Source organism: Winkia sp. UMB3158 (assembly GCF_030217145.1).
GTDB lineage: Bacteria > Actinomycetota > Actinomycetes > Actinomycetales > Actinomycetaceae > Winkia > Winkia anitrata.
On record NZ_JASONH010000005.1, the window covers coordinates 167,036 to 216,260 of the forward strand.

41 protein-coding genes, 2 tRNA genes and 2 pseudogenes (1 of these 45 only partly in view) are annotated in these 49,225 nt (G+C 57.4%); 30 read left to right on the top strand and 15 right to left on the bottom strand.

Translation table 11 applies throughout. From position 1 onward, the window contains the following. The 4 genes from gnpA to QP400_RS07320 all read left to right on the top strand — a co-directional run. Nucleotides 1-219, top strand: partial view of a 1,3-beta-galactosyl-N-acetylhexosamine phosphorylase gene (gene gnpA, locus QP400_RS07305; RefSeq protein WP_004806444.1) — the 3' portion only. Its footprint begins 2,013 nt before the window's first position; 219 of the gene's 2,232 nt are visible here — the last part of the coding sequence; its start codon lies beyond the left edge, outside the window; it ends in the stop codon at nt 217-219. A 103-nt stretch (nt 220-322) separates the two neighbouring features. Beyond that, entirely contained in the window at nt 323-1,642 is a 1,320-nt protein-coding gene (locus QP400_RS07310; protein ID WP_004806442.1) for an ABC transporter substrate-binding protein, read from the top strand. Nucleotides 1,643-1,699: 57 nt separating this feature from the next. Beyond that, nucleotides 1,700-2,635 carry a carbohydrate ABC transporter permease gene (locus QP400_RS07315; protein ID WP_040315171.1) on the top strand — a complete coding sequence of 312 codons (936 nt, stop codon included), beginning with the start codon at nt 1,700-1,702 and terminating at the stop codon, nt 2,633-2,635. Beyond that, the gene (locus QP400_RS07320; protein WP_004806437.1) at nt 2,632-3,552 is read left to right on the top strand and encodes a carbohydrate ABC transporter permease; all 921 of its coding nucleotides are present in this window, start codon (nt 2,632-2,634) and stop codon (nt 3,550-3,552) included. Before QP400_RS07315 ends, QP400_RS07320 begins: the two co-directional genes overlap by 4 nt. Here the strand turns inward: QP400_RS07320 and QP400_RS07325 are convergent. Next, nucleotides 3,549-5,765 (bottom strand): LamG-like jellyroll fold domain-containing protein, encoded by a 2,217-nt coding sequence (locus tag QP400_RS07325; protein ID WP_285462600.1) that lies wholly within the window; start codon nt 5,763-5,765, stop codon nt 3,549-3,551. The two genes, QP400_RS07320 and QP400_RS07325, sit on opposite strands and share 4 nt — an antisense overlap. Before the next feature lie 127 nt (nt 5,766-5,892). Between QP400_RS07325 and QP400_RS07330 the strand changes: the two genes are divergently transcribed. Both QP400_RS07330 and QP400_RS07335 read left to right on the top strand, forming a co-directional pair. Continuing rightward, nucleotides 5,893-7,464 carry a lysine--tRNA ligase gene (locus tag QP400_RS07330; protein WP_004806433.1) on the top strand — a complete coding sequence of 524 codons (1,572 nt, stop codon included), beginning with the start codon at nt 5,893-5,895 and terminating at the stop codon, nt 7,462-7,464. Nucleotides 7,465-7,552: 88 nt separating this feature from the next. Beyond that, nucleotides 7,553-9,178: a glycerol-3-phosphate dehydrogenase/oxidase gene (locus QP400_RS07335; protein WP_004806431.1), complete on the top strand. Its 1,626-nt coding sequence runs from the start codon at nt 7,553-7,555 to the stop codon at nt 9,176-9,178. Here the strand turns inward: QP400_RS07335 and QP400_RS07340 are convergent. Next, nucleotides 9,175-9,741, bottom strand: a complete 567-nt coding sequence (locus tag QP400_RS07340; RefSeq protein WP_040315167.1) for an NYN domain-containing protein — start codon at nt 9,739-9,741, stop codon at nt 9,175-9,177. The genes QP400_RS07335 and QP400_RS07340 overlap by 4 nt on opposite strands. A 145-nt stretch (nt 9,742-9,886) precedes the next feature. Between QP400_RS07340 and QP400_RS07345 the strand changes: the two genes are divergently transcribed. Further along, a complete protein-coding gene (locus QP400_RS07345; protein WP_285462602.1) occupies nt 9,887-11,059 on the top strand; it encodes a hypothetical protein in 1,173 nt (390 codons plus the stop codon). Then, nucleotides 10,992-13,466 carry an endo-alpha-N-acetylgalactosaminidase family protein gene (locus QP400_RS07350; RefSeq protein WP_285462604.1) on the top strand — a complete coding sequence of 825 codons (2,475 nt, stop codon included), beginning with the start codon at nt 10,992-10,994 and terminating at the stop codon, nt 13,464-13,466. The genes QP400_RS07345 and QP400_RS07350 overlap by 68 nt, the downstream gene beginning before the upstream one ends. A 116-nt stretch (nt 13,467-13,582) precedes the next feature. Here the strand turns inward: QP400_RS07350 and QP400_RS07355 are convergent, their stop codons facing one another. After that, complete coding sequence (locus QP400_RS07355; RefSeq protein ID WP_004806426.1) at nt 13,583-14,299, bottom strand: PspA/IM30 family protein; 717 nt, start codon at nt 14,297-14,299, stop codon at nt 13,583-13,585. Nucleotides 14,300-14,341: 42 nt separating this feature from the next. Continuing rightward, complete coding sequence (locus QP400_RS07360) at nt 14,342-16,345, bottom strand: TPM domain-containing protein (protein WP_040315083.1); 2,004 nt, start codon at nt 16,343-16,345, stop codon at nt 14,342-14,344. A gap of 156 nt (nt 16,346-16,501) precedes the next feature. Between QP400_RS07360 and QP400_RS07365 the strand changes: the two genes are divergently transcribed. The 4 genes from QP400_RS07365 to QP400_RS07380 all read left to right on the top strand — a co-directional run bounded on the left by QP400_RS07365 (nt 16,502) and on the right by QP400_RS07380 (nt 20,664). Beyond that, nucleotides 16,502-16,879 carry a cold-shock protein gene (locus tag QP400_RS07365; protein ID WP_004806420.1) on the top strand — a complete coding sequence of 126 codons (378 nt, stop codon included), beginning with the start codon at nt 16,502-16,504 and terminating at the stop codon, nt 16,877-16,879. After that, nucleotides 16,872-17,612, top strand: coding sequence for a DUF3027 domain-containing protein (locus tag QP400_RS07370; protein ID WP_004806418.1), 741 nt, complete (start codon nt 16,872-16,874; stop codon nt 17,610-17,612). Before QP400_RS07365 ends, QP400_RS07370 begins: the two co-directional genes overlap by 8 nt. Nucleotides 17,613-17,759: 147 nt before the next feature. Further along, the gene (locus QP400_RS07375; RefSeq protein ID WP_004806417.1) at nt 17,760-19,199 is read left to right on the top strand and encodes an NCS2 family permease; all 1,440 of its coding nucleotides are present in this window, start codon (nt 17,760-17,762) and stop codon (nt 19,197-19,199) included. A gap of 190 nt (nt 19,200-19,389) precedes the next feature. Then, nucleotides 19,390-20,664, top strand: a complete 1,275-nt coding sequence (locus QP400_RS07380; RefSeq protein ID WP_004806415.1) for an MFS transporter — start codon at nt 19,390-19,392, stop codon at nt 20,662-20,664. Here QP400_RS07380 and QP400_RS07385 read toward each other — a convergent pair. Further along, the gene (locus tag QP400_RS07385) at nt 20,661-21,761 is read right to left on the bottom strand and encodes an aminotransferase class V-fold PLP-dependent enzyme (protein ID WP_004806413.1); all 1,101 of its coding nucleotides are present in this window, start codon (nt 21,759-21,761) and stop codon (nt 20,661-20,663) included. The genes QP400_RS07380 and QP400_RS07385 overlap by 4 nt on opposite strands. An 83-nt stretch (nt 21,762-21,844) precedes the next feature. On the opposite strand from QP400_RS07385, the gene QP400_RS07390 reads away from it, so the two are divergent. From QP400_RS07390 to QP400_RS07405, 4 genes are all read left to right on the top strand, one after another. Then, entirely contained in the window at nt 21,845-22,513 is a 669-nt protein-coding gene (locus QP400_RS07390) for a metal-dependent transcriptional regulator (RefSeq protein ID WP_004806410.1), read from the top strand. Nucleotides 22,514-22,689: 176 nt separating this feature from the next. Continuing rightward, the gene (locus QP400_RS07395) at nt 22,690-23,472 is read left to right on the top strand and encodes a C40 family peptidase (protein WP_004806408.1); all 783 of its coding nucleotides are present in this window, start codon (nt 22,690-22,692) and stop codon (nt 23,470-23,472) included. A 189-nt stretch (nt 23,473-23,661) separates the two neighbouring features. Then, a complete protein-coding gene (locus QP400_RS07400; protein WP_285462607.1) occupies nt 23,662-24,582 on the top strand; it encodes a universal stress protein in 921 nt (306 codons plus the stop codon). A 78-nt stretch (nt 24,583-24,660) separates the two neighbouring features. Next, nucleotides 24,661-24,733 (top strand) — tRNA-Arg (locus tag QP400_RS07405). An 11-nt stretch (nt 24,734-24,744) separates the two neighbouring features. Here the strand turns inward: QP400_RS07405 and QP400_RS07410 are convergent. Together QP400_RS07410 and QP400_RS07415 are read right to left on the bottom strand one after the other, a co-directional pair. Continuing rightward, complete coding sequence (locus QP400_RS07410; protein WP_004806404.1) at nt 24,745-25,956, bottom strand: M20 metallopeptidase family protein; 1,212 nt, start codon at nt 25,954-25,956, stop codon at nt 24,745-24,747. Nucleotides 25,957-26,047: 91 nt separating this feature from the next. After that, nucleotides 26,048-27,391 carry an MFS transporter gene (locus tag QP400_RS07415; protein ID WP_004806401.1) on the bottom strand — a complete coding sequence of 448 codons (1,344 nt, stop codon included), beginning with the start codon at nt 27,389-27,391 and terminating at the stop codon, nt 26,048-26,050. Between the two features lie 135 nt (nt 27,392-27,526). Between QP400_RS07415 and gtfA the strand changes: the two genes are divergently transcribed. Then, a complete protein-coding gene (gtfA, locus tag QP400_RS07420; protein ID WP_004806398.1) occupies nt 27,527-29,002 on the top strand; it encodes a sucrose phosphorylase in 1,476 nt (491 codons plus the stop codon). A gap of 1 nt (nt 29,003) precedes the next feature. On the opposite strand, the gene QP400_RS07425 is transcribed toward gtfA, so the two are convergent. Then, the gene (locus tag QP400_RS07425; RefSeq protein WP_285462609.1) at nt 29,004-29,666 is read right to left on the bottom strand and encodes a response regulator transcription factor; all 663 of its coding nucleotides are present in this window, start codon (nt 29,664-29,666) and stop codon (nt 29,004-29,006) included. Then, nucleotides 29,663-30,376, bottom strand: coding sequence for a sensor histidine kinase (locus QP400_RS07430; RefSeq protein ID WP_004806394.1), 714 nt, complete (start codon nt 30,374-30,376; stop codon nt 29,663-29,665). Before QP400_RS07430 ends, QP400_RS07425 begins: the two co-directional genes overlap by 4 nt. Before the next feature lie 134 nt (nt 30,377-30,510). Here QP400_RS07430 and QP400_RS07435 point away from each other — a divergent pair, with 134 nt between their 5' ends. The 5 genes from QP400_RS07435 (at nt 30,511) to QP400_RS07455 (ending at nt 38,230) form a co-directional block, all read left to right on the top strand. Further along, nucleotides 30,511-31,203: an ABC transporter ATP-binding protein gene (locus QP400_RS07435; protein WP_004806393.1), complete on the top strand. Its 693-nt coding sequence runs from the start codon at nt 30,511-30,513 to the stop codon at nt 31,201-31,203. Next, nucleotides 31,196-32,626: an FtsX-like permease family protein gene (locus tag QP400_RS07440; RefSeq protein WP_004806391.1), complete on the top strand. Its 1,431-nt coding sequence runs from the start codon at nt 31,196-31,198 to the stop codon at nt 32,624-32,626. Before QP400_RS07435 ends, QP400_RS07440 begins: the two co-directional genes overlap by 8 nt. Before the next feature lie 38 nt (nt 32,627-32,664). After that, nucleotides 32,665-33,918, top strand: a complete 1,254-nt coding sequence (gene purT / locus QP400_RS07445) for a formate-dependent phosphoribosylglycinamide formyltransferase (protein WP_004806388.1) — start codon at nt 32,665-32,667, stop codon at nt 33,916-33,918. Between the two features lie 111 nt (nt 33,919-34,029). Beyond that, on the top strand, nt 34,030-38,046 hold the full coding sequence (locus QP400_RS07450; protein WP_285462612.1) for a PDDEXK-like endonuclease domain-containing protein: 4,017 nt from the start codon (nt 34,030-34,032) through the stop codon (nt 38,044-38,046). Next, entirely contained in the window at nt 38,033-38,230 is a 198-nt protein-coding gene (locus QP400_RS07455; RefSeq protein ID WP_040315078.1) for a hypothetical protein, read from the top strand. Before QP400_RS07450 ends, QP400_RS07455 begins: the two co-directional genes overlap by 14 nt. A gap of 56 nt (nt 38,231-38,286) precedes the next feature. Here QP400_RS07455 and mscL read toward each other — a convergent pair whose 3' ends face one another. After that, on the bottom strand, nt 38,287-38,736 hold the full coding sequence (gene mscL, locus QP400_RS07460; RefSeq protein ID WP_004806382.1) for a large conductance mechanosensitive channel protein MscL: 450 nt from the start codon (nt 38,734-38,736) through the stop codon (nt 38,287-38,289). Between the two features lie 115 nt (nt 38,737-38,851). Continuing rightward, nucleotides 38,852-39,475, bottom strand: coding sequence for a 5-formyltetrahydrofolate cyclo-ligase (locus QP400_RS07465; RefSeq protein ID WP_004806379.1), 624 nt, complete (start codon nt 39,473-39,475; stop codon nt 38,852-38,854). 92 nt (nt 39,476-39,567) lie between these two features. Between QP400_RS07465 and QP400_RS07470 the strand changes: the two genes are divergently transcribed. From QP400_RS07470 to QP400_RS10550, 6 genes and pseudogenes are all read left to right on the top strand, one after another. Continuing rightward, nucleotides 39,568-40,776 carry a molybdopterin molybdotransferase MoeA gene (locus QP400_RS07470; protein WP_004806377.1) on the top strand — a complete coding sequence of 403 codons (1,209 nt, stop codon included), beginning with the start codon at nt 39,568-39,570 and terminating at the stop codon, nt 40,774-40,776. Continuing rightward, nucleotides 40,776-41,453: a GNAT family N-acetyltransferase gene (locus QP400_RS07475; RefSeq protein WP_004806374.1), complete on the top strand. Its 678-nt coding sequence runs from the start codon at nt 40,776-40,778 to the stop codon at nt 41,451-41,453. Before QP400_RS07470 ends, QP400_RS07475 begins: the two co-directional genes overlap by 1 nt. 320 nt (nt 41,454-41,773) lie before the next feature. Next, nucleotides 41,774-42,508, top strand: coding sequence for a hypothetical protein (locus QP400_RS07480; RefSeq protein WP_141740515.1), 735 nt, complete (start codon nt 41,774-41,776; stop codon nt 42,506-42,508). 111 nt (nt 42,509-42,619) lie between these two features. Next, nucleotides 42,620-42,695 (top strand) — tRNA-Ala (locus QP400_RS07485). Between the two features lie 63 nt (nt 42,696-42,758). Next, nucleotides 42,759-42,902: pseudogene (locus QP400_RS10545) on the top strand (maltose acetyltransferase domain-containing protein); the annotation flags it as partial. 234 nt (nt 42,903-43,136) lie between these two features. Continuing rightward, nucleotides 43,137-43,241 (top strand): annotated as a pseudogene (locus QP400_RS10550) (DapH/DapD/GlmU-related protein); the annotation flags it as partial. Between the two features lie 164 nt (nt 43,242-43,405). On the opposite strand, the gene QP400_RS07495 reads toward QP400_RS10550, so the two are convergent. Further along, on the bottom strand, nt 43,406-43,783 hold the full coding sequence (locus QP400_RS07495) for a hypothetical protein (RefSeq protein ID WP_196793457.1): 378 nt from the start codon (nt 43,781-43,783) through the stop codon (nt 43,406-43,408). Nucleotides 43,784-43,810: 27 nt separating this feature from the next. Between QP400_RS07495 and QP400_RS07500 the strand changes: the two genes are divergently transcribed. Beyond that, nucleotides 43,811-44,605: a carbohydrate ABC transporter permease gene (locus QP400_RS07500; protein ID WP_004806369.1), complete on the top strand. Its 795-nt coding sequence runs from the start codon at nt 43,811-43,813 to the stop codon at nt 44,603-44,605. Between the two features lie 69 nt (nt 44,606-44,674). Here QP400_RS07500 and poxB read toward each other — a convergent pair whose 3' ends face one another. Further along, a complete protein-coding gene (poxB, locus tag QP400_RS07505; RefSeq protein ID WP_004806366.1) occupies nt 44,675-46,399 on the bottom strand; it encodes a ubiquinone-dependent pyruvate dehydrogenase in 1,725 nt (574 codons plus the stop codon). A gap of 77 nt (nt 46,400-46,476) precedes the next feature. Further along, on the bottom strand, nt 46,477-47,454 hold the full coding sequence (locus QP400_RS07510) for an EamA family transporter (protein ID WP_004806364.1): 978 nt from the start codon (nt 47,452-47,454) through the stop codon (nt 46,477-46,479). A 217-nt stretch (nt 47,455-47,671) separates the two neighbouring features. On the opposite strand from QP400_RS07510, the gene QP400_RS07515 reads away from it, so the two are divergent. After that, nucleotides 47,672-48,757 carry an alkene reductase gene (locus tag QP400_RS07515; protein WP_004806362.1) on the top strand — a complete coding sequence of 362 codons (1,086 nt, stop codon included), beginning with the start codon at nt 47,672-47,674 and terminating at the stop codon, nt 48,755-48,757. A gap of 120 nt (nt 48,758-48,877) precedes the next feature. Here QP400_RS07515 and QP400_RS07520 read toward each other — a convergent pair. Further along, nucleotides 48,878-49,225, bottom strand: a 348-nt coding sequence (locus QP400_RS07520; protein WP_285444646.1) for a hypothetical protein, incomplete at its 5' end; no start/stop codon positions are given.

The following is a 49,225-nucleotide window of genomic DNA, read 5'->3' on the forward strand; positions in this document are numbered from 1 at the left end:
GCGCGCCTTCTACACCGCGCACTGTACTGGGCGGCTGGAGCCGAAGAGCAGTGGGCCTGCAGCGGCGTAAGCGATAACCCGGCCTTGGAAGTAGCGCATTATCCCAACGGCAAGGTGCTGGTCGCAAACATCAGCAATACTGATCAATCTGGCACATTTTCTACAGTGTCGAAAGAAGCTATAACTGTTCCATCTATGCAGGTCAAATGGGTTAAGTGAGGTTTTTGTGAGACATGTGCGAAACCGGAAGGGAGGGGCGGAAAAGATAAACTAGTTCCGCATATTCCCGCGTATTTTATTCACTTCAATGAAGAGGTTCATAATGAGGAATTTCCGTAAAGCCGGTGCGGGCATCGCTGTGCTCGCGCTTGCGTCCCTATCTCTGGCAGCGTGCTCTTCTGACGCTGACAAGACTAAGAAAGATACCGAGACTTCTAGTTCTTCCGATACTCAGATCCAGTTCATCCACCGCCTGCCCGATGGCGAGGGAATGACCAAGGTCGATGAAATTGTGAAGAAGTGGAACAAGGAAAACCCTGACAAGCAGGTCAAGGCCACCAAGTTCGATGGCAAGGCACAGGAACTGACTAAGAAGCTCGAGACCGACATCAAGGCTGATAACGGTCCGTGCTTGGCTCAGCTGGGCTACTCCGAGGTCCCGGAGATGTACACCAAGGGACTAGTTGAGGACGTTACGAAGCAGGCTGAAGCATACAAGGATAAGTTTGCTGCCGGCCCGTTCTCGCTAATGAGCGTCGACGGCAAGACTGTCGGACTGCCCCAGGATACTGGCCCGCTGGTCTACTACTACAACAAGGCAGAATTCGAAAAGCTTGGCATCGAAGCCCCGAAGAATCTGGATGATTTCAAGGCTGCTGCCAAGAAGGCTGCTGCTGCTGGCAAGTACATTGCCGACTTCCAGCCGGACGAATCCGCCTTCTGGCTGAGCGCTCAGGCTGCCGCCGCTGGAGACAGCTGGTACAAGGTGGAAAACAACAAGTGGGCAGTAAAGACTGACGGCGAGGGGTCGCAGAAGGTTGCCGCGTTCTGGCAGGACTTGCTAGACAGCAAGGCGGTGCTGACCGAAAATCGCTGGGATGACTCCTTCAAGAAGGCACTGGGCGACAAGAAGCTCATTGGCACCATCGGTGCTGCTTGGGAAGCTCCGCTACTGGTCGACGACATGGCTGGAACTGACAACGAGGGCGAATGGGCCGTTACCCAGTTGCCGGACTACGGTCAGGGAGTCAAGTCTGGCCCCGACGGTGGTTCTGGCGTAGCCGTGATGAAGGGCTGCAAGGCACCCGAGGCGGCAGTCGACTTTGCTGGCTGGTTCAACACTCAAATTGAACCGCTCGTGTCTCAGGGTCTAGTAGTGGCCGCCAAGGGCGATGCCAAGACTCCCGAGAAGATCTCCAAGTTCTACGGTGGCCAGGACGTTTTTGCCGAGCTATCTAAGGCCAACGAGGTAATGGCTCAGGACTTCGGTTACATGCCTGGCTTCAGCGGAGTCATGGAAGAAATGAACAAGACCGCAGCTAACACCGCTACTGGCGAGAAGAAGGTTGCTGACGTTTTCAAGACTGCACAGGATGCCTCCGTCAAGTCCTTGCAGGATCAGAAACTGCCGGTAGCTAACTAGCAACATTGATAAGGAATTGAACAAGTGAGTGCAGAAAAAGTCCGCGGCTCCTCTGCAATGCCTAAAGGGCTAGCTAACCGAGGTTCGCGCGCCAGAGAAAGACATGATGCAAGGACCGGGTGGGCGTTCATGGCGCCCTTCTGCCTCCTGTTCATCCTTGTATTCCTAATCCCCATTTGCGTCTCCATCTTCTCGTCCTTCTTCGCGCAAGAAGCGTCGGGAGGAGGCGCATTTGGGGGTGGGGAATCCGTATCTACCTTCGTTGGCCTCGCCAACTACAAGGCCGTCCTCGCCAATACAGAATTCTGGCGGGGGATGGGCAGGGTAATCCTGTACACCTTGTTCCAGGTGCCCGTGATGATCATCTTGGCGCTTATATTCGCGCTATTGCTGGATTCATTCCTAACAAAACACGTAACTATTTACCGGCTTGGCTATTTCTTGCCGTTTGCTATTCCCGGCATCGTAGCAGCAATGATCTGGCTGTACCTGTACACGCCGGAACTCTCGCCAATCGTTTCTGGGCTCTCCTCACTGGGCATCAACGTAAATTTCTTGTCCCGCAACGTCATCTTGGCTTCCATGGCAAACATGACCACGTGGACGTATACGGGCTACAACATGCTGATCTTCTTGGCGGCACTGCAAGCTATCCCCGCGGACCTTTCAGAGGCCGCCCGCATTGACGGAGCCACCGGGTTCCAGATCGTTACCCGCATCAAGATTCCACTGGTGCGCGGGGCAGCACTGCTGGCAGTGCTCCTGTCTATCATCGGTACGATTCAGCTGTTCAACGAGCCTTCCATCATGGCCACCTCCCAAACCTGGATGGGGAAGGCATACACGCCGATGATGATGGCTTACAACACCATGATGGGCAACCTCTCGCCCTCGGGCGATGGGCCGGCCTCGGCAGTATCCATTGTGATGGCGGTGTTCGCAGGCGCCCTCGCCATCGTGTACGCCCTAGTAGATAGGAAGACCGCAAAATGAGCACTCTGACTACCAAAAGCGGAATCAAATATCGGCCTTCGCTAGAGGGCGTGCCCGTCCGCTCGGTCGCGCCAAGTTCGGCGGCAAAGTGGATTACCACGGGGTTGTTGCTTCTCGCGCTGGTGTATTTCCTATTCCCCGTCTACTGGGTGATCATTGCTTCCTCGAAGTCGAACCCTGAACTGGTGGGTTCTTCGGGCGTCTGGTTCGCCTCGGGTTTTGACGGAATCGTGCAGGGGTTCGCCGACAACTACCGGCGGCTGATGAGCTGGACTCACGGCATGTTTTGGCGGTGGGTGCTGAACTCACTTGTGTATTCTACGGTAGCCGGCGTCATCGGCACCCTCATCTCGGTAATGGCAGGGTACGGCCTGGCCAAATTCCGCTTCCCCGGCAAGAACGTGGCTATGGGCGTCATTATGGGCGGGTTGCTGCTGCCAGTAGCGTTGCTGACCATTCCCATGTACATCGTGTTCCAGCACCTGGGACTCACCAACACTATGGCGGCCATTATTATCCCGTCGTGTGTAAGCCCCTTCGGGGTGTTCTTGGGCCGTGTTTACGCCCAGTCCTCGGTGCCTACTGAACTGATCGAGGCCGCCCGTATCGACGGCGCCTCCGAGGCGCGGATTTTCTTCACCATGGTACTTCGACTGCTAGCGCCAGCTATGGTCACCATATTCCTGTTCATTTTCGTGGCCACCTGGAATAACTTCCTGCTGCCTTTGATGATGGTTTCCTCGCAAGAGATCAAACCGGTCACCCTGGGTCTCTACGGCATGATGAGCTACTACAACCCCGAAAAGGGAGCCGTAATGATGGGCGCCCTCCTCGGGGTTGTACCACTGATTATTTTGTTCTTGGGACTGCAGAAGTACTGGCAGTCCGGCCTAGCGGCAGGCTCTGTGAAGGGTTAGTCCTCGCGCCTGCGCAAGAACATCAGCGTCCCTCCTACCAGAACTACAGCGGCGACAGTTGCCAAGGTGGCAGCAAGATTTACGCCGGTGTGGGAAAGGTGGGAGGGCACAGTTCTATTTGCGCCAGAGGCGGACTGGTGCTTTTGCGAAGAACCTTCCGCGGTGGGAGTTTCGGTGCCGGGTTTGTCAGTTGCCGGCTTGTCAGTTGCCGGCTTGTCAGTTGCCGGCTTGTCCGTGGTGGGGGCCGGTTTATCTGCGGAGCGGGCAGTCAGCCACTGCTCGGAGCTGAGCGCGTGGTCTACGATTCGGGTTTCCCCGATGTTGCCGTAAAAGCCGGTATTGAGCTTTCCGTCGTAAATTGACCCTCCAATGAGCCATGCCCCGGCGTTTACCGGGTTGAGGCCGTGCGCGCCGTTGGTTGCGCGCAGTGCCGGAGCGCCGTCGACGTACATGGTTACGGCGTCGATCTTAGGATCATCTACAACTGCAATGTGGTGCCATTGCCCCACGGGAATCTCGCAGGACCAGTTCGAGTGCCCAAGGGAGACGTCCTCGGCATCTGCAAAAGCCCACTGGACCTCTTTCAGGGACGAGATGGCGCCGGCTAGAGGAGGTTCTTCAATGTCGGAATCTTCGCCGAAATTCTTGATGTCAGAACGTTTCCCTTCGCGGGTAACAAACGCCATCCAGTGATTGGCTTCGGAATAGTTCTTGTCGATCTTGATGAATGTTTCGAACGTGTAGCCATCCTTCAGAGCAGCCTTGTTTAGCGGCGCATCCTTAGAGGTGGCGAAGTGGGCAAATTGGCCTTTGCCCTCCGGAGAGAACGCGAGCGAAGAATTTTCAGCCGAATCGGTGGGGGCATCCTGCGAAAGTGTGACGAGGTCGGCCGGGCCTGCTAGCGCCATGTCGTTGCCGTTTCCGCTCAGATCCTTTAGCGCCAGCTTTCCGTCTTGCTTGGCTGGCCGCCAGTGGGCAAGAGTCCCATCCACCTTCGGGTAGTCGGTGGAGGAGGTGGGGGCAGGCTTGGCAATGGTCTCGGCGGGGGTGAAGTTGGCATTTAGCCAGGACCGCAGCTTCGAGGTGGAGGAGGCGACACTGCCCTCGGGAGTGAACTCGGCTCCGAATGCTTCGAAACGTTTCTTGAAATCGATGGGGACGGTGTAGGTGGCTCCCACACTCTTGTCTATCGCGTGGTCGAAGGGGGTAACCTGCTTTTGCGGCTTCTGCACCACCCAGGGGCTGAAGGAAGTGAGCGAGAGCTGATTGTGGGTGAAGTCGAATTCGAACATGGACATCTTGCCATTGCCGCCTTGGTAGGCGCCCTGGAAGTCGACCAGCTGCTCGAACACGTCCAGTCCAGCATCGTTCTTGAGCACGCGGTTGGTGGAGCCGTGGTGGTGACCGTTGATAGTCAGGAAGATTTGCGGGTGGTTACGAATAATCTTGTCCCACAGCTTGTCGCCAAAATCGGTAGCTAAGGGATTGCCTGCACTGTCGACGTTGATGATCTGGTGCGAGGTGATCACCGTGGGAAGTTTCGGGTTCGCGTCAAGAATCTTTCCTGCCCACGCGATCTCGGCATCGTCCGCATGCCAGGGCAGGTTGACTGAGCCCATCTTGACCCCGGCCACGGTAAATTCGTGGAAATTGGATAGTCCCGAGGGCGAAGCCTCCTGGAAGGTAGAGGATTTAGCCTGACGCGAGACCGGGAAATTCCTTTGGTAGCTAGAGAACAGGTCCGAGGGTTTTCCCTGCCATTGCGGGACACAGTCGTGGCAGTCGTGGTTGCCGGGAATGATTGCGTACGGAACGCCTGCATCTTCGAGCTTCTTCTGGGACTTGGACGCCAGGTCCCACTGCCCGTCTACCGTCACCTGATCGACCACGTCCCCAAGGTGCTGGGTGATCGCCAGGTGGTAGTCCTTCTGGTGGTCGATGATCCACTGCACCTGGGAATCGTAGGGGTTGGGCAGGTCGGGGAAGTTCTTCGTGTACATGTCGTTCTGTCCCTCGCCATAACGAGAGTAGAACTGGGTGTCAGGAACAACGGCGATTGAGCCGCGTGCGCCCTCGGACTTATCTAGGTCAATTCCGCCCGTTGCGGATGCCGGCGGTTCCGGGGTTGTATCGGCGCTGGCTGGAAGCGAGAAGCCTACTGCGCCCAAAGAAATGGCGGCTATACCCGCCAGAGTTTTGTGTAATAGTTTCACGCCGCCAAAGCTAGCGGCCTACTATTACCCGCAGTTGACTAATCGGTGAACGACAGGTTTCCAGGCAGGTCTACGTAGACAAAAGAAACTACCTGCAAGCTCAAAAGTACCTGTACACTTGTTAACCGTGGCACAAAAAGAAACGAATGAAGCAGCAGACGTAAAAGTAGATCTTCCTGAGCAGGTGCGTGTTCGTGCGGAAAAGCGTGAGCGCTTGCTTGCTGATGGGCGTAACCCGTATCCAGTGTTGGTGCCGGTTACGGCCACGATTAGCGAGGTCCGTGAGAAGTATGATCTGGCTGCTGGCGAAGAGACTGATGATTTTGTTGGTGTTGCTGGGCGCGTGATGCTTTCGCGTAATACTGGCAAGCTGTGTTTCGTTACTCTGATGGACGGCGAAGGCAACAAGTTGCAGGCTATGTTGTCGGCTCGCGAGATCGGTGCTGATTCATTGAAGAGTTACAAGGCCGACGTTGACTTGGGCGATCACTTGTTTGTGTATGGTCGGGTTATTTCTTCGCGTACTGGCGAGTTGTCGGTTATGGCCATTCCGGGGAGCACTCCTGATGAGCGTACCGGGGTTGTTCCTCCGGCATGGATGCTTACGTGTAAGTCCATTTTGCCCTTGCCGAAGACGTTTGAGGGCAAGGATGGGGCGTCGGTGCTGTCTGAGGAGCAGCGTGTTCGTAGGCGTGAGCTGGATATGATTATGCGGCCTAGGGCGCGTGAGATGGTGCGTCTTCGTGCTCGCGTGGTGAAGTCTTTGCGTGATTACTTTGATGAGCAGGGCTTTATCGAGATGGAAACTCCGATTTTGCAGAACCTGCACGGTGGGGCGGCGGCTCGTCCGTTTACCACTCACATGAATGCTTATGACACGGATCTGTACTTGCGTATTGCGCCTGAGCTGTTCTTGAAGCGGTGCCTGATTGGTGGCATTGAGCGCAACTTCGAAATTAACAGGAATTTCCGTAATGAGGGCGCTGATTCTTCGCACTCGCCTGAATTCACCATGCTTGAGGCCTACGCGGCTTACGGCAACTACGACACTATTGCCCAGTTGACCAAGGAATTGATTCAGAACGCGGCTATTGCGGCTACCGGTTCTACGCTGGTGACTTTGGCTGATGGTACTGAGTATGATCTGGGTGGCGAGTGGAAGGAGATGGATTTGTATTCCACTCTTTCCGAGAAGATTGGCGAGCAGATCACTCCCGAGACTCCGCGTGAGCGGCTGGTTGAGCTGGCTGAAGAGCGTGGGATTGTTGTCGAGGACTACTACGTGCCGGGCAAGCTGGCCGAAATGCTGTGGGAAGAAGAGGTCGGTGACGATCTGTACGAGCCTACTTTCGTGAAGAACTTCCCCGAGGATACTTCTCCGCTGGTCAAGCAGCACCGTTCGCGCAAGGGTGTTGTAGAGAAGTGGGATTTGTACGTGCGTGGTTTTGAGTTGGCTACCGGCTACTCCGAGCTGAACGATCCGGTGGTCCAGCGCGAGCGCTTCGAGAAGCAGTCTTTGGATGCCGCTAATGGTGATCCTGAGGCAATGGAAGTGGACGAAGAGTTCTTGCAGGCTATTGAGCTGGGTATGCCCCCGGCCGGTGGCATGGGTATGGGTATTGACCGCTTGCTCATGGCTATTACCGGTCTTGGTATCCGCGAGACCATCACCTTCCCACTAGTGAAGCGGCAAGGCTAGAACAAGTCTCAGCTGTGGCCCCGCCTTGGCGGGGCCACACACATTTGTGGTGATAGATTTTTTACAGGAAATCGAAGGGGGGGGATCCGTGGCAAATTCGCAGCTCAACGCGTCTCAGAGGGCGCGGGACATAGCCAAGATGGAAGCCGGAGAGATCTTCGACATCCTGGTAATCGGAGGCGGCATAAATGGGGCGGGTATCGCCCTCGAGGCGGCCAGCCGCGGGCTAAGCGTAGCTCTAATCGAAGCCCAAGACTGGGGCCAGGGCACCTCTTCTAGAACAAAGGGGCTGATCCACGGCGGCATCTCGTGGCTAGAGGACCGCGAAGTACACGAAATAGCAAAAGTGGCGGCCGAACGTGGCATTATGCTGCAAACCACGGCGCCACACCTGGTCAAACTCATGCCCTTTATCTGGCCGATCGAATTTGGCATCAAGGATCGCATCCGCCAAATTGGCGTAGCCTTCATCCACGACATGGTGGTCCGCGCTGGCGTGCGGGGAGCCGTGCCGCCGCCGCGCACGTGCGGGGTGAAAGAGGCAGTACGCGCGTTCCCCTCGTTAGCGCGTAGTCCCAGGGCAGGCGCGCTTCGGTTCTTTGACGCCGTCGTAACCGACACCCGACTGGTCATCACCGTGTTGCGCACGGCGAAACGCTACGGTGCCACGGTGGCTTCGCGCGTGCAGGCAACTAAGATATTGCGCGACGCCTCCGGCAAAGTCAACGGGGCAGAGGTTTCTGATCAACTGCGGCCAGGCCACCGCTTCCGCGTACGTGCCCGCCACACCGTTCTGGCAACCGGACCCTGGGTAGCCTCCTCGTCCCTGCAGATGTCACCGGAACTGGCCGACAAGGTGCAGCTGCAAAAAGGAGTCAACATTTCTGTGCCGCGCAGTGCCATCCGCGGCTCTACCGGCGTCTACCTAGCTACGCCCTCGCGCCCAATCACCCTGGTGCCGCGCCGAACCCACTGGATCATCGGCTCCTACTGCCGGCCTTACGACGGCGACAAGTCTCACCCCAAAGTGTTGGAAGAAGACATTGAGGCACTACTAGAGCAGGTCAACTCCTACCTGTCAGTGCCGATCAGCCGGGCCGACGTGGAATCGGCATGGGCAGGCGTTCGCTATCTGATCGTAGACAAGGACCACCCGCAGGGAGCCACCATGCGTTGGCCGTACATTTCCGACGTAGGCTCGGGCATCACGGCAATATTTGGGGGAGCAATGACGCTCTACCGGCTGACGGCCGAACGCACCATCGACCAAATCATGCGCCACCTAGACAAATGGCGGCCATCACGCACCGCCAAGCTGCCGCTGATCGGAGCAGCCGACTACGCCAAGATGTGGAACACCCGCTATTCCGTGGCCGCCACCGCCGGCCTAGACTCCGTACACATCGCCTCTATGCTGAACAGGTACGGTGACGAGGTCGAAGACATGCTGGCGCTAATCAAACAAGAACCGGTGCTGGCCGAAAAGATCCCCGGAGCCCCCGAACGTCTAAAAGTCGAAATTGTGTGGGCACTACGCAGCGAGGGAGCACTCACCCTAACTGACGTCATAGACCGGCGCCTGATGCTGGGCCGGCGCCACCAAGACGCTGGCAAAGAGGCGGCACCAGCCATCGCCGAAGTGGTGGCTAGGGCATGCAAGTGGAGCGAAACAAAAAAGGAAGCCGAACTAGCCGACTTCCTTTCTGCCCACTAAATAATCTTCGTAGGATCAAATTCATCAAGCGGAATAATGTGCAACCTGGGCAACGGCACCTGGAAAGCATGCATGTCATATTCCATATCAATGATCTCGATGCCCTCATCGACAAAATCGTTGAAAGCAATAGACAAGAATTCGCGGAAACACATGATTCCTACTCTCCTGTCAGCATCCAACAAGTCCTCGACCTGAGGCAAGAAATCGATGTCATGAGTGCCAAGAATGACGTCGCCCTCGCCCTGATCCAAAATGGCATCCAAAGTGCGCTGAATACCAATGTCGACCACCTTGTCGTTGGGATTGGTGGAGGACAGCGGCACGGGCGTGTACCCCATCGCAACGAGCGCCTGCACGAACGCCATAGGCAAATGCCCCGAAGAAGCATTCAGGAAAAATAGGGCACGTACTTCGCCGCCCCATCGCTCGCGGGCATATTCCAAAATGCGATCCCACCGGGGACGTTCTTCTGATTCTGGACGATGGCCAAGAACAGACATGCCTAACGTGGCATCAATATTTTCCCCATCAATAACTATGTAAGTTAAATTTTTACCCATGTTTTTAAGGCTACTAGTAGCTCGGGCCATATTCATAGGAAAGAAATCATTTCCCGTGCTCAGTTTCAATTCTTTACCAAAACTGCTTTCGTCATACAGGTAAGCACAATAGGGTAGTTCCTGAAAAACCATCGAAGGGACAAAGATGTCAACTAAGCCGAAACAGGCGGGCCGCCTCGCGCGCGCGGGCGGAACCCTGCTTGCAGCCGGAGCTTTAGCGCTATGGGGCGTGACCCCGGCGCTAGCTGAAGAAGAACCCCAACCAGAACAAAGCAGCCAGGAAAACGCGGCCAGCCAGGCGCAGGCAGAGCAGCCTGCCGAAGATCAGGCCGAGCCAGAACAAGAGGTTGCGGAAGAATCTGCGGAGTCTGCGGCAGAGCCGAGCGCGGATCCGGCCCCCGAGCCCTCAGATAAAAGCGCGACGCAACCAAGGAAAGCTAAAGCAGCGGACTCGTTGACTATCAGCGATGGCGCCCTCACGGTGGAACTGGCTCGCAAGAGCCCGGCCATCTTGAGCTGGCAGGTAGACGGCAAGAGCGCACCTGGTGCCGGTCAGGGGATCGAATCGATTCTGGTTGATGAGCAGGAACAGAAAGTTACCTTCACTCCTGCCAATACCACGTCCTCGAGCGCCACCTGGGACGTGAGCGTAGACAAACTGGACGTCACGATGCAGGCTGTAGCCACCGTAAAGGACGGGACGTTCAAGCTCACGCTTACGAACCTGAAGGACCCGCAGCACAAAATACACCGGGTGCGGATCCCCGCCCTCGGACTGGTGAAAGTAGACCGGGACGGACAGCTCGCCCTGACCCGACTGAGCGTGGATCGGGCGAACAGCGGAGACGTGATCGCCAGTCCGGCCGAACTAAAACGGGGATCGTATAGATCCTGGCTGGTAGTGCCCACCACCAGGGGCATATCTTTCGGCATGGAATCGAACGCGGTTGACGACGCGACCGCCGACTACCCCGACAAGAATCTGGCGACCAACGGGCGGTGGGACACCCACACCGCCACAGAATCCACCATCTACCCAGGCACCTTCACCTGGCGTGGGGCGGCAGCAACCGATGCCATTGGCAATGACGCGGATCCCTGGATTGCAGTAAAGCCAGTAGCGGACGCCAACGAGGACGGCAAGGTTGACTGGCAGGACGGCGCCACCGCTCTGCGAAGCCTGCGGAAGGCTCCAAACGGCGCCGAAGAAGTACCAACCAAGGTGATCCACCCGCATCCCGTTCAACATCGTGTCGCAGGCTACCCACCCGTTCCTGCGCACTCTAGACGACACGAAGCGAATCGCCCTCGCCACTGATGGGCTGGGCCAGCAGCTGCTGCTGAAGGGCTACCAGGCCGAAGGGCACGACAGCGCCCACCCCGACTACGCCGGCCACTACAACGAGCGTGCCGGTGGGCTGAAGGATCTGAAGATCCTAGCCGAGGGCGCCAAACGCTTCAATGCGAACCTGGGGGTGCACGTCAACGTAACCGAATCTTATTCGGAATCCCATAACTTCGGCGAAGACCTATTGAATTGGCCACCACAGGCAGCCTGGGGGTGGATGAACCAGGCTTATACGATCGATTCGGCGAAGGATCTGGGCACCGCGAAGGTACTGGATCGTTTCGCGCAGCTGCGAAAGGAAGCGCCCGAAAATCTGGATTGGCTGTATATCGACGTCTATCGCGACTTCGGATGGGAACCCAACAGGTTGGGCGCCGAACTGCAGAAGCAGGGCTGGAAGGTAGGCTCCGAATGGTCTTACTCCCTGCCCGAAATATCCCTGTGGTCGCACTGGTCTAATGACGAGAACTACGGTGGGCAAAATAATAAGGGCATCGAATCGAAGGTGTTCCGTTTCGTCGAAAACTCCCGGCGCGACACCTTTAACCCCGACCCAATTCTGGGTAACACCAACGTGGTCGAGTTCGAAGGATGGACCGGGCACATCGATTACAACCCGTTTATCACCAACGTGTGGGAACGCAACTTGCCCACCAAGTTCTTGCAGCGCTCTGCTATCCGCACCTGGGAAGACGGCAAGATCACTTTTGAAAATGGCACGGTGGCAACCTCGCCGGTGAAGAAGATCGACGGAAAGACGATTCCGACCAACCGGAAGATCACCTACGACGGCAAAACCGTTTACGAGGACGGCGCCTACCTGCTGCCGTGGACTAACGATCGCCTGTACCACTACAACATCAAGGGCGGTACCACTACCTGGCAGCTGACCGGGGAGTGGGCAAAGGCGTCGAAACTGAAGATGTACCGACTGACCGACATTGGCCGCGAGGCGGTGGGAACTGTGCCCGTGGTAAATGGGCAGGTCACTTTGAAGGCAGACGCAAAGTCGGCCTATGTGCTGGATACTCAGGACCGGCAGGTAGATCCGGCCTGGGGCGAGGGATCCGGTATTGCAGATCCCGGCTTCTTCTCGGCGGGACTGAAACACTACGCCGTTACCGGCGGAGCTAGGGTCGTGCGCACTGATCGAGGCAACTTCCAGGCGGAACTAGGCAAGGACGATTCGTCCATCACTACTACCTTCGAACAGGGCAAACTACCGGCCGGTACCTACAATGCGTCGGCATGGATTCAAATTGATCCGCGGAAGGCCCGCCAGGTGAATCTTGCGGTGACCGGTGCCGGGGTGAAGGCAGCGGGCACTCAGCGAACAGTAAAGGGCGTGCCTACGACCACCCTGAGTTCCACAACGGCGAAGAACTCTACGGCCTCGGATGAAAAACTGGGGACCTACTTCCAGCGGGCGCGCGTCACCTTTACCACTACCGGCGGCAAGGTGAACTTCACTATCGGAGCGAAGGCAGGCGACGCCACGGTTAGCATCGACGATCTGCGGCTCACCTCGTTCACGCCAACCAAGGCACCGAAGAACGCCATTGTTGCCGAAGACTTCGAACACCCGGACGTTGGCTATTGGCCGTTCGTTACCGGCGAGGCCAATGCCGGTGGCGACGCGCGCACCCAATTGGCGGAGCGGCATGCCCCGTACTCCCAGCGCGGCTGGTGGGGTAAGAACGATGCTGGCAACGTTGTCGAGGGCGGAAAGCTGATTGACAACGTCCTCGACGGCAAGTGGTCGTTGCTGTCGCACGAGGAAAACCCGGGATTGATTCTGCGCACTACCACCGCAACTGTTCCCTTCCAGAAGGGACACAAATACCGCATTGGTTTCGACTACCAGGTGGCAAGGCCTGACACCTACAAACTGGTGCTGGGAACGGACGTGCCCGGCGAGCAGACCAAGCGGATCTTCGAGCACAGTTTTGCTCCCACTGACGGGACCAAGCACTTCAGCCATGAAGTGGAAGTTGGCGAGGGCGCATACTGGTTCGGAATCGAAAAAGCTGGCGGCGGTGCACAGTCGGACATGACTATCGACAATGTGCTAGTTGAGGATCTGACGGCTGCAGAGCAGGTTGATCCCGACGAGCCGCAAGGCGGAGATGACGGCCAGGCGGACAAACCCGGTAAGGACGGCCATGATGGGCAGGCCGGACAGCCGGGTAAGGACGGCCATGATGGGCAGACCAGACAGCCGGGTAAGGACGGCCATTATGGGCAGACCGTAGTTGGTAAAGCCGGCCATGCCGGGGCGCTCGCGCATACCGGTGTAGCGGCAACCGCGCTGCTTTCAGTGGCAGGCTTATTGCTCGCGGTGGGAGGCGTACTCCTGCAGCGACGACGCACTAAGTAATCGGTAGTTTCCGCAGTGGCCACCCCTTTCGGGGTGGCCACTTTTTGCCCGCGCCTTCGGAGCCAGGGCAAAAAGTGCCCCGGAGTTTCCTCCGGGGCACTGCTAGCTAGCGGCTTTTACTTCTTGTTTTTCAAAGCGGCGAGGCGAGCGTCGACCTCGCTTTGCTGACCCATCTTTTCTAGCTCTTCGAACTGCGATTCGAAGGAATCCTTCTGCAGTTCGATCTTGCCAGCAGCCTGTGCTTCTTGGCGGCGAATGTTCTCTTCCCACCTGCTGAGTTCAGAGGTCGGATCCATGACGTTGATGGAGCCCATCGCGTCGCGCACCTTGTTCTGTGCCTCCGCGGTCTTCTGGCGGGCGACCAGCTGGTCACGCCTGGACTTTAGCTGGTCCAGCTTCAGTTTCATGTCGTTTAGGCCGGACTTTAGCTTCTCGACTACCTGAGTCTGGGAGGCGATCATCGGGTCGGCGGTCTTGATTTCGTCCTCGAACTGCATCTGCTTGGTCAGGGCCATCTTGGCCAGGTTGTCGAATTTGTCGGCCTGGGCAGTGTCGCCGCCAGCACGCAGTTCGTCGGCCTTGGAAGAGGCAGCTTCCGCCTTGCGACCCCATTCGGCAACGGCCTTAGAGTCTTCTTCGCGGTCGCGCTCGGCCAGGCGCAGGTTTCCTACGGTTTGGGCTACTGCGTTTTCGGCATCAGCGATGGAGTTGGTGTAGTCGCGGATTAGCTGATCTAGCATCTTTTCGGGGTCTTCTGCCCGATCCAGCAGCGCGTTGATGTTGGCCTTTGCCAGCTGAGTGATGCGTCCTAGAATCGATTGTTTTTCAGCCATTTCTTGCCTTTCGTGAATGAAAATTGGTTGGAGGAAATATGGTTAGAACTTGCCGCCGCCGAAGGAGCCACCGAAGCCGCCTCCGCCGCCGAAGCTGCCGCCGCCGAAGCTGCCGCCAAAGCCGCCGTCGGAGGAACCCCAATCAGAGGAGCCCCAGTCTGAAGAGCCCCAGCTGGAGTGGTGCCCGCCCGAGAGTAGGCCGCCCAGTAGGAATGAGCCAATGTCGATCCCGCCGGCACCCTGGTAGTTTCCCATGGCGCCTCGCGGCGTGAAGTTGCGCATCTGGTTGATTACTTCCAGGGCATCCTTGTCGGCTTCAGTAACAAGCGTGAGGGCGGTGGTTATATCTGTGTTTTCCAGTTGGCGGGCGTTTTCGAGTTTGTTCTTGGCTCCCGACACTAGCGAGCGCAGTTGCACGTCTACCATGCCGCGGTTAGGCGAGATCAGGGATTCGGCCTCGGCAATGTGGGACTGCGCGCTCTGCTTGCGGTCCTGGTAGATGCCGGCTTTGCGCTGGTCGCGTTCGTTCTGCTGCCTAATTGGATCCAGTACGTTGTCGAGGGCGTCCTCGGCGGTGCGAATGCGCTCTGCGGCGGCCAGCGGATCGGCTTTGCCTGCGCGTGCCTGCTGCGCAAATTCGATGGCTGCCTTTGCTTCGGCAACTAGCGGTTCGAACAGGGACTGGCCGCGTTTTTGGTTTTCGCGGGCCACGTCGTCCAAGTCGGAGCTGATGGAGCCGATGGCCCTAAGCAGCGACTCGTTGGACTGAGCCAGGTTCTGGCGGGCATTGGTGATGCCCGAAAGGAGGCCGTTCGCTTGGGTGATGGCCCGCCGTGCCAAGTGCAGATGTTCTACCGCGCTGGCCCGATTGTCTTGTGAAAACGCCTTCTTGCCTTCTGCTACGGTTTGCGCCGCGGAATCCAATAGTGCGTTGGCCTGGTCCACGTTGTCGTCAATTGAGGAGAGGTTGACTCCGGGGAAAGACAGGTGCAGGTTCTCTAGTTCTGCCTTGGCCGGCTGCAGGTTCTGCCTGGATTCGCCAATGCGTTTTTCCGCATCCTGCAAGCCTTTGTCGGCCTGCGCCTGGTCGTTGGACAGCTCCTCGAATTCTTGGCGCTTGGCCTGGATGATCTGCAGGGCCGTGTTGGCATGCTGGAGTACCTGGTTTGCCAGCGCGAATTTGTCTTGCAGCTGGCTCGCCTGATTCATCTGGTTGAGCGTGCCGAGTGCCTGGTCGCGTTCCTTGGAGGCACTCTGATATGCCGCCTCGAAGGAGTCGGTGCGGGTGGCGCCGAACTGGGCGCGTGCGAATAGGACGTCCTCTTCAGCTGCGCGCACCGCGTTGTCCGCCTCCAGGGCGACGGAGCCGGCCTGCTGGACTACCTGCTGCATCTGCTCTGGCGAATTGGTGGGTACGCCCTGGCGCTGCCCCGTTACCTGGGAGGGCGACTGCTTGCGTCTGCGCGCCATAACTATCAGTCCGATAACCACCACGCCGAAGCCAAGTAGCACGGGTACGCTGCCCAGTAGCGATAAAAGGCCGCTGCCGCCCAAATGGGAGCTGCCGCCCGGTTCCATGTCTTGCATCTGTTTGGCGGGGCGGATGGCCGCTTCCGCCCAGTTTTCGTTAGACAGTGCCGACACCGCGGCCTGGTCGATGCTGGATTTTTGCGAACTGGACAGCTCCACCTCGTTGCCGAAGCAAAAGCCGTAATCCCGAGTCTTGACCGCGACCACCATTAGGACGTTGCGACCTAGCAGTGAAGACTCGCGCATCGTCTGCTCACACCAGGTATCAGTGGACATGCCCGAGAAGTCGTCGACGAAGACCGCGTTGAAGTTGCCCGCCTTGGAAGATCGGGTAGCCTGAGCAGCTTCCCTGGCCTCAGCTAGCCCCTGCGAGTCCAATACGTTCGCCTTATCCGAAATCATGTCTTCAATAGGGTAGGGCTCCTGCGCGGCAGCCCCAGCCGGGAATGCAAACATGCAGGCGGCGCCAGCCGCTAAGACGGCCGCTGCTTTGCGGAGACGGGAAAAGTGCTTCATAAGCATATTGTTGCAAGTATGTTGCTCTTTCGCTGGCCAAGCCGCGCAATTATTCGCAGCTTGCGAAAAGGTTATGGAAGTGATCAGGCGAATATACTTCCTAGCCCCGCCCTCGGCTATCATTAGATAACGCATAAGAGTACTGAAGGAGTAAAAGTGCCAGCTGGCAAAGTGAAGTGGTTTGACGCCGACCGCGGATTCGGTTTTATCGCGGGCGACGACGGGGCAGAAGTGTTCTTGCACGCCTCGGCTCTTCCCGCCGGTACCACGCATCTGAAGGCGGGTACCAGGGTGGAATACTCTGTTGCAGATGGGCGAAAAGGGCCGCAAGCATTTGGGCTAACAGTCGAGGCCCCAATGCCTTCCCTAGCGAAGCAGGCCCGGCGTAAGCCCTCGGTCATGGTGCCCGTTGTCGAGGACCTGATCAAACTGTTGGATTATTCTTCTACGTCGTTGCGCAAGGGACGCTACCCCGCAAATGGGAAAAAGATCGCGTCGGTACTGCGCGCAGTTGCGGATGATTTTGATGCCTGAAACTGACAAGGTGCTAGCCGGGGCGGTAGAGCTCGCCCGGGAGGCTTTACTGGCAATTGCAAAGCCAGATGAAGTCGGTGAACATCTAGATTTTGTTCTAGATGACGTGCGGCTGGGCACCCATTCCTTTGATTGCCTGAAGGCCGGCTATCGCGGGTGGCGCTGGGTCACTACCCTTGCCCGCGTGCCCCGGGGCCGCAAGGCTACTATTTGCGAGGTCGCGCTGATTCCTGGCCCGGACGCGCTGCTGGCTCCCAAGTGGGTGCCGTGGAAAGAGCGGCTGAAGCCAGGCGACATGCGTCCCGGCGACACGTTGCCCTACCAGGAACAGGACGAGCGCCTAGAACCTGGGTACACGCAGGTAGATCAGGAAAACCGGGACGCCCTCCAGATTGACGAGGTCGGACTGGGGCGCAAGCGGGTGCTCTCCCCTGAGGGGCGTGATCAGGCAGCTAAGCGCTGGTACCGGTCCCGCGAGCACGGTCCGGAACGCGCGCGCAAGAAGAAGGGGGAACAGTGTTCCACCTGCGGTTTTCTGATGAAGTTGCACGGGTCGATGCGCACCATGTTTGGGGTGTGTGCCAATGAATGGTCGCCCTCTGACGGCAGGGTAGTAAGCCTGGATCACGTGTGTGGGGCCCACTCAGAAACTGACGAGGACGTAGCGCCCACTACCGTGCCAAAGAATCAGGCGGCGCTCAGCGACGCCGATCTGGAGGTAACTGCCTCGTAACGTGGCGCGAAGAACATTTATGCAAAAATGGCTTATTTATGCCGTTTTTGGCCCTTATCTACGAAAAGTGTGAGCAAGCAGTTTTCCGCTGCGGGAAAAACTCTGAAAATATTGGTGCGGACTGTTCCCCATTGAATTGGAAGAGACGTGGCATCAAACACTACTGCAGCTGCGAACCGCAGCGGGCTTGATAAGTTCTTTCACATTAGTGAGCGTGGCTCTACAGTTGGGCGCGAATTCCGCGGAGGTCTAGTTACCTTCTTCGCGATGGCCTACATTCTTGTAGTCAACGCCAATCTTTTAGGGGGAGTCGATTCGTCGATTCCTCCTACTTCTATTGCGGCAGGCACAGCTTTGGTGGCTGGCCTCATGTCCATTCTTATGGGCGTTGTCGCAAACTACCCATTGGCGCTTGCTGCGGGCATGGGCCTAAACGCGATGGTGGCATTCACCTTGTGCGGTGCTATGGGACTCAGCTACGCCGAAGCAATGGGATTGATTTTCTGGGAGGGCGCAGCGATCACTCTGCTGGTTCTTACCGGGTTGCGCGAGGCCGTATTTAGGGCAGTTCCCGCCGAATTGAAGACTGCTATTTCTGTGGGCATCGGCCTGTTTATTGCTTTCGTTGGCCTGCTCAATGCTGGCGTCATCCGCCCTGGCGGGACTCCGGTACAGCTGGGTATTGACGGCTCCCTTGCGGGCTGGCCTGCATTCATCTTCGTGGTTGGCTTGCTCCTGATCGTCATCTTGTACGTGAAGAAAGTTCGCGGTGCGATCCTGATCGGTATCGTCGGTGCCACCACTTTGTCGGTAATTGTGCAGGCAATTGCGCACGTTCCGGCCATGCATGACGAAACTGGCAAGGTAGCTCACCCAACCGGGTGGGGGCTTAATGCTCCGAACCTGACTGGTTCGCCCATCCGCCTTCCCGATTTTGCCACCCTGGGCCAGATCGATTTCTTTGGCGCATTCTCCAAGCTGGGCCCAATAGCCGCAGTGCTGATCATCTTCTCGCTACTGCTCGCCGACTTCTTTGACACCATGGGCACCATGGTTGCGATCGGTGCCGAGGGCGACCTGCTTGACGAGAACGGCATCCCGCCGCACTCGGACCGAATCTTGCTGGTTGACTCCATTGCTGCCGCCGTCGGTGGCCTGGCGGGCACGTCCTCGAACACTTCGTACGTGGAATCTTCCGCAGGCGTTGGCGAGGGCGCACGTACTGGGCTGGCTACCGTGTTTACTGGTGCTTTCTTCTTGCTGTCGGTATTCTTCTCCCCGCTGGTCGAGGTCGTACCGTCTGAAGCTGCTTCGACCGCGCTGGTCTTCGTTGGTTTCTTGATGATGCAGCAGGTGCTGGACATCGATTGGAAGGATCCCGAGATTGCAATCCCGGCGTTCCTGACTGTGGCCATGATGCCCTTCGCCTACTCGATCACGGTGGGCATCGGTGCGGGCGTTATCGTCTGGACCATCATCAAGCTGGCCCGCGGCAAGGCGCGCGAAATTCACCCGCTGATGGCGCTAGTCGCAATCTTGTTCGTGTTCTACTTTGTGCTCGGCCCCATCAAGGCGCTGTTTGCCTGAGTAAATAACTCTTGGAGCTGCCCAAGCCACTAGCTGGCTTGGGCAGTTCTTTTTCTCCTTATATAGGGGGGACAGGTAGCGGCAGATATGTAGGGGCCAGGTTGAGGCAGAAGGCGGACGCGGATCCCTCGAATAATTTTCATTCCCCGTGCGGCCTGCAAATTTGTATGAAGTGAGCGAAGATGAATGTATGGGAAGAACCTTTGCGTCACTGAAGTTTAGAAGCTATCGGCTCTGGTTCATAGCGTCTGTGTTTGCCAATGTTGGTACCTGGATGCAGCGGGTGGCCCAAGATTGGGTGGTTCTTACTGAGCTGACAGATAACTCTGGTTTTGCGGTGGGGGTAACCACCGCCCTGCAGTTCTTGCCCATGCTGCTGTTCGGCGCCGCAGCGGGAGTGCTGGCGGATCGAATGGATAAGCGCAAGCTGTTAATTTTTACGCAGTCCGCAATGGGGATCCTGGCGATTGTGATGGCAGTGCTGCTACTTACCAACACTGCAGCGCTGTGGCACCTGTACGTGTTTGCGTTCCTTACTGGCTGCGTGGCAGCAGCTGATACGCCCGTGCGGCTGGTCTATATTTCTTCTCTAGTGCCCCCAAAAATGTTGCCCAATGCAGTGGGGCTCAATTCGACCTCATTTAATATGGCCAGGCTAGTGGGGCCAGCCGTTGCCGGTGTCGCGGTGGCCGCGGTCGGGCCGGGCTGGGTGTTTCTGCTGAACGCACTTACTTTTGCCGGCCCGGTGTTCGTCATGTTCCTGATCAAAGAGACTTACGAATCGGCGCCAGCCAAAAAGCCCGAGCGCAAGGGCATGTTTATGCAGGGCTTCCGCTACATCAAGCGGCGTAGCGACATCATAGTGATCATGTGCATTGCCGGCGTCGTGTCCGCCTTCGGCCTCAATTTCCAGATGACTACCGCGGTCATGGCCCGCGTCCAGTTCCATCGCGGTCCGGAGGCGTACGGGCTGCTCACTTCTGCCATGGCGGTGGGTACCTTGGCGGGAGCTTTGCTTGCGGCGCGCCGCAGGTACCCCAGGGTGCGGATCGTAGTCCTCGCCGCCCTCGCCTTTGGGGTGGCCTCGGGAGCGGCAGCGCTAGCACCCGGGTACTGGACCTTTGCGTTGCTGCTGATCCCTACCGGGCTTGCCACGCTAACCATGCTCACTACGGCGAACGCGGCAATTCAGATGTATACCCATCCCTCCATGCGAGGGCGGGTCATCTCTATTTACCAGACCGTCAACATGGGAGCCACCCCCATAGGGGCGCCGATCGTCGGGTGGGTTGCTGAAGCCTGGGGGCCGCGCTGGTCGATTGGCATAGGTTCTATCGCAGCGGTGATTATCGCCCTCGTCATGGGCGTTTGGGCGTGGCGCAAGTGGCAGGTAGAGGTGCAGGTGCAACGGTATCGCCCGTTCCTCACCAGCTACGGGCCACGCGAACGCGCCGAGGACGACTAGAGGTGCGCGCCAATCCAATCTAGACATTCAAGGAGCGCGCACACGTCCGCTTCGCTGACTGCGGGGTAGGTGCCTATGCGCAGCTGGTTGCGCCCCAAGGCGCGGTAGGAGTCGATGTCGACAATGCCCGCGCGGCGACAGACGCTACTAATGGCCTTTGCGTCCAGTCCTTCTATATCTATTGTGGCAACTACCGGGGAACGCAGTGCAGGTACCTTGACGAAGGGAGTGGCGAAGTCGGAAGACTCTGCCCATTCGTAGATCAGTTGTGCCTTGCGGGCGCACGCAGCTGCCACTTTCTGTGGCCCACCGGCATCTATCAGCGCGTCCAGTTCTTCCGAGAGCAGGATCAGCGTGGCCAGTGCGGGGGTGTTCACGGTCTGTTGGGCGGCAGACTTTTCTACTGCCAGCGCCAGGTTCAACACGTCGGGCATCCACCGGCGCTGATCGCTTGCCAACTCGTGGGCTCTTTCGACTGCCGCCGGAGAGAGGAAGGCAAACCAGAGGCCCCCGTCGGAGGCAAACACCTTCTGCGGCGAAAAGTAGTACGCGTCGGGGAGCGTACTAAGAGGAAGCGCTCCCGCGATGGAGGTGGCGTCCACAAGCCGCAAGCCTCCTGCAGTGGGGACCTGCAACGGACTGACAACCCCCGTGGAAGTTTCGTGATGCACCCAGGCGTAGGCGTCGACCTCGGCGTTGGGACGCACCATTGCTAAAGACCCGGGGGCCGCCTTGTATATAACCGGATCGCGCAAATGCGGAGCGGCAGCGGTATGCGCAGCAAATTTTTGTCCGAACGCTCCAAACACCGCGTGAGCACTGCGGCGCCGCACCAGGGAAGTGGTGGCTACAGCCCAAAAAGTGGAGGCGCCTCCGTTGCCTAGCACTACCGCGTATTCCTTGGGTAGGCCGAAGTAGTCGCGGAACCTCTCTTGGATGGAACCCACCAGCGCTCGCACCGGTTGCTGCCTATGGGAGGTACCCATCAGGGGCGAGGCCGCCACCTGCTGTAGATGCGAGGGCGGAATCTTTGTTGGGCCACAGCCGAACCGGCCGTCGCTGGGCAGTAGGGATTTTGGTAGTTGCAGTTCCTCCATAAACTAACCCTAGCGATCTCGCCCGGCTAGAACTAGGTAGTCTGGATAGAATTAACGGCAACTTGCGCGATAAGGAGGAGCACGTGGGCAATCTGATCGATACCACGGAGATGTATCTGAAGACTATCTTCGAGATGGAAGAAGATGGCATCCCTCCTCTGCGTGCCAGAATCGTTGAAAGATTGGGCCAATCTGGGCCTACCGTGTCGCAAACTGTGGCGCGGATGGAACGCGACAAGCTAGTTTTTGTCGGTGAAGATCGTATTATTCAGCTTTCAAAGGAGGGGCGTTCGCGGGCGATAGAGGTAATAAGAAAACACCGCCTTGTTGAATGCCTGCTTGTTGGCCCCCTAAAACTGCCATGGGCCGAGGCACATGAAGAGGCCTGTAGGTGGGAGCATGTCCTGTCCAAGAAAGTAGAGGAGCGGCTGGCGGATGTGATGGGGGATCCCGCGGTGGATCCGTACGGGAACCCGATCCCCGGTCACAAGCCTGTGGCTGAACGGCACGAGGTAGCTGCCTCAGAGCTTGAACTGGACGGCAACAAAGAGGTGCAGATCACTCGTTTCGGGGAGCCGCTACAGGCAGAGCCAGGCGTTTTAGGGCAATTGCAACAATTTTCCATACAGGTGGGCACAACTGTAACAATTTTGGTCGAGGGCGACGTCGCCCGCCTGAAATCTGCCTCCACCAGGGGGGATGTGCGTTTCGATGCCTCCTTGCTGGCCCACCTGTTCGTAGCCATAAATTAATATTCGCGTGATCTGTCCCGCGTTTCTGTAATAAAAACGTGACAAACCGTTATCTTCCGGTTATGCTTTTTCTCGACAGATCTTCAGATCGCGTTTTTGCGAGTCCTCAAACTTGCCTCGCAGAAGCGGAAATCAATGAGCAAACGGTGCGAGTGCCAGTAGTTGGTGAGGAGCTAATGGGAGTCATCTTGGCTAAGAAGTCCGCTGGTCGGCATCGCGCAGCTTGCCGCCCCTCGACACCTCTGACCGAACTCGGCAATTCTCTTGCCGCACCTGCTACTCGTCGTCGCGCAGGCGCCGTCGTAGGTACTTCTATCGCCCTCTCCGGCGTCGTGGTAGTGCCGGCCCTAGCAGGCACCGTCGGCCACCAGGCGCCAGCTAAAGGGGTCAACGTTGCGAGCGTAGCGAAGACTCTAAAGAGCAGCGTTGCCAAGAACGGCTCGGTCAAGGCCACCATCAAGTCTTGGGACGATTCCAGCACCAAGACCAAGGCTGCTTACTCCGAGGCTAAGACTTCCAAGACGCAGGGCCAGAACCGTGCAGCGGTTGCTTCCAGCACCCAGCAGGATGGGGATACCACTGAGGCGTCCTCCACTCAGCAGCTCGGCCACTCTGACGCTACCGGCAACGCGATCGTTGACATTGCGATGCGCTACCTGGGCATGCCCTACGTTTTTGGTGCTGCTGGCCCGGATGCTTTCGATTGCTCCGGCTTCACCATGGTTGTGTACGGCCAGTTCGGTATTTCTCTGCCGCACCAGTCTGAAGGTCAGGCAGCTGCTATGGGCTCCTACGAGGTCTCCGCAGCCGAGGCTCAGCCCGGCGATCTAATGTGGACCCCCGGCCACGTCGGCATCTATCTAGGCAATGGCAAGATGATCCACGCCGCTACACCCGCAACTGGCGTTGTCATCGGTGATGTATACACTTCCTTCCACTACTACCGGATGGCTCGTTAACAAAAACTTTTAGATAGAACGCGCCCCTTTTTGCTCGGGGGCGCGTTTTTTATGTCTGCGAGGGCGGTAGTTTATCGATATTTTGCCTGCTAGAGGGGTTTATGTGAGAAGTGGCGTACGTAAATTTGTCCCACTAGGCGTGCTAATAGTGCACAATAGGGAGTAGGTAATACCTTTTGGGAGGTTCCTATGTCTGGTAAAGCAATCCTGGTTGGTGTAGATGGTTCGAAGGAGAGCCTGCAAGCTGTCGAGTGGGCGGCTGACCGAGCCAGTCGTACCGGCAGTGAGCTCACGATTGTTTGCGCCTATGCGCTCCCTTCCTTTACCGCCGCTTCTTTGGGCGGTGGCTATGCCGCTCTAGATGACGAGACGATCAAGGCCTCCGCGCAGGCAGTTGTTGATGAGGCCGCGCAGGCGGCTAAGCGGGATGGGCTTACTGTTAATACTGTTCTTGAGCCGGGTGATCCGGCTGGCGTACTGATCGACCTTTCCGAGGACTACCAGATGGTAGTTGTGGGTACCAGGGGAGGCGGGGGCTTCGCCGACAGGCTGTTGGGGACCGTCTCTTCGGCTCTGCCCGCGCACGCATCTTGTCCGGTAGTGGTAGTGCCTCGTCACCATTCCGGCCCCGCTTTCACTCCCGCTAAGCGCATCGTCGTCGGTGTGGATGGTTCTTCTGCGGCAAGCCCGTCGCTGCGGTACGCCGTGAAGGAAGCAAAGGCGTGGGGCGCAGAGCTCACAGTAGTTTCTGCTGTGCCGCTTGCTACTTCGTCCTCGACCATGGGCTGGTTCCCAGCGTCTGTGGATCGCGATGCAGTCATCGAGGACACGCGCCAGCGCCTAACTGAACTGGTGCAGAATGTCCAGGACAGGGACGGGGTAACTATTCGTCGCCATGCGCTAGATGGAAACGCGGCGGCATTGCTCACGGAGTTCTCTACTGCGGTTGACCTGGTAGTGGTCGGTAGTCGCGGCAAGGGCGGCTTTGCGGGGTTGTTGCTTGGGTCTACCTCCCAGGCGGTGTTGGGGCACTCGCAGTGCCCGGTCATGGTGGTACCCACCCGTAGCCGAGACGAGGGCGACGCGGTGGCACCGAAGTGGGATAGGTAGAGTTTTCGCTTACATTTTTTGTGAAGGCCGACTAGGCATTTAGCTAGTCGGCCTTCATGCTGGTAACCTTATGGCGTTGCCCTCGTAGCTCAGGGGATAGAGCACCGCTCTCCTAAAGCGGGTGTCGGACGTTCGAATCGTCTCGGGGGCACTTTTTCTTGCCTACGCCTCTTTGGCTGTACCTAGGCGGGACCAGGCCAGTTCGGCTAGTACCTTGGCGGTGTCCGCTACCGCGTAATCAGCAAAGTTGGCTTTTGCTGAATGGTTGAACTGGGCCTTATTTTCGTCTGTTCCTTCGGGGACCGCGGACACGCCAATGAAGCAGCCGGGGATCTTTTCGAGGACGTAGGCGAAGTCTTCAGAGGCGGCCATTGCGTGCGACTGGGGCATCCACCGTTCTTTGAATTTCACTGCCAGGGTGTTGGCTACGAACTGGTATTCGGCGGCGTCGTTGAAGGTCACTGGGGTGATCTGGTCCAGTACGCACTTCGCTTCCACGTTATTTGCTTGGGCTAGGGAGTGGATTAGTTCTTGGATCCGCGCCTGCAGGCGGATGCGGGTTTGCGGGTTCACGGAGCGCATGGTGAAGTCCATTTTGGCTTCGCCCGGGATGATGTTTTCGGTGGATCCGGCATGGATCTGCCCGCAGGTCACAACGACCGGGTCGAAAGCATCGAATTCGCGGGCTACGGTCACCTGTATTTCGCTGAGGATTTGGGCGCACGCCATGATTGGGTCGTGAGTTTCGTGGGGCGCACTGCCGTGGCCGCCGCGACCTTTTATGGTTACGTAGAGGTTATCCGAGGACGCCATGGCTCCGGTCGGCCTAGAGAAGATGGTCTTTGCCGGGTAGCGGGCCGCCCACACGTGGCAGGCATAGGCGTGATCTGGGGTGCGCCCGGCTGCTTCTAGCAGCCCCTCGGCGATCATTTTGTCTCCGCCGTGGTGGGCCTCTTCGCCGGGTTGGAACATGAAGAGGACGTCGCCAGCAAGGTGCTCCCTTACGTGATGCAGGGCGCGCATGGCTCCTACTAGTCCGGCCATGTGCAGGTCGTGCCCGCAGGCGTGCATGTTTCCGTTCTTTGAGGCCCACGGCAGTTTTGTGGCTTCCTTTACGGGAAGGCCGTCCATGTCTGCGCGCAGTAGCACTAGGGGACGGTTTTCGCCGGCTGCGCCGCCTCGGAGGATTGCCATGTAGCCGGTAGAAGATTTGGCGGCTACAACCTCAAGGCCTAAGGAGTCAATCTCGCTGCGGATGCGCCGTGCCGTATTTGGCAGATCCAGTCCTACTTCGGGCATCTGGTGTAGTTCGTGGCGAAGTGCAATCAGCTGTGGGGTAATCCGATCGATTTCGGTGTCGATCAATGCGGACATTGGGACTCCTTAGAGTTGGCTGTAGGCCCAATTATGCCTGCCTCCTTGCCCGCTCCTCAAAGGGTGCCGGCTAGCGGGATGGACTGTCCCGCTAGTGTGTCAGATCGCCCGCTCCGTCATTGCGTTCGTTGATCCACAGCATTGCGACTGCGGCGATGGCCAGGAATATTGCGGCGAAACGCATTGCGTTGGCGGGAGTGGCGTTTAGGAAGTGGGTGTAGATCGCACCGAAGGTCAGCGTCTGTAGTAGCTGAGGGATAACGATCATCATGTTGATGATGCCCATGTACACGCCGTAGCGCTCCTTGGGGATCATGCGTACCGCCATAATGTAGGGCACGCCCATGATGGATGCCCAGGCAATGCCTAGACCAATAATGGGTACCAGCAGCATTCCCTTCGTGGTCATGGATGGGAATACGAACAGCCCCACGGCGGCCACTAGCAGGCAGGAACAGTGCACGGCTTTGGGGCCAATCTTGTGCGCTAGGGATACGAGGCCGAAAGCGGTGCAGAAGGTGACGATGTTATAGGTGCCGTTGATGACGCCGGTCCAAGCGGTTGCTTCTCCGAAGGCTTGGCTTGCCGGGTCATGAGTACCCCAGACGGCATCCGAAGCGGTGGCCGCTACGAATTGCCAGTAGACATTCATGGCGAACCATTGGAACAGGTAGACGAGGGCGAGCTTACGCAACCCCACCGGCATGTCTTTGATTGCCCCCCAAATCTCCTTCAAGGCCCCACCGAAGCCTTTCTTTTCTGCGCGCAGGCGTTCCAGTTCGCCCTCGGTAGGGGGAATTTCTTTGGTGGAAAGAACGGTAACTAGAACGGATCCGATGGAGCAGACGGCTCCGAGCATGAAGGAGCCGACTACCCAGTAGGGGATCCCTGCTGCGGTGGAGGAGGTGATTAGTTGCTGGAAGACCCATAGGGATAGGTTTGCCAGCGTGATGCCTAGTCCGGTGAAGAAGGATTGGGTGAGGAAGCCCTTGGCCAATTGGTTTTCGGGGAGCTTGTCGGCGATGAAAGCACGGAAGGGCTCCATGGCGGTGTTGTTAGAGGCATCTAGTAGCCAGAGCAGGAGCACTGCCATCCACACGGCCGAGACGAAGGGGAACAAGAACAGGCAGACTGAGCAGCCGATGGCGCCTACCAGGAAGAATGGCTTCCGACGACCCCATTTCGGGGACCAGGTGCGGTCTGACAGTGCGCCTATCATTGGCTGAATGAACAGCCCGGTGATCGGGCCGGCCATGTTTAGGATCGGCAGGGTTGCCGGGTCGGCACCCAGAAACTGGTACACCGGGTTTACAGCGGTTTGCTGCATACCGAAGGAATATTGGATGCCGAAGAAGCCGAAGTTCATCAGCATGATCTGCAGGGTTGACAGGTGTGGTTTAGTCTCTTCCGGTTTGGAAGGTGTCGGGGCGCTCACTATTGCTCCTTCGCGAAAAGACAATGGCGTTTAAACACTAGTGGTTTATGTCCGGTAGTACCCGGCAAACCCTGTTTTACTTTTGCCGGGGCGCAACTTGTCCTAACCTGTAAGCACTAGTGCTTTGGAGGCGTTTTGATTCCACCACATCCAGATGATTCTTTTACTCTGTCCCAGCCGAAGTATTCCGATTCGACTCAGTTAATTACGTACGCCAATAGGTTCGGGAAAGATCTTTCTGAACTAGCCTCTTTGATGACTGAGCTTCGCGACGCATTCGACGGGGTACATATTCTGCCTTTCTTTACTCCTTTCGATGGGGCGGATGCGGGCTTTGATCCCTCCGATCACACCAGTGTCGATCCGCGGCTTGGTTCCTGGGATGACGTAAAGAAGATTTCGCAGGATTTTTCGGTCATGGCAGACATGATCGTCAACCATATGTCTTATAAGTCCGCCCAGTTCCAGGACGTTGTAGAGAAGGGGCAGGGTTCGCCTTATGCGGACATGTTCTTGACTCTGTCCTCGGTGTTCCCGGAAGGGGCTAGCGAACAGGATTTGGCAGCGATTTATCGTCCTCGCCCCGGGCTGCCTTTCACCCACTACAAGTGGGGGGAGCAGACACGGCTTGTGTGGACTACGTTTACGCCCCAGCAGATCGACGTGGATATGCGTTCCGAGGGCGGGCGCCGTTACATTGCCTCGATCCTTTCCGCTATGGCTGCTGGCGGAGTCAGCCAGGTGCGCCTGGACGCGGTGGGGTATTCGGTGAAGACCGCTGGAAGCAGCTGTTTTATGACTCCGCAGACTTACGAGTTCATCGGCGAACTCACCGAGCAGGCACGTGCCCTAGGCATGAGTGTTTTAGTCGAGATCCATTCGCATTACAAGAACCAGATTCAGGTGGCACAGAAGGTAGATAGTGTCTATGACTTTGCGCTGCCGCCGCTGGTGTTGCACGCCCTCTACACGGGGCAGGTGGGGCCGCTGACTAAGTGGCTGAAGGTTCGTCCCACGAACGCGATTACGGTCTTGGATACTCACGATGGAATTGGCATTGTCGACGTGGGGCCTGATCAGCAGAGCGGGGAAGCCGGGCTGCTTTCGGCTGAGGCAGTGGACGGCCTTGTCGAAGGCATCCACGAGGCTTCCAAGGGGGCGTCCAGGAAGGCCACTGGCTGGAACGCTTCCAATCTGGATATTTACCAGGTGAACTGCACTTTCTTCGATGCTTGTGGGGCAGACGAGGACGCGTACTTTTTGGCGAGGGCGGTGCAGGCCTTCACTCCCGGCGTCTGCCAGGTCTACTACGCGGGGCTGCTTGCGGCCCCCTGCGATCTGGAACTGCTGGCGCAAACGGGCGTTGGCCGCGACATAAACCGGCCGTACTATAGTGCCGCCCAGGTTCGCGAGGAATTGCGCTCCCCTGTAGTGCGCCGAATTCTGGGTTTGCTGCAGCTGCGCAAGTCCCACCCCGCCTTCAAGGGGAAGTGCCAGGTGCGCTCCTATGAGCAGGATTCCCGTCTGGTACTAACTTGGGAAAACAAGGATGACTGGGCAGAACTGGTAGCCGACTTTGCCGAGAAGAAGGCAGAAGTTACCTACAACTGACCTAGTGGGGAGCTTTGTCCTGCAAATAGGTTAAAATGGCGCGCACCCTGCGATTTTCCTGATCGGGGGTGAGCCCCATCTTGGCGAAAATATTCGCCACATGTTTGCCCACCGCGGCCCCGGACACGAAGAGTGATTCGGCGATCTGCGAATTGGATTTCCCCTGCGCCATTAGGGCCAGGACCTCCAACTCGCGCTCGGTCAGCTGGTCTATGCCAGTCGAAGACACCATTGCCCCAGCCACCTGCGGGTCTATCACTACCGCACCGCGGCCCACAGCGCGCAGGGTAGAAATGAAATCAGCAACGTGGCCCACCGAGTCTTTCAGTAGGTATCCGGTACCCGTGCCCGGCTGGGTCATGTCCAGTACCGCCCTGGCATATGCGGGGGCGACATACTGGCTGCAGATCAAAATGGCGAGGCGCGGGTGAGCGGCACGGATCTTTTGCGCGGCTTCCAGGCCGTCCTCTGCCATATTCGGGGGCATGCGCACGTCAGTGACCACCAGGTCGGGAGCATTGTCCTCGGAAAACAGGGCATCTACCAGCACCGGCAGAGTCTGCGCATTATCCGTTTGCCCCACGATCTGGAAGCCTTGCCGTTCCAGCATGCCCGCCAAAGATTCCCGCAGCAGGCCGGAGTCGTCAGCTAATACCAATTTCATTGTTTCTCCAGTTTTATAGCGCTTTCGCCAGCAAAGAGCAGTAGTGGGATCGAGCCGATCACCTGGGTGGGACCGCCCAACGGGGAAGAGATGGTTAGGGAGCCGCCGAAGGCTGCCAGCCGTTCTTGAATGCCGGCCAAGCCGTGCCCCTCAAGGAGCGTGGCTCCGCCCGGACCGTCATCCTGCACAGAAATACGTAACTGCTCTCCTACCGTTATCAACACGTTCACCGGAGCTTCTGCCGCATACTTGGTGGCATTGGTGATCGCCTCGGTGGTGAAAAAGTAGGCGCAGGCCAATACGCCCTCGGGAAGTGGGGGAACAGGGGCGGGGCAGCGGATTGTGATCGGGATAGCGCTGTGGCGCACTACGTCCTCGAGAGCGGCTACGAGCCCCTTATCTTCCAGCACTTGCGGGTGGATCCCACGCACGGTAGTTCGCAGTTGTGCCAGTGCGGTATCCAAATTCTCGTGAGTCTTCGCAAGCAAGTCGGCCAGCTGCGGATTTTCTTGCAAGCTTGGATCCAACTCGGCTTCCCCCAAGGTGAGTGCGGCGGCCACCAAGTACTGCTGCGCCCCATCGTGCAGATCGCGTTCAATGCGGCGACGCTCCACCTCGTACGCGTCGACAATAGCCCGGCGCGACTTGGCAAGGCGGCGCACCTCTTCTGCCGCCTCACGACGCTCCTGCCATCTGGAAAATAACCTCACGTGCCTATCCTAACGATAGGCATCCGGCGGCCCCGCGAGTCCGCCCGGTAAGGTGAACAAAGTAGGGCAGGCCCTACCACACTATTCAGGCGGCGCATATTCCAAGTCGCCGCAGCAATTAGTGGAATGGAGCTATGAAGAAAACAATCCTGGCAGCGCGAAACATCAGCAAGTCTTTTGGCAAAGTGCGCGCCTTAGCCGACGTGTCCTTGCAGCTTCGCGCGGGCGAGGCGCTCGCGGTCATGGGCCCGTCCGGTTCTGGCAAGTCCACTCTGCTGCATTGTCTTTCGGGCGTCCTGACCCCGGATACAGGAAGCATTGTCTTTGAGGGCGAAGAGCTCTCTACCATGTCCGATGCAGCTAGGTCGGCGGTGCGATTAGGCTCGTTCGGGTTCGTGTTCCAAGATGGGGCGCTGTTACCGGAACTGCCGGCGCGTGACAACGTGGCGTTACCGTTGCAGTTGCGTGGAATGAAGAGGGCCCAGGCGCTGCGGGTGGCTACCGATGCGATGGCCAGGCTTGGGATTGCAGACAAAGCCAATGTGCTGCCTGGAGACATGTCAGGTGGTCAGGCCCAACGCGTAGCTATTGCCCGTGCCATTGTGACGAATCCGGCGATCATGTTTGCCGACGAGCCTACCGGTGCGCTTGATCAGCCGACATCACACGAGGTGATGCAAGTACTTACGGCTCTAGCGCGTATTTTCGATACGGCTCTGGTAATAGTTACCCACGATCTGAACGTTGCTTCCTGGTGTAATCGGGTGGTGGAAATTCGTGACGGGCTGGTTCATTCTGAACAGCTGATCGGGGGAAAAGATGCCTGAGCGTGCCTTGCAGGCGAAAAACCTGCTCTCGACTACCGCGCAAATAGCTAGGCACCGATTCGGGGCGGCCAGCGGTGAGGGGCCGCTGGTGCTAGCTTCTGTAGGGGCATTTACGGTGGTGTCGGCCATTACCTACCTGGTTGCCACCGGCACCTACATGTTCTGGCGTAGATTCGTTCACCCGGTGAGTGCGCTGGCAGACTGGACGTTGGGCAAGTCGACTGCAGGGTTCTACTTTCTTCTGGCATTGCTGGCGTTAGCCCTACTCATCGGCCCTCTGACTACGCTTGCTAGTTCTGCCTCTTTACTGGGCGCTAACGCGCGCGAACACAGAATGGCGACCTTGCGGCTGCTGGGAGTGTCCCAGTGGGGAATAGTGAAAATTGCAGGTTTAGAGACGATGCTGCAGGCGAGCATCGGAACGGTGTGTGGCTTCGCCCTCTGCATGCTGGCACTGCCCCCGTTACACAAACTCTCATTTCAAGGTAGCCCGTTGCTCTGGAGGGAAATGTTTCTTCCGCCTCTGGGGTACCTAGCTTGCGCACTGGCTATAGTTCTGCTCAGTGGGGAAGCGGCGACGTTGGGACTGCGGCGCGTAATTATCTCTCCCCAAGGAGTGGTTAGAAAATCCCGCTCACGCAAGCTGCGCGGAGGACGAGCACTACTGTTTGTGGCTTCGGCAACGGCAGCAATCATCATCCCGTCCACCTTTGCTAATAATCAGATGCAGGCCAACCTGCTCCTGGTCATTATGGTGTTGTTGGTGGCCGGGTGGACCATGGTAATGGCAATGCCCTATTTGCTGCGGCTCGTCGCAAGAGCCTTTGCCGTCTCCTCTAACCTCGTCGTATCCGTGTCGGCAAGACGCATAATGGCAGCCCCGCGTGATACGTGGAGGCGGGTCGCAGGGGTGGCTTTCCTGTCTGTAATTGCCGGCGCTGCCGCAACTACGCCCCGGTTTGGGATGGGGGTGGCATCACACAAAGACGAACAAATAGTGCTCACCGGTTTGGCAGACGTAAAGGTCGGGGCCGGCCTTACCGTGCTATTCGGTTTTCTACTGGCTGCCGCCTCCACGTTGCTCGCAGGACTATCGGCAGAATATGAACACGCCTGCCAAACGCGAGCCCTTGCCCGAATGGGTGCCCCCGATTCCTTCGCACTGAAAGTGTCAGCTACCGAGGCTCTGGCGCCAGTAGCCGGCGTGTGCCTAATTGGATACCTCATTGGCGTCCTCAACGCGTTTCCCATGATGCTTCTTGCCCTGAACAATGACGAGCTAAGTAGGTATGACGGGCTAGTAGCGGTGCTTACAGGGGCAGTGGTAGTTATAGGCGGCATCGCGTTGGTCGCCTTCGCTAACGCGATGACCATCCCCGTGCACAGAAAAATCCTGGCCGAAAACACAAGAAAAGTGGATTAGGGCGAGGCCTGCGCTATCAGGCATGTACGATTCTATATATGAACGCGAACCATTTTCCTCTTACTTTGCCCGCCAAGATCCTGCTCCTGGGAAGCGGCGAATTAGGCAAAGAACTGACCATCTCGCTCAAACGTCTCGGCTGCACGGTTATAGCCGTCGATTCCTACGCCAACGCCCCTGCTATGCAGGTCGCGGACGACTCGCGCATAGTTTATATGACGGATAACCAGGCGCTTTCGCAGCTACTTTCCGAGGTGAACCCGGATCTGGTCGTCCCCGAAGTTGAAAAGCTGGCTGCCGGCGTCTTGGAACAGTGGATGGAAGAACAACGCGGTCAGGCCAAGGTTTCGCCAGTACGCGTAGTTCCTAGTGCGCCCGCGGTCCAGGCAACTTTTGATCGCCGGTTTATCCGTACCCTGGCGGCTGAGAAGGCGGGGGTGCCCACTTCGAACTACGGGTTTGCGTCCTCGGAAGAACAATTGGAGGAATTGGCAAACAAGATCGGTTTCCCGTGCTTTGTGAAGCCCACGATGTCCTCTTCGGGCCACGGCCAAAGCCTAGTAACCGCTCCGGAGCAGATCGCTACCGCGTGGAAGAAGGCGCAGAGCGAGGCTCGCGCACACACCAACTGGGTCATTTGCGAATCCAAGATCAATTTCGACTACGAAATTACCCTGCTCACGGTTCGTCACCTAGACGCTCACGGGCAGGTACAAACTAGCTTCTGTGCCCCCATCGGGCACACGCAGTCCCGCGGAGACTACGTCGAAAGCTGGCAGCCGCACCAGATGCCGCCGAAGGTGCTGGCGCGGGCGCGGGAGGTCTCGAAGGCAGTCACTGATGCGTTGGCAGCCGAAACTCCCGAATGGCAGGGGCCCGTCCTCGGCATTTTTGGGGTGGAACTGTTCGTGGCCGGGGACGAAGTCATGTTCTCGGAGCTCTCTCCGCGCCCCCACGACACGGGCATGGTAACCCTGATCAGCCAGTACCACAGCGAATTCGACTTGCATGCCCGCGCCATCTTGGGAATGCCGCTGGACGTGTCGATCCGCCGCCCCGGCGCTTCTGTGCCGATCAAATCGCAGGTAGATTCCGACCAGCCTCGTTTCGAGGGCGTCGAAGAGGCCTTGGCAACCACTAACGGTACGAATGCCTGCGTTGACGTGCGCCTGTTTGGAAAGCCTGAAGCCTATAACGACCGCCGCATGGGGGTCGCCCTCGCAGTGGGAACTTCTACCGCGGAGGCCCGCGAGGCAGCTGGTGTTGCTGCCTCTAGCGTGAAGGTTCGTTAGCTAGGCCCAAGAAGCAAGGATTGCCCCCAGGTGGGGCAATTTTTGTGGCTTATTTTAAGGCGCGCGCGCCCGTCGCTCGGTTCCGGTGTCTGGTCTGGATAAGGTGGAACGGTGAGCAAAAGTGAGAAGTTTTCTAAGCTGCGCCCAAAAAAGGCCACCGAAGGCGCGCCCTCTACCAGGTCTCAGCTGGTAGATGAGGCTTTGAACGGGTGGGTAGAGGAACTCCAGCAGTCCGCTACTTCCGCTCCGTCGCTGCCCAAATTGGAGCTGTTTGCGGCGCATCCGACCGGTCTTGCCCAGCTCTATGCCGGCAGGGCTACACGTCTTACCAACTTGGTGCGCGAACCGAACGCGTTGGCGCACGTGCGCATGCGCGCTCACGACCTCCTTGCGGCTCAGAGTGAACTGAGCTCGGGCCAGGGGGCAATCCCCATGCACTTGGGGATCGGTACCGCTTCTTGGACGGATGCTACTGACGGCACTTCGTCTGCTCACTCTGTCACGGCCTTGCTGCGCCCGCTCACTATGCAGCTTGCCGAGGACGACGACATCCTTCTGACGCTTCGCCCCGGGCTCAGCCTGAATAGTGAATTGGCGCAGGCCCTTCGCGATAAGGGGCTGAAGCTGGACATCTCCCAATTCGACAAGGTGGGGGATTTTTCGCCGCTCAATGCGTTGCGTTTCCTGCGCGAAGCTGGGTCGCTGAACCTGGTTGGCTTCGACATGTACGAGTCGCTCACGCTCGGAGTGTTTGTGAAGCCAGCGGACATAGTGATTGGCGATTTGCAGCGGTTGCGCGAGCGAGCCGTGGAATCTACGGTGGTTGCCGCTCTTGCCGGCGATGATACCGCGCGTGCGGCGCTGGCGAAGCCGCTTGCCGAGCCGATTCGCACCGACCGGGACCCGCACACCGAAAAAGGGGTGGGCCTGCTCGACCCGCTGCAGCATGACGCCCTCGACGCGGTTGCTGCCGGCAGATCCCTGGTACTCGACACCCCGCCCGCATCCGAGAGGGCGGAGACCATTGCGGCTATCATGGTCGATGCAGCTGTCAGCGGCAAACGCGTGGCGTATGTGCCGGGCGAACGCCGTGCCGCCACAGCCTTGATGGCCTACCTGCGCGAACTGGGGCTAGACGACTTGGTGCTAGATCTATCGGATAGCACCGATTGGGATCGCGGAGCTATCGCCGCGCTGCGGCACGCGATCACTATCGAACCGACTAATACCCAAGATGCGGACATGGTAGAGGACATCCGCACCGAGTTGGTGAAGGTACGCGAGAAGCTGGGGGGCTACACCCAGGCTCTGCACAAGCCAAAGGAAACTTGGGGAATCTCCCCATACGATGCCTTGCAGGTTTTGACTGACCTTACTGCGGGTACTTCCGGGCCACGCACCAAGGTGCGCTTTTCGGAAGAACGTTTGGACAAGATTGCCGAGGACGGCGCAGCCAGCGCGCGTGCAGCGTTGCAGGAAGCTGCCGAGTTGGGCATCTTCAAGGCGGGCAAGAAGTCTAACGCGTGGCACGGGGCAGTAATTTCCGCGCCCGAAGCCGTTGCCGAAACTGTCGAATGCGTCCAGCGCATCTCTATCCAATCGCTGCCGCAAGTGCGTGCCAACATTGGGCGCGTTGCACGCGAGACCGGGCTAACCCAGGCCCACACCTTGGAAGACTGGGAACAGCAGCTGGAACTGCTAGCCGGAGTCCGCGACAGCCTCGACGTGTTCTTGCCGATGGTGTTCGAACGCTCCGCGGCAGACATGATGATCGCGACCGCGCCCAAGGAATGGCGTAAGGAACGCGCCCTCAACATGAAGGGATCGACCCGCAGGCGTCTGGTGAGGCAGGCTCGGGACATGGTTCGTCCCGGAGTAAAGGTAGACAACCTGCACGAACGCCTTACTAGGGTGCAGAATCTGCGGAGTGTCTGGGCCGAATACGGAGACGCGGCCGGGTGGCCAAAACTGCCGGGCGGCCTTGACGAGATGATCAACGTCAACCAGGCCCTGCGCACTGATCTGAAGGCAATTTCGCCGTTCTTCTCTACCGTGCACGGCGATTTGGCCAAGATGCCGGTAGACGACCTAGTGCGGCTCATGGACGCGCTTGCCCAGGACAAAGACGGCGCTGCCAGGCTCCCTGAACGTGTCAAAGTGCTAAAGAAGATCAAGGCGCTCGGGCTTGAAGATCTAGTGGATGACCTGCGGGCACGGCAGGTGCCTGACTATCTGATCCCATCCGAGCTAGACTTGGCATGGTGGGCTTCCGCCCTTTCGGTGATGCTGTCCCAGGATGACCGCCTGGCCCACTACACCGGAAAAACGTTGGCCGGCCTCAGCACGCAGCTACGCAACCTAGATCGGGAACAGGAACGTTCGCTGGTGCCACAGGCACGATTCAAGATTGCCCAGCAGGTGCGCCGGCGGCTGCTAGATGATCGCGACCAGGCGGGGCTCTTGTACGAGGCCTTGGCTGCCGATAGCGACCTGCCACTGCCGCAGATACTGGCAGATTACCCGCTGTCGGCGTACGTGATGCCGATCCGCATTGTTCCGCCGCTGCAGATGTCTAGCCTGTTCGACGAGAAGGCACGCATTGACGTGGTAGTTCTTGACGGCGTGGAGCGCCTCGAAGTCGCGGAGCTGTTGCCGGCTCTATGCAGGGCCACCCAGGTGGTCGTGGCCGGGGACGTGCGGCGTAAACTCGGCGGAGCAGTGACCGAATTTGCCGAAATACTGCCGCATATCACTGTGCCGCCCTCGGTAGGGAAGTCGAACGAAGCGGTTACTGATTTCTTGGCGTCGCACGGGTACGGGCGCGCTGTGTTTTCGGTTCCGGTCCCTCGGACGTCCTCGGCGCTGGGACTACATTTGGTAGACGGGCGCGGAATGCCCGCCCCCGGACTTTCGGCTATCGAATCTTCTGCTGACGAGGTCGAGGCCGTGGTCGACTTGGTAATTGACCACGCGCTGTCGCGGCCCGATGAGTCCTTGGCAGTGGTCACGCTGAACGCGCGGCATGCTCAACGTATCCGAGAGGCGATCATTTCCGCGGTGGCGGATTCGCCGGCTATAGATTCGTTCTTCAAGCCCACGGCTGTGGAACCGTTCGTGACCTTGGATGCTGCGCACGCGGCGGGACTACGCCGAGACCGCATCATTTTGGCGGTCGGATTTGCTAAGACTCCGCACGGACGCGTCTTGCACGACTTCGGGGCAATCAGCGGTTCTACGGGCCCATCTTTGTTGGTTGACGCCCTTTCAGCAGTGCGCGGGGATTTGGACGTGGTTGCCTCGTTTGCCCCGGAAGATATTGACGAATCTCGGTTGAATTCCGAGGGCGCTCGCATGCTGGTAGATCTGCTAGCTAGCGCCCAGGAATCCGGCAAGGCGTTGTCTCCGATCGAACTGGCACAGGCTTCTACAGAAGAGGAATCTGAACCGGATCGTTTGCTAGTTGACCTGGCAGAACGCTTGTATCGTCTGGGTCTTACCGTGCTGCCCAACGTGGGTATAGATAAAGGGGTGCGCATTCCGCTGGCAATTGGCCATCCGGCATTCCCGGATGAACTGCTGGTAGCGGTACTCACCGACAATGTCGCCTACGCTTCAGAGCCTTCTTTGCGGCGGCGGGAGCGGATCCTGCCTGCCCGCCTAGCCGAATTCGGGTGGGGCGTGTACACGGTGTATTCCACCGCGGTCTTCATGAATCCCCAGGCAGAGGCCGAGGCTATCTTGAACCTGGTACTCGATATTGTCGAGGAAGCGCAGGGTGAACCGCTGCCGGAGTCGGCTCCGCAACCTTCGGTGGAGCAGACGGACGAACTGGAAGTGGACGAATCTGGCGAGGTCAGTGAACCGGCTCCGGTTCGCTCCGAACCGCGTCCTCCCATCGCGCCGGGGTTGCCGCTCACCGCCTACGGAGATGACCAGCTAGACGAGATGGCGAGGTGGATTGCTTCTGACGGGGTGGAACGGAGCGAGTCGCAGATGGTTGCGGAACTGATTGAAGCCCTACAGATCGTACGCCGCGGGGCGCAGGTAAATGCGGTGCTGGCGAACGTAGCTCGTCGCAATGGAGCCGTGGCAGACCCGGCAGAAGAATCGGCCGATGAAGAAGCCTAGACGACGGGCAGTATTCGTTTCGCAGGCGGACAAGAAGCGCCTCCAGATGGGGCAGGCCCCAAGTTGGGACGAAGGCACTGTGCAGCCGGATTACGTAAAGCTAGCCAAGACTTCGACTGACCACGGCAAAGGAGAAAATGACGCGCGCTTACGCGACAATGTTCCGCCGCACTGGGGAAGCTGAATCAGGCAAATAAAAATGGGGGCCAAATTGGTCCCCATTTTTACATTCAGCTCAAATCAGATATCTGCGCGGTGGCGGCCTTCTGCGCTGGAAATAGAAGCGGTGTCACCGTGCTGGGCTGCAAGAAGGTCACGAATTTCGGTTAGCAGAGCGACGTCCTCGGAAACGGCTGCGTCCTCGACTTCTTCGCCAGCCTTACGGCGAGCAGCGATCTTTTCATTGAGCTTGTTCATGGGCAGCACAATCAGGAAATATACGGCTGCAGCTATCAAAATAAAGTTAATAATGGCGGTAATTAGCAAGCCGGGTTTGACAGTGGCGTTGCCCAGGTGGAACGCTGCGACCTCGTCAAAGTTAGGTTTGCCGATTAGGCCAGCAATTATCGGGTTAATGATGCCGTCGACGATCGCGGTGACGATTGCCGAGAAGGCACCGGCAATAACGACGCCAACGGCAAGTTCTAGTGCATTGCCACGCATTACGAATTCTTTGAATCCCTGAAGCATTCTCTTCTCCTGTGTAAACGGGGTTATTTGCCTCCAAGTTTAGAGGGACGAGTATAGGAAATAATAGTTAGAGTGCTATGCAGTCTACCTTTTGCAACCAATAAGTTATGAAGGGTTAGTTAAGGTATAAGAATCCGGCAGGGGTAAGTACCGCGTTCACCTTCTTGTCATGAGGGGCAATAGGAAGAGCGTTCTCGGCATCTAAAAATTCCGAAGTGTAGACAACTGCGCAAATGCAGGCATCGGCAGAAGCATTTTCCAAAATGTGGTCATACCAACCCCCACCTTGGCCCAACCTATTTCCGGAACGGTCGATGCTGAGGGCAGGCAGTATAAGCAGCCCGGCTCTACTGATGACGTCCGGGGAAAGTATTTCGCCAGACGGGGCAGGAGGACGGCCGGGTGCGTGTACCTGCAGGTCGCCCGGGCCGCGGTAGAGCGCCCAGGTGCGAGAAAGCTTGGGTCCAAGGCGTGGCAGAAGGACTTCCTTGCCCTGTCTGAACGCCTCATTTGCGATGCCCATTACGTCGGGCTCAGCATTTACCGGAACATAGGAGGCAATAGTTTCGTCCTCGCGTTCCAGCACGGGAGCAGCTGCGTCAAGGATATTTTTCGCCGCCTCTTTCCGGGCCTGAGAAGTTAACTTCTTGCGGCAGGCGCGCACTTTGGCTCTTAGAGCTGCCTTTTTGTCCTCGATGTCTTCTTCGACTACCGCGTCAAATGATTGCTCCTTATTCATGATCCCATCATTGCAGGTTTCGGCGTGCGAGCAAGGTTGCCACATGGAAAACAGATAGCCTTAAGGAAACTGCAACTTTGAGGGGAGCGCGCATGCGAACTGTCGCCCAGCATTTAGAAGCTTGTTTGGCTCAGGTGGGTCCGCTTCCACCGCTAGAGGTACTGCTACCGGATGCGGTCGGGTGCATTCTTGCCGAGGACGTAGCCTCCCCGTTCGATCTGCCCGTCACCGATGTTTCCACGATTGACGGATACGCAGTGCGCAGCGTCGACATTGCGGGGGCTAGCGCTGACGAGCCAGTCTATTTGCGCGTAATTGATGAGGTTCGCGCTGGCGATGTTGATCCTACTTCAGTGATTGCCGAAACAGCGGTTCGTATTGCTTCTGGGGCGCCGGTGCCAGCAGGGGCGGATGCCGTGGTGGACCTAGAGGACACCGACCGGGACGAATCGAATGTGCAGATTAAGAAGCTTTCGTTGCCGGGGCAGAATATTCGTCCCCGAGCAAGCGACGTTGAGGCCTACCAGAACGTGTTGCAGGAAGGCCAGCGCATCGGCGCCAGGCAGATTGCGTTGCTGGCTGGGGTGGGCAGATTGCGTGTACTGGTGCATCCGCATCCTAGAGTCGTCGTCATGTCCATTGGTGACGAGCTGGTAGAACCCGGTCGGATCGCTAGCCCCGGTGCTGTTTTCGATGCTAATGGGCACGCCCTTGCGGCTGCGGTGGCGGATGCCGGTGCCGATACTTTCCGCGTCAATGCCGTGCCAGATGAGCACCGCATCCTGCGGCAAACTATCGAGGACCAGCTAGTACGCGCCGACCTATTGATTACTACCGGCGGTCTTTCCTACGGGGCAGGGGACACGGTAAAAGAGGTCTTGTCGCCCCTAGGGACTGTCCGTTTCGATTCCGTAGCCATTGCTCCCGGCAAACATATGGGCGTGGGCACGGTAGAAGATACTCCGATTTTCTGTTTGCCCGGTGATCCCGTAACCGCTCAGATCTGTTACGAAGTATTTGTGCGGCCGGCACTGCGGTCCATGGCAGGCTGGTCCGAGCTTTACCGCACGGCCCTTACTGCCCGGGTAGACCGGGGCTGGGCCTCGCCGGCTGGGAAACGAGAATTCGTCCGCGTGGCGCTCTCTGGTGCTCCCGCTGAAGGCTATGTGGCCAGCGTCTGTGGCGACCCCAAGGATCGGCTACTTTCCAAGCTCACGGAGGCGAACGCCCTCGCTGTAGTTCCGGAGGATGTTACGGAAGTGCGCGCCGGGGACGAACTAGTGTGCATGGTGCTCGACTAGTGTTCTCGCTAATAGATCAGGCGCGGTTGGCGCTGCGCAGACCGCTTGACTTGGTCTATGACAAGCCCGAGCTGGCCGCGATTACCACGGCGAATCTGGGCTATTTGCGGCTTAGGCAAATGAAGCGCGCTGATCACCTTCGGGTCAATGAACTTCGCTATGGGGAGCGAGAGTGGTTGGGGCCTTGGGAAGCTAGCGCGCCGGTGGGGTACCCGGTAGACCCACCCACCTTTGAACAGTATGTGGCCAGCTGTAACAGGCAGATATTGGATGGCCGCATGATGCCTTTGGTCATCGAAGGTGACGGTCAAGCGATAGGGCAACTTACTATTTCCGACATCTCGAGGGCGGCTACGCAAAGTTGCGCTATTGGGTATTGGATTTCGCAGACTTGGGCGAATATGGGTTTGATGACTCTGGCAGTGGCTATGGCTCTGGACGCCTGCTTTACCGATTTGAACCTGCACCGAGCCGAGATCAATATTCGGCCCGAGAACGCCCGTTCCTTGGCGATTCCGCGCAAGCTTGGCCTGCGTAAAGAGGGAGTACGGCGGAAATACATCTGTATCGACGGCAGTTGGGCGGACCACGTCTCTTTCGCTGCTACTGTCGAGGACGCCCACGGTGGGTTTGTGGCCAGGCTGGAGGCTCACAAGCAGAACAACAGTTGTTACTGATGTGAAAGTTGTGACTATTGATAAGGGCGGTTATTGAATCGTTCTCATGGTTTGGAACTTTCGGGGCGAGTCGTCCACGATCCAGCTGTTTCTTTCATAGATTTAACGATGTGGAGTTTGGAGGAGTGGCTTTCGCAGCAGTCGTGCTTGTTGTACTTGGGGTTGTCTTCCCCAAGGTCGTCTTGTGGCGTTTGGCAACCAGCCAGGGCAACGAAGCGGATAGGTTCTCCGGAAAACTGCAAATATTGAATACTGAAAGCGTTCAGTACCAAAGCCGCGGGGAAAACGGTGGGATACTGTTCCCCCAAATAGGAGGCAAAATGAACAACAGCAGGTCTGAATTGGTAAATGCGCGTGCGCAGCGAGCCGCGTTAGTTGCCCGCAGGCATGCTGCTGCCCAACGCAGGGTGGCGCTTACCGTGTTGATGGTGGCCGCCCTCGTACTCGTGCTGATTGTTGCCGCGGCCGGGAAGATCTCGTTGCTGTGGGCGCTCCTGCCCACTGCGGGAGTTGGCGCTGCACTCTACTATTCCAGGCGCTCAACTGTTGCTGATCGCAAGCAGGACGTTGCTGATATGGCACGTATTCGCAAACTGAAGCAGGAAGCGCTTGCGGCCGACCGTCCCGCACCGAAGGCGAACAGGTCTTGGCGGCAGCTTTCTAGACTCACAAAGTATGATCCCGGGATGACCGAGCAGGTTGAGGCGAAGGATCAGGAGCAAGGTCAGCAGAAGCAAGAAGAGGCCAAGACTGGTTCTACTGCGCAGCCGGTTGCGGGAAACGAGCGGCCTCGTAAGTATGCCAAGGGGATGACTTGGTCTCCTATGCCGGTCCCTGCTCCGACTCACAAGTTGAAGCCGCTGGTCCAGCCACGCACTGTGGCGGTGGAACACATGCGTGGGGATACTCCTGCAGCGGGGGTTGCTGTACCGTACAGGCCGCGCTCGGTTCGGAAGGCCGAGGTTGCGATGACTTCTGCCGAGGTGGCACGTACTGCGCTTGTTCGTATGGATGGGGACGATATGTTGGAGGCTCGTAGAGCGAACGCGTCCTAATGAATCGCAGCTTTTGAGGCCGGTCAGGTGTTCCTGGCCGGCCTTATTGTGATCTAAGCTGCGGCAGTTGGAAACTGGTGCCCGTTTAGTGCTAACCTATACAAGTCCTAAGGGGCTATGGCGCAGTTGGTAGCGCGTCTCGTTCGCAATGAGAAGGTCGGGGGTTCGAATCCCCCTAGCTCCACCAGTTACTCGCGGTTTTGACCGCGAGTTTTTTGTATCTTGGGGCGTTTTGAGCGAATACGAAAAGATGCTTGCTGGGCAGTATTATGACGCAAACTACGACAGTGAAATCTTGAGGCTACGGCAGCGAGCAGACGAGCTCTGTTTTCAACTGAATAGTTTGCAACCGTCAAGGCAGCAGGAACGCCTGGACGTGCTTGCCAGGCTGTTTCCAACCCTTGGAGAACATGCGACGATTTTGTCTCCCATGTTTGCTGACTATGGGACGCTGACGAAGATCGGCGATGACGTCTTTGTAAACCATAATGCCTACTTTATGGATGGTGGTGGCATCACTATTGGGGATCATTGCTTTAATGGCCCCGATTGTGGCTTTTATACTGCCGACCATGCGCGTCTGCCTGAGGGCCGAAATAGGGGGATCGAGAAGGCGAGTCCAATCACGATAGGGGACAACGTGTGGTTGGGCGCGAAGGTGTGTGTACTTCCTGGTGTCACGATCGGTGCCGGCGCGATTGTGGGTGCCGGTTCGGTAGTGACTCGGAATGTTCCAGCGGGGAGTTATAGCTGCCGGAAATCATGCTCGGGTTATCAGACGTGTCACTCAGGAAGATGCGTTGGAAGAGCGGCTCTAAAGACTCAACGTTCGACGCACCTCCACAGCCACAAGAACATGTTGTCGGCTGCCCTTAGCAAGATCTTGTCTATGGTTGCCTATTCTTCATAGGCTGCTGGTTTAGTTTGTATCTTTCTGATCCGTTCTATGTCGAGCTTGGAGCTCCTGTCGAACGCAACGATTCCATTTTTCTCTTGGAATACATCGGTCAACTGGGTGTAGCAATAGCCAAATGTCTGCGGCATTGCAGTTAGGACTGAGACCAAGCCGGCAAAACGCTCGTAGAACTCCTCTAGTGAACGGACTCTGTCCCCATATCCCCATGAAGCGGCCTGATCATTTACTTCCTGTTGCGCTCTCGCTTCCTCCTCGTTCCACCAGATGCCTCCAAACTCAGAGACGAAGAATGGTTGGCCCGCGTAGGGAACAGAGAAGCTTCCATCCGCAAAAGGCATCTGATTAGGTGCTAACTCCACACGATTTACAAAGGGGTCGGAGCATTCGTGGCTTTGGTTATTGCCGCACTGGCTTGGGCAATCCCGATTTTCTTTGCGCTCCAGATGTCGTTCAAGCACGAGGCCGATGCTTCGGCAGCGCCCCTCGCTTTTTGGCCTCCTAGGGGATGGACCCTCGATAACTATGCCGCGGTAATTCGCGGCGGAGATATACCTTTGTGGCTGTGGAACTCCCTGGTAGTGGCAGCCGTAGTAACTGCGATCACTCTGCTAATATCCGTGCCTGCAGCGTATGTATTCTCGAGAACAGATTTTCCTGGTCGACGGTTATGCTACGGCCTTACTGTTGCAGCTATCATGGTGCCTCCTCAGATACTGATAGTTCCTCTGTTTGAACAGATGAAGTTCATGAAGCTATCGGATACGCTTGCCGGTGTAGCTTTGCCGCAGGTAGTGGCCCCCTTGATGGTGATCGTGCTAAAGAATTTCTTCGATCAGCTACCCGTTGAACTGGAAGAATCAGCAAGGTTGGAAGGCGCCTCCCGGGTGAAGATCCTGACTGCAATTATCTTGCCGTTGTCTAGATCGATCATCGTAGCTGTTGCGATCTTTGTATTTATTGGGTGTTGGAATAACTTCCTGTGGCCTTTTATCATTACAAACTCGCCGAACCTGATGACCATCCCTGTCGGGTTAGGAACTGTAAAGAATGCTTATGGCGTGCAGTACGCGCAAGGTATGGCAAGCGCAGTTATTGGTGCACTGCCACTGGTTATTGTTTTCGTCCTGTTTCAACGCCAAATCGTTAAAGGCTTTGCTACCACAGGCATGGGCGGGCAGTAGCTTAGTTGCAGCAGCTTATATAAGAAGAGGGCGCCCGCAGGGGCGCCCTCGTTCGTTTGGTAGCTGTGCTTAGAAGAAGCTGGGCAGCTGCCTAATGTTGGTCTTTGCCATGTCGATCAATTCTGCGCCGCGGCCGGAAAGCACGGTGCGCATTGCGTACAGGCTGAAGCCCTTCATCTGATCCAGATCGATAGTCGGAGGAATGGTTAGCTCCTGGCGGTCGGTGATCACGTCAAGGATGGCCGGGCCCTTATGGGCTAGGAATTCCTTCACCGTCTTTTCTAGGTCCTTCGCCTTTTCAACGCGGTAGCCCTTCAAGTCGCAAGCTTCAGCGATGTTGGCGAAGTTCGGATCAGACAGGTCGGTAGCGTAGTTGACGAAGCCGGCCGACTTCATTTCCAACTCGACGAAGTTCAGCGAAGAGTTGTTGAAGACGACGATTTTCACCGGGAGCCCGTCCTGCTTCAAGGTGAGCAGATCACCCATGAGCATCGAGAGGCCGCCGTCACCAGACATGGAGATGACCTGGCGGTTCGGGTATGCCGCCTGTGCGCCCATGCCCATGGGCAGGCCGTTTGCCATTGATCCGTGGTTGAAGGAACCGATGATGCGGCGCTTGCCGTTGACATCGATGTAGCGGGCTGCCCAGATCACGGGGGAGCCAACGTCGGGAACGAAGATGGCGTCGTCGTCGGCGTAACGGTTTAGCAGTTCTGCCAAGTACTGCGGGTGAATCTTGCCGCGAGACGGCTTTGCTAGGGCCATCAGGTCCTTGGTGGCTTCCTTGTAGTCCTTCTGCATCTTCTTTAGATGCCTCGAGGAACGTCCGGGCTTGATGAGCTTTTCCAGTTCAGGCGCCGTGTCTTTCACGGTGCCAACTAGTGGAACGTCAACCTTGGTGCGGCGGCCAATGTGTTCTCCGGCCAGATCCACCTGAATTACCTTCGCATTCTTCGGGTAGAACTGCCTGTAGGGCAGGTCCGCGCCCAGCATCAGCAAAGTGTCGCAGTCGGTCATTGCGTTGTAGCCGGAGGTGAAGCCCAACAGACCGGTCATGCCGACGTCGAAGGGATTGTCATAGGCAACCCATTCTTTACCGCGCATCGTATGCACGATGGGTGCCTGTAGTTTGTCTGCCAAGGAAACGAGTTCGTCATGTGCGCCCTCGCAACCAGCGCCTGCCAGAATCGATACCTTCTTGGAGTGATTCAGGATTTCGGCGGCCTTGTCCAGTGCTTCCTGGGCGGGAATGGAGCGAGTGGGGGAATGGAATACGACTTCCGGTTCGCCCTTGACTTCGGCCTGCAGAATGTTACCCGGGATTACTAGAACGGCAACGCCCTTCTTGTCGAGGGCAGCGCGCATAGCTACGCGAAGGATGCGTGGCATCTGAGCGGGGTTCGAAACAAGTTCGCAGTATACGGAGCATTCCTGGAAAAGGTTCTCGGGGTGAGTTTCCTGGAAATAGCTCCCGCCGATCTCGTCGTGAGGAATGTGAGCGGCGATCGCAAGAACGGGTTGGTGGGAACGGTTTGCGTCGAACAAACCGTTGATAAGGTGCAGGTTTCCGGGCCCACAGGAGCCTACGGTTACCGCTAATTTGCCGGTGACGGCTGCTTCAGCACCAGCAGCGAAGGCGCCAGCCTCCTCATGACGGACTGGAACCCAGCCAATTCCGTCAGTCAGGCGGATCGCATCGGTCAGTGCGTTCAGGGAGTCTCCTGCAACGCCCCAAACCTTGGAGACGCCGCTAGCTTTGAGGCTAGCAACAATGTTTTCTGCAACAGACGGCATCAATACCTCATTCCGAAAAACTTTATCTTCGGTTAAAGTCTATGCTCTAGTCCGCCTGTTTCGTAGAACTGGTGTCCTTAATCATCTTTTTGTTTGCGCCACTTGAATGATGGTGTTTTATTGAAATGACGCCGAGTTTTCTTTTTCGGTAAGATTGCCGCCTCATCTTCTAGTAGTTCGGTAACATTTTGTTCGGTGATAGCTTCGGGGTCGCGGGCAGCATTTTGCTGTGAGCCTGCCCCGGCTATTACTACTACGGCTACGCCAAGGGCCTGGAGCCAGTTCGGAATCTGTCCCAGGATCAGTATGCCGATGAGGATGCTTACGGCCGGCTCCAAAGAAGTAAGAGTGCCAAACGCGGTTGGGTTCATCCTGCGCAGCGCCATCATTTCGAGGGCGAATGGGATTACGGGGTGTAGTAGCGCGATACCGAACGCAATTGCCACCATTTTGAGGTCGAACTGGCTGATGATGGTTGGAGCGCCGACTGCGCCCGCAACGAGTGAGGCAATGGGAACGGTAATGGACAGTGCACTGAGCCCTGTGAAGTGGTCGCCCACTTTCTGCGTGAGCAGGATGTAGGTGCCCCAGCACGCCCCGGCAAAGGCCGCCATCATTACACCTTTTAGGTTGAAGGCCGACGACCATGGTTGGGTCATTGCTAGCACTCCCGCGAAGGCTAGAAACAGCCAGCCCACGGGTTTTAGTGAACGTGACCGAAGCGCCGCCACACTGAGCGGGCCAAGGTATTCGATCGCGACCGCCGTCCCCAGGTTGATGTAGGGCAGGGCCAGTATGAATAGGGTGGACATGGATCCAGTGGCTAACCCCAGCCCGATCAGAGGCAGTATGTCTTTGCGACGAATAGAGCGAATTGGCGGCCTACTAATTAGCCAGAAAACTACCGTTCCCGCCACTAGTCGCATCCATGCGACTCCTCCGGCACTGTAGGTGTCTATAAGACCTACCGAAAGTGCTGAGCCAATTTGTACGGACACCATGCCGGTTACTGCTAGCGACCAAGCGGGCAGGTGCTTTTGCGGGGATGCGGTCACCGTTTTTCTCCGTTCGCGCTTGTAGATGGGGATTTATATACAGATTTCGCACATTTTTCTTCATGATGCAAATACCTGTTTGCCTATCGCTAATCCGCCTTTGGCACAATCGGCAGAATAGTATTGCTATTTTTGAGCAAATTACTGCAAGATCATTGACTTAGGTATGAGTTAAGCAATTGTTTAGGTTATCTACTAATACTTGTTGGAGGTTTATATGAAAGATGCTGCTGCCCTCTTTACGCCGCTTACTATGGGGAGTCTTCACCTAAAGAACCGTCTGGTTATGGCTCCGCTTACTCGCCTTCGGGCCGAGGATGACGGCGTTCCGAACGAGTTGCACGCCTTGTATTACGAACAGAGGGCTTCCCTCGGGCTAATTGTTGCCGAGGGGACTTGGCCTACTTTGGAGGGGCGCACTTGGTACGGTCAGTCGGGCATTTGCACGGAGGCTCAGCTGGAAGGGTGGAAGAAGGTTACGGAGGCAGTCCATGCCAAGGGCGGCCTAATTGTCCTCCAGCTCATGCATGGTGGCCGGGTGTCGCACCCCGAGATCACGCAGACTGGGCGGACGGTGTCTGCATCCAGTGAGCAGCTGGACGGTTTCGCACGTACCAAGAAGGGGAAGGTTGTCCCGCCGCCTCCCTACGCTTTGACTGAGGCCGAGATCGCCACCATCATTTCCGAATTTGCGCAGGCTGCGAAGAATGCGATCGAGGTAGGTATGGATGGCGTGCAGCTGCATGCGGCTAATGGCTACCTACTTCACCAGTTCTTCGCTCCATCTTCTAATAAGCGTACGGATCGCTATGGCGGTTCGCCGGTGAAGCGGGCGCAGTTCCCGATTGAGGTAACTAAGGCTGTCGTCGATGCGATCGGCGCTGACAAAGTTGGAGTGCGTCTTTCTCCCCAGCACAATGTTCAGGGAGCGCTGGAGCCGGATCTGGAAGAGACCCGCGCTACGTATCTGGAGTATGCCCGTTTCGCAGCCGAGGCCGACTTGGCTTTCTTGGACGTCATCTACGGGGATCCGACATCTGAGTTGGTGGCGGGCATCAGGAAGGCTTTCGGCGGGCCCTTCATTTTGAACAATGGCTTCGACCGAGTAACTACCCGCGAAGAGGCCCTTGAAATTGTCGAGGGCGATTGCGCTGATGCGGTCAGCGTAGGGCGCGCAGCCTTGGCTAACCCGGACTTGGCTCGTAGGTGGCAGGAGGGTTTACCTGTAAACGAGCCCGTGCAGTCCACTTTCTACGCGAAAGGCGAGTTGGGCTATACCGACTACCCGTTCTATGAAGGATAGTTCTTAGTAGTCTTTGTTTGCCGCCCCACATTTTCGAATGTGTGGGCGGTTGCTTTTTGTTGAAACGAGGGTGAAAAGCCCGCTTTCCCGGAAAACTTTCCGGCCCGTTTTTGGCAGTATTTAGCCCTTTACGGATTGCTGAGGAAAGTGTGTGTGCAGCGTCACCGCAAATTGGTTTGCATTTGGGTGGCAATCCTGCCTAAAGTATTTCTCGTTGCGCCGGTGATCAACCGGTTCGACACGGCCCCTGACCTGGGTTTTTGGGTTGGTGTGGTGTGGTTGTTTTTGTTCTCGATAGTGTGTTTTTGTTTTTGCTCTTTTTGTGTGTGGGCTTTGCGCAACTGTTTTGGTTGTGTTTGGTCTTTTTTGTTTTTTTGGTTGGGATTGCCCTTTTTTGGGGTGTTTTCTGAATGTTTTTGTTTGGAGAGTTTGATCCTGGCTCAGGACGAACGCTGACGGCGTGCTTAA

What these genes read in the sequence shown, in the direction of transcription:
- purT (WP_004806388.1), top strand. Translation starts at nt 32,665, where the DNA reads ATGAACGCGAACCATTTTCCTCTTACTTTGCCCGCCAAGATCCTGCTC.
- QP400_RS07340 (WP_040315167.1), bottom strand. Translation starts at nt 9,741, where the DNA reads ATGGGTAAAAATTTAACTTACATAGTTATTGATGGGGAAAATATTGAT.
- QP400_RS07465 (WP_004806379.1), bottom strand. Translation starts at nt 39,475, where the DNA reads ATGAATAAGGAGCAATCATTTGACGCGGTAGTCGAAGAAGACATCGAG.
- QP400_RS07400 (WP_285462607.1), top strand. Translation starts at nt 23,662, where the DNA reads ATGTCTGGTAAAGCAATCCTGGTTGGTGTAGATGGTTCGAAGGAGAGC.
- QP400_RS07480 (WP_141740515.1), top strand. Translation starts at nt 41,774, where the DNA reads ATGAACAACAGCAGGTCTGAATTGGTAAATGCGCGTGCGCAGCGAGCC.
- QP400_RS07380 (WP_004806415.1), top strand. Translation starts at nt 19,390, where the DNA reads ATGGGAAGAACCTTTGCGTCACTGAAGTTTAGAAGCTATCGGCTCTGG.
- QP400_RS07410 (WP_004806404.1), bottom strand. Translation starts at nt 25,956, where the DNA reads ATGTCCGCATTGATCGACACCGAAATCGATCGGATTACCCCACAGCTG.
- QP400_RS07310 (WP_004806442.1), top strand. Translation starts at nt 323, where the DNA reads ATGAGGAATTTCCGTAAAGCCGGTGCGGGCATCGCTGTGCTCGCGCTT.
- mscL (WP_004806382.1), bottom strand. Translation starts at nt 38,736, where the DNA reads ATGCTTCAGGGATTCAAAGAATTCGTAATGCGTGGCAATGCACTAGAA.
- QP400_RS07455 (WP_040315078.1), top strand. Translation starts at nt 38,033, where the DNA reads ATGAAGAAGCCTAGACGACGGGCAGTATTCGTTTCGCAGGCGGACAAG.
- QP400_RS07435 (WP_004806393.1), top strand. Translation starts at nt 30,511, where the DNA reads ATGAAGAAAACAATCCTGGCAGCGCGAAACATCAGCAAGTCTTTTGGC.
- QP400_RS07315 (WP_040315171.1), top strand. Translation starts at nt 1,700, where the DNA reads ATGCCTAAAGGGCTAGCTAACCGAGGTTCGCGCGCCAGAGAAAGACAT.
- QP400_RS07360 (WP_040315083.1), bottom strand. Translation starts at nt 16,345, where the DNA reads ATGAAGCACTTTTCCCGTCTCCGCAAAGCAGCGGCCGTCTTAGCGGCT.
- QP400_RS07370 (WP_004806418.1), top strand. Translation starts at nt 16,872, where the DNA reads ATGCCTGAAACTGACAAGGTGCTAGCCGGGGCGGTAGAGCTCGCCCGG.
- QP400_RS07425 (WP_285462609.1), bottom strand. Translation starts at nt 29,666, where the DNA reads ATGAAATTGGTATTAGCTGACGACTCCGGCCTGCTGCGGGAATCTTTG.
- QP400_RS07385 (WP_004806413.1), bottom strand. Translation starts at nt 21,761, where the DNA reads ATGGAGGAACTGCAACTACCAAAATCCCTACTGCCCAGCGACGGCCGG.
- QP400_RS07355 (WP_004806426.1), bottom strand. Translation starts at nt 14,299, where the DNA reads ATGGCTGAAAAACAATCGATTCTAGGACGCATCACTCAGCTGGCAAAG.
- QP400_RS07395 (WP_004806408.1), top strand. Translation starts at nt 22,690, where the DNA reads ATGGGAGTCATCTTGGCTAAGAAGTCCGCTGGTCGGCATCGCGCAGCT.
- QP400_RS07320 (WP_004806437.1), top strand. Translation starts at nt 2,632, where the DNA reads ATGAGCACTCTGACTACCAAAAGCGGAATCAAATATCGGCCTTCGCTA.
- QP400_RS07515 (WP_004806362.1), top strand. Translation starts at nt 47,672, where the DNA reads ATGAAAGATGCTGCTGCCCTCTTTACGCCGCTTACTATGGGGAGTCTT.
- QP400_RS07470 (WP_004806377.1), top strand. Translation starts at nt 39,568, where the DNA reads ATGCGAACTGTCGCCCAGCATTTAGAAGCTTGTTTGGCTCAGGTGGGT.
- QP400_RS07440 (WP_004806391.1), top strand. Translation starts at nt 31,196, where the DNA reads ATGCCTGAGCGTGCCTTGCAGGCGAAAAACCTGCTCTCGACTACCGCG.
- poxB (WP_004806366.1), bottom strand. Translation starts at nt 46,399, where the DNA reads ATGCCGTCTGTTGCAGAAAACATTGTTGCTAGCCTCAAAGCTAGCGGC.
- QP400_RS07345 (WP_285462602.1), top strand. Translation starts at nt 9,887, where the DNA reads ATGTCAACTAAGCCGAAACAGGCGGGCCGCCTCGCGCGCGCGGGCGGA.